The following is a 57,671-nucleotide window of genomic DNA, read 5'->3' as shown; positions in this document are numbered from 1 at the left end:
CGAAGGGAGTTCGGTGCGATCGGAATCCCCGGCGGACAGAGTCAGCACGCTGCCGGTGAAGATGACAGCGCCGACGACGACGACAGCGGTGGCCGCCAGCGCCGCGAGGCCTCCGGCCGGAACCGCCGATGCTGCTCCGTGCGCGGCGGCAGGAGTGCCGGCGCCGAACGATGCCCCTCCGTCCGTCCCGAACGCCCCGGCTGACCCGACCGACGAGGCCGCCCCCATGACGTGGGCCTCTGCCGTCCCATCGCCTGTGTAGATCGCCGCCGCCGCGCCGCCGAGCAGTGCCGCGGGCAGGATCGAACGCAGCCGCTGCGACACGGTGTCGATCTCCGCAGCGACGATCCGGCATCCGCCGCACGTGTTCATGTGCTCGCTGAAGCGGTCCGCATCGCCAGCACCCATCGAGCGCTCTCGCCTGGCCACCACGCGCTCGCAGAACCACCGGCACTCCTCCGACCGGGAGGGGTCGTGGATGTGCGCCTCCAGCCAGGCTCGACGGAAGCTGTCGCGTGCCCGTGCGGCCAGGGCGGAGACCGCGTTCGAGGTCATTCCCATCAGGGGCGCGAGTTCTCTCGGCTTCATCCCCTCGACCTCGAGGTACCAGAGCAGGGTCCGGTGCCTCGCCGACAGCGTGCCGAACACCGCGGCGATGCTGGACCGCTCGGCGATGCGCTCGAAGGCGTCGCCGTCCTCCGCTGACAGGTCGCGCTCTGGCACCAGGTCGATCGAGAGCGCTGTCCCGTTCCGAGCCCAGCGGGCGGCGGTGTTGCGCAACGTGGCGAGAAGATAGGGCCGGAAGGCGTCGCTCGGTCCACCGCCCGCCTTCGTCACCCGGAGGATCGACGCGAAGGCCTCGCTCACGAGATCGTCGGGATCCGACGACGGCGAGATCGCCCTGGCCGCACGCCGAGCCGATTCGACGTGCCTGCGCCAGAGAAGCGCGAAGTCACCGATGTCCCCGCCGCGCACGGCCTCGATGATCTGAGCATCGGATGGTTCACCCGAGATGTCGTCTTCACCATCGATGTGCGTGCCGAAATTCATGCTGCTCCGGATGCTGTCAGGACCGGCGTCTCACGGGGAGCGCCGGAGACGAATGAGGGACGAGGCAGTGGGGATGCCTCGTCCCTCGGACCCTCGTAGGGGTCGATTCCGCGGGGAGAGGGTTCGGCCGGGGAGCGGTCGATCTCTGCTGTGCGGGCGTCGGCCGGGAACCCGACGCGCGGCCGATGGCCATACCTACAAGACCGATATGACCGGAAAACATGACGGGGCCCACCGGAGTTCTTCGACGAAAGGCACATCAGTCGACGCTCCCCGCCGGGCCCACGGGTGCGAGCGACAGAAAGCGCATCCTGTTCTCGCCGTAGAAGCAGGTCTGCACCATGAACTCGCCCGTCATGCCGACGAGCGCCTCGACGTTCGACCACTTCGGAGTGTGCCTCTCCTCGACGACCTCGTAGACGACGTCAGAGCCCTCGACCATGACGCGCTGACCGAGATCCCACCCGAGAATCACGTCGCCTCCGCAGTTGTTGTGGGCGGCGAAGAGCGGAAGCACGTCGTCTATCCGATAGCTGACCATCTCGGTGAACGTGCCGTCGCAGTGGTCGAGTTCGACCATCCCGCCCTCACCCCCGAGCCGGATCGTCGGCAGCTCGTCGGGGGCGAAGATCTGATGGAACTGCTTCAGCACCGAGACCTTGACGTCACCGGTCACCTTGTCCACGAGATCGGGGGCGAACACGGATGCCGAGAGGAAAGACATCCCGAGTCCGACGAGCACGATGCTCGCGAACAACAGACCGAATCGTCGCCGCGGCCGTCGACTCGGAACAGCCCCACCGGAATCTCCTCGGTTCGAGTCGGTGCGGTCCACTGTCATGTCGACTGTCATGAGTCGGATTCAGCGGCACGATGCGTGGCTCGTCGGCCGCTGCGGTTCTTGCGCCCGCGCCGGGGCATGACGACGATGAAAGTGAGCACCGGGACCCCGACGACGAGCAGTGCCCACCACGGGAATCCCGCCGGGTCGGTCGTGTCCGCGATCGTGGTGACGGAGGATTCCTCGGTCGGAGCGTCGATGCGCTCGGCGCGCACCAGAAGACGGTGGGTGTTGACGCCCGTGGGCGTGCAGGTGACGAGCGTCAGGTAGTCCTTGCCGGCGACCTGGCGCAGATCCTCCGCATCGTTCGGAAGGACGGTCTTCGTCTGGTCGACCTCGTAGTAGAGGTCTCGGCCCAGGGTGCTGACGACGATGATGTCGCCCTCGACGAGTTCGTCGATGTCGTCGAAGAGGGTTGCCTGCACGAAGCCGTTGTGCCCGGTGAGCACCGAGTGGGTGCCCGAGCCGCCCACGGGGAGGGACGATCCGTAAAGGTGCCCGATCCCGCGCGACAGTGTCTCTTCGTCGGTGCCATGGAAGATCGGCAGGTCGACGTGGATGCTCGGAATGCGGATCCGTGCCATCGTGTCTGTTCCGTCGGCGCTCAGGGTGTCGAAGTATGCCGACGCGCCCTCCCCGATCGCCGTCTGCTGACCGTCCGCGCCGAGTGCATAGGGGTCACGCAGCGGTCCGGTCGGCAGGTTCTCGTTGTACTCGTCGGCCGCGGCGAGCATCTCGTCGACGGCCGCATCGGGAATCTGCTCGACGGACTGCACGTAGCCGTCGACATCGGTGTCATGACTCCACGCGGAGAACCACGAGGCTGCGGTCGGATAGACGAGCACCACGATGCCGATGGTCGCGATGAGCATGACGATCGACTGACTCCATCCCCACCGCGTCCTGTGCGCGGTGGCACGCGTGGAGGGTCGCGCCGGAGAATCCGGTGTGGACGCGTCGATGAGGGTCATGCTGCGCTCTCTGATCGGAGAAGGGGAAGAAGGTGAAGACGAGTGGGCCGTGCGGGGGAAGGAATGTCTTCACCTCCCCCGCACGGCCGGTCTTTCGGGTTACGCCTGTGCTGCGGCCTTGCGGCGGCTGCGGATGGCGAGGAGGACCGCTCCACCGAGCAGCATGACGCCACCGGCGAGGAACAGGGTCGTGCCGGTGCCACCGGTCAGCGGCAGGGTGAAGCCGGCGTTCGAGGGAACGTTGACGACCTCGAGGTCGACGCCCACGGCCGTGGTGGCTGCGGTGACGGTGAACTCGATCGGAGCCGCGAGCAGCTCGAATCCGTCGGGTGCGACGATCTCGGCGAGCCAGTACGACTGGTAGCCGTCTTCGCCCACTGCCACCGTGGCGTTGTCCGCCCAGTCGGAGTAGCGCAGACCCGAGATGGTCACGGTGCCGTCAGCGGCGACCGCGAACTCCGTCGAGCCGGCGAGGGCGATGGCGTTGGTGCCGTCGATCGCGTCCTGCTCGGTCGGGTACACCGAGAACACGGCGCCGGTGAGCGGTGCGCCGGCCTTGTCCGTCTTCTCAACCGTGATGTCGCCCCACTTGGTGATGACCTCAGGGGTGACCGTGGGTCCGCCGGGCTCACCGGGCAGAACCGTGTACGAACCGGCGTTCGGGTAGAGCACTGCCGTGTTGGCGATCTCGCCGACCGTGTTGACCTCGGTCGTGACGACGACCTGCACCTGCGTCGCGGGGTGAGCTGCGAGCACTGCGAGGCCCGACGCGGTGAACTCGACCGTGACCGCGTTGGTCGCGGCGTCGTGCACGATCGTGTAGTCGCCCGCGGCGAGCGGGGTTCCGTCGACGAGCGAGACGGCGGCGCTGACGTAGTCGAGCTTGTCGTCGAGCGTGTCGACGATCTTGTAGCCGTCGATGACGGCGACATTGGGGATGTCACCCGTGATGGTGAAGTCGATCTCGTCGCCGAGCTTGACGTCTTCCGAGTCCTCGGCGGTCTTGGTCGCCTCGGTCAGGGCGTTCTTCGGGTAGACGTGCACGTCGTACAGCCAGCTGCTGTCATCGGCCGGATCGGTCAACGGCACGGTCACGAGGAACGGCGCCACACCGGTCGAGCCCGCCAGCGGCGCGGTCTCCACCACGAAGTACAGACCCAGGTCGAGGTTCGCCAGAGCGATCTCGCCGTTCGCGTCGGTCAGCGTCTGACCGCCGACCGCGCTGGCCGTGTAGCCGGCAGCGGTGATGTCGGCGACACTGTCGGGGTCGAGGTCGGCGAGATCGTTCGCGTCGATCCAGCCCTGGTTGCTCGTCAGATCGATCGTGTCGACCTTGTAGACCGTGAAGCCCACGCCGGGCAGCGGTGCCAGTGCGACGTTCTGCTCGGTGCCGTCGTTCGGCAGGCCGGTCGGCGTCTCAGGCGCCTCGAACTTGTGGATCGTCAGCGAACCGACAGCATCCGGGTCGACGAGGTTCGGTGTCGCAGCGCTTGCGGGTGCTGCGAGGGTCAGCGCGGCGACGCCTGCGACGAGCAGACCTGCCGCGACGCGGGATCCGCGTCCGTTGTTGGGAGTGTTCACTGTGTCTCTCTCTCGGTGGCCAGGTCGCCCTGGTGGTGTACAGATGGTGGTCGGTGAGAAGTGCAGATCAGATCTGCGGGTCATCGGCGTCGGCACGTGCACTACGTCTGCGGACCCAGAGGGCCAGCGCGCCCGCGCCGAACACGGTCAGGGAACCGGCGAGGATGTAGGGCAGCGCGCCCGTCCCCCCGGTGGTCGGAAGGCTCATCGCCGGAACATCGCGCACCGTGATGATCTGGCCTGTGGCGGTCACCGCCGCGTCGCCGCCTGCCGTGATGCTCACGGTGCGGTCGGGGTTGATGGTGAACTTCACCGGCGCTGCGAGCAGGCTGAATCCGTCTGGTGCCGTCAGCTCGCTCAGCCAGTAGGTGCCGGCGGGGATGCTGTCGATCTGGAACAGTCCCGTCTCGATGCCGTTGATCGTGAACGGCAGCGCGGTGCCCGGCTCGCCGTTCGCGTCGGCGAGCACGGCGAACGAGGAGCCGTCCATGCGCACCCACGTGTTCGCGGATGCCTCGCCGACCTTCTCGATCTGCAACGGGATGCGGAACGGCTCGATCGGCGTCTCGGTGCTGTCGTTGTTCGAGCGCACCGGGCCGCCCTTGGGGTCGGTTCCCGTGGAGTGGGCCGTGTTGATGACCTTCTTCGCGTCGACATCGGCCTGTCCGATGACGTACGGCGCATTCGCGATGCAGTGCGAGACCTGAGTGGGCGCGATGGTCGTGGGCGTGCACGTCACGGTGATGTTGCGCTGCGTCAGCCGGTCGTCGACCACCGTGATGTTCGCGACCGTGACGTTGCCGGTGTTGGTGACGTCGAACGCGTACATGATGTGATCGCCGAGCCCGGTCACGCCGTCCTGGTCGACGTCGACGACCGAGGCCGTCTTGTCGAGCACGATCTCGGGCGTCCATGTGGCCGGGATGATCTCGTCGTCCGTGTCGGTCACGGTGGGGCCGACGGCCGGAGTTCCGGTGGCGCGTGCGACGTTCGTCAGCGGTGCGTTGTCGATGTCGCCCTGCTGCACCACGTAGGTGGCCGTGCAGGTCATCTTGGCGCCGCTGGCGAGCGTGGAGCCCTGCGGCGGAACGCAGGTCAGGGCGCTCATGTCACCGACACCGGAGAACGCGTCCTCGGTGATGCGCACATTCGTCAGGTTGGTGTTGAGCGTCGTGTTGGTCGGTGCCTTGGGAGTCGTGTTGGTCGCCACGAAGGAGTAGGTGATGACGTCGCCGACCTTGGTGTACACCTTGTCGGGGTCGGTGTCGCTGGTCACGGCGACCCCGTTCACGGCGGTGATGCTCTTGACGATGTCGATCGACGGCTGGATGACCTCGAGCGAGGCGTCGGCCGGCGGGTTCAGGTTCGTCGTGATGTTGGCCGGGCCGTTGATGTAGGTGCCGTTGACCGTCGAGGTGACGTCGACCGTGATCGTGCACGAGGCCTGGCCCAAGGCGAGGTCGCCGCCGGTGACCGACACCGAGGTTCCGCCTGCGGGTGCCGTGACCGCATAGGCCGCACCGGCGCGCTGGACGCAGGTTCCGCCGACGTTCGGCGCCGCCGCGATCTTGAGGTTCGCCGGCAGCGCGTCGGTGATGAACCAGTCGTTCTTGGCCATGAGGTCGCTCGTGTTCGTGACCGTGAGCGTCATCTTCGAGGTCGAGCCGTTCGTGATCACCGTCGGGCTGAACGCCTTGTCGAGCTGAGGAGTCACATCGACGATCTGCGGCAGGTCGAACGCGACGTCGTTGCCCGAACCCGTGGCGGTCGCGTTGAACAGCGTCAGGCCGAGGTTCGCCGTGGTTCCGACGGGCACCTGATAGGCAGCAGACTGCAGCTTCGCGGTCTGCGTGCCCCAGAAGGTGTTGTTCGTGCAGGGGTTCAGACCCGTGCTGAGCACGATCGGGTTGCCGTTGACGATCAGGCTGAACGTCTCCTTGGGCTGGTTCGCACCACCGGCGGCGGGGCAGTTGACCGCGGCGAAGTACGCCGACACGGCGTAGTAGTGTCCGGCGACCGCGGGGATCGTATTGACCGTGCGGAACTGCGTGCCGGCGGCGATGACGCCGTTCGTCGCGTTGGTGTACGAGGTGAGCACCTGGTTCGTCGCGGCCTGAGCCGCCGTCTGCCCTTGCGCTGTGCCGAGTGCCGCCGCCATCTGCTGAAGCGTGGGCCAGGTCGTGGTCGGGTTGTTGAGGCAGCCGAGATCGGTGACGGGCGCCGTCGGGGTCACGCTGCTCATGACCCATCCGTTGCACTGGTTGCCGGCGGGCGTGTACTGAGTCGAGGCGGTGTACGTCGAGTTGGCCGCGGCCGCGCCACCCGTGTAGTTCAGGATGCTGATCGGCAGGAGCGACGCGTTCTGGTTCGAGAAGTTCTCGGTGTACACGGGCGTGCCCGGCTGCGGGGTGCCAGGAGTGCCAGCCACCGTCGCCGCGGCCGTGATGCCGCTGTTGGGGGCGAGAGTCGCGCCGGCGACGAGCACGCCGGCGATGGCGAGCACGCCGAGCAGCCGCGTCATCGCCCGTCGGCGAGGCGCGACTCCGGAGCGTGATGACCGCTCCGTCGTGCGGTGGTGCGAGCGAATGCTCATGAATGTCCCAATCCCGGCGCGCCGATCCCGTCCGCCACGTACGGCGAGCAGGAGAGGCGCATGCCTTGTCCCCGAAAAGTCGTGTGTGTCCCCAGTGCGAACAGGAAGCAGAAGCTGCCTGTCACATACCCAGACCTGGATGCGGAGTTTTTATGACGGGCGCGAGAAAAAACTTTTCGAGGGTCTCCGCGGGCCTGCCCTAAGCTCGCAGCATGTTCAGCGCCGAGACCCTTGCGACCTTCGTCGTGGCCGCGTTCGTGATGGTCGTGATCCCTGGGCCGACGGTGCTCTTCACGATCGGCAGAGCGATGGCCCTGGGGCGGCTCGGCGGATTTCTCAGCATCCTGGGCACGGCGCTCGGGTCGATCGTGCTGGTCGTCGGCGTCGCGCTGGGGGTGGGCACGGTGGTGGCGCAGTCGATCGTGCTCTTCACGATCGTGAAGGTGCTCGGCGCCGGCTACCTGGTGTTCCTCGGCATCCAGGCGATCAGGCATCGCAAGGACTCCGCGGCCACGATGACCGGGCCGGTGGCGAGGCGATCAGGCGTGCGGCTGCTCGTCGAGGGTTTCGTCGTCGGCGTCACCAACCCCAAGTCGATCGCCTTCTTCCTGGCGATCCTCCCGCAGTTCGTCGACCTGCACGCGGGGTCGGTGCCGATGCAGCTGTTCGTGCTCGGCGCGATCGTCGTCGCGATCGGTGTCGCCTGCGATGCGATCTGGGTGCTGCTCGCCAGCGGCGCCCGTGAGTGGTTCGGTCGATCTCCTCGCCGCATCGAGGCCATGGGCGCCACCGGAGGTGGGCTCATGATCGGCCTCGGCGCGTTCCTGCTGCTGTGGAGCGAGAAGCCCGCTAACGGCTGAGGCGCAGCGTCACATCCGTGCGAAGCGCGCGCGGACCATCGAGAAGATGCCGTAGATCGCGAGTCCGACCCCGACGAGCCAGAGGATCGCGCGGCCCTGGGGCAGGTCGATCAGACTCCGCAGGGCTCCATCCAGGCCGGCAGCCTTCTCGGGGTCCTGCGTCCACGCCGCGACGACGAACAGCAATCCGGTCACGGTGATCGCGATGCCCTTGGCGATGTAGCCCGCGATGCCGAGGGCGATGATCCCGGGCCGCGAGGGCCCCTCCGGAACATCCATCGTCTTCTCGAAGCCCCGGGTGAAGCCGATGACGATGAACCCGACACCCACACCCGCCACGGTGAGCCCGATGATGATGAGCAGCACGATCCCTCCGGGAGCACCGAGGATCACCGCGCTGAGGGCGCGCAGCGTCGTCTCGGACTCGACATGCCCTCCGAAGGCGAAGATCAGCGCAAGGCCGGCGATCACGAGGTACGCGCCCGCGATGCCGATGAGCTTGATCCTCATCCCCCATTTGCGGGGCTCCTTGCCGCGGGCGAGGAGCCCGCTGGCGATCTGCCACACGGCAAGGGCGACCAGCGCCACCGCGACCAGCCCGAGAACCAGCCCGCCGACGGGGGTCGAGCGGATCTGCTCCATCGCTCCGTCCTGGTCGGCGTCGCCGCCGCCGCCTGTGGCGATGGAGACGGCGATCGCCCCGATGATGATGTGCACGAGACCGACCACGACGAAACCTGCCCGCGCCACCCGTCGGAAGGCATCGGATCGCTGCGCGGTGCGCGCGGCACCCTTCGCTGAGGTCATCCGAGCAGGATATCCCCCGCCACGAAGAACGCCGGAGGGGTTGCGCGGAGCGCGCTCGACACTCGTCAGCCGGTGCGCTCCACGGGCTGGCGCAGGATCGTCCGGAGCTTCGACGGATCGACGCGCCTGACATCGCTGAGGTAGACCTCGTGGTGCAGCCCCGTCATGGCCAGACCGTTCTCGGGGATGAACCGGTGGTGCAGCTCGTCGAGCACCGGGGCCTCATTGTCGTATGAGCCGACGTGAAGGGTCTGCACGCACAGTCCCTCGTCGAGGGTCTCGAGCCGCACGGACCGCAGCGCGGGAGATGCCTGCTTCTTCTTCGCGAGCTTCTCCTCGACCGTGTCGACCGCGCGATCGAACATCTCGCGGGTGACGTGCTCCGGCACCATGATCATGAGCGTCCATTCCCACGCCGACTTGTCGCGGCGCGATGTGAACGACTCCATGTCGGGTGCGTGCCACTGCCCCTCGAGAGGCATCACGACCGTGTCGATCCCGAGCTGGTCCCTGCTCGCGAACTTGAGAGTGTAGGCGACGGGGAAGAGGGCGGACACCGCATCCTGATACGCCTGGGCACTGTTCGGGTCGCCCGCACCGTCGACCATCAGGTACTGCATCGGGGGCACCTCGAGGATGCGGAACTCACCGCGCTTCGCCCGATAGGCGTCGAGGGTCTTCTTGGGATCGAGCGCCATCGCGGGTCCTCTCACGGCGGCATCGGCATCCGACCGTCGCCACAGTGTCGCACGGGCCGCAGACATCGGGTGGGCGGCGCGACAGTCCGTGCCGCCCACCCGAGTCGCGTCACGCCGGCTCGACCGCCAGCCAGAGCTCGCACGACGCGTGCGAGCCGGTGAACTCGAGGTACCGCACGATCGACGGACCAGGGCGCAGCCGCCAGGGATTCGACGGGAACCACTCGGTCGCCGTGGCCGCCCAGAGGGTCTGCAGGGTCTCAGGGAACGGACCTGACGCGGAGAAGACCGCCCACGCGCCCGCCTCGACCCGGATGGCGTCAAGGTCGTCGGGAACCACGGTGGATGCAGACACGGAGACGCCGTGCAGATAGGTGAGCTCCGTCCCCTCCGGCGCGTCCGGTGCGACATCACCGGTGACGGCGAGGATTCCGCCGGGCTCCGCGTCGCTCATCGCCTTCAGCCTGAGATGCTCTTCGGGCGCGATCGAGGCGATGTGCGCCTGGATGTGCGGATTCGCGCCCTCGTGGATGAGCGGCACTCGCGCGGCGTGGCCGACGAGCACGAGCTCGGGGGTGGTGATGATGGTGACGTCCATCTGGGTGCTCCCTTCGACGCTCAGGCGGAACCGGAGCGTGGGTTGTGTGCGGAGAGGACCCCCGTCGCGGCGCGCGTCGACCGGACTGATCCCGTGCACGGCGCGGAACGCGCGGCCGAACGCCTCGTTCGAGCCGTAGCCGTGTCTCACCGCGACATCGAGCACGTTCGGGGCGCCGGCGGCGAGTTCTGCTCCGGCGAGCGTCATCCGGCGGCGGCGGACGTACTCCGACAGCGGCATCCCGGCCAGAGCCGAGAACATCCGCCGCAGGTGGTACTCCGTCGTCCCGTGGACACGAGCGAACCCGGCGACGTCGATCTCGTCTGCGGCGTCAGCCTCGACGAGATCGACCAGTGCGTTGAGCGTTCCGATCATGAGGTCCTCCTTTCCTCACCATCGTGCGATCCGAGGGTGTGCCGCGACCCGACTTTCCGGGTCGGATCCGATCAGCCGCCTCGCGAGGTCAGCTGCGCTCCCCCGGATCCGCGAGCAGGTCGGCGAGGGCCAGTTCGGCCGCGCCGATCAGCAGCCTGTCGGCGCCGAGAGCGGCAGGACGGATCTCGAGCGTCTCCGCGCTCTCCGGCATCGCCAGCGCTCGCACGTCGTCCGCGATCTGCGTCGCCCTCAGATCGGCGATCGTCGCGAGGAACCCTCCGAGCACGACGAGAGCGGGGTTGAGCACGTTGACGGCGTTGGCCAGCGCCCCCGCGAGCACACGCGCCTGACGCGTGATCTCATCAGCCACCACCGCCGATCCGGATTCCGAGAGCTCGGCGTCGAGCGTCTCGTCATCCGCCGTATCGAGGCCCACCGCGTCGAGCAGCAGACGGCGACTCACCTCGGCCTCGAGCACGCCATCGGCGGTGCGGCGATCCGCGTCTGCAGAGATCCGCGGCCTGTTCTGGCCGAACTCCCCCGCGTATCCGCCCGCGCCGGCGACCGGCTTGCCGTTGACGATCAGGCCGCCGCCGATGCCCGACGCACCTCCGTTCAGGTAGACGACGTCGTCGATGCCGCGGCCGGCGCCGTAGCGGTGCTCGGCGATGGCCCCGAGCGTCGCATCATTGTCGACGAAGGCGGCAGACGACGTGGCCGCGGAGACGAGGTCGGCGAGCGGCACGTCGGTCCAGCCCAGATGCGGCGCGTTGCGCACGACCCCGTCGGAGGCGCGCACGAGACCGGGCACGGCGACGCCGATGGCCGCGATCCGCGTATCGGCGAGCGGCCCCTCGCGCCATGCGGCGATGCGCTCGGCGATCGTCGCCGCGACGACTCCGGGTGTCGGCACCGTCTCGTTCGGCAGGCGTTCGCGCACGAGGATGCTGCGGTCGAGGCCGACCGCAGCGATCTCGATCGCATCGACCTCCGGGTTCACCGCGATGGCGACGATGCGAGCAGAGGCAGTCACGACCGGCGACGGTCGACCCACGCGACCGGCGACGTCCGGGACCCGCTCGTCGACGAGCCCCCGTCTGACGAGCTCTGCGACGAGGTCGGCGATCGTCGAGCGGTTGAGCCCCGTCTGCTCGGTGAGAGCTGCTCTCGACTGGGCGCCGTTCTCGTGCACGAGCCGCAGGATGAGGGAGAGATTGTGGGGGCGGGTGCCCAGCGCGGGGCTCGACTGCGACGGCATCCCTTCACTGTAGGGGGTGGACGCGCCCCCTGTCATGAGATATGTTGTCAAGCACAACTTATTCGATGACCTGCACAGGAGCAGCCATGAGCACCCCCACCCGCGATGACAAGTTCTCCTTCGGCCTGTGGACCGTCGGCTACAACGGCGCAGACCCCTTCGGCGGCCCCACCCGGCCCGCGCTCGACGTGGTGCACGCCGTCGAGAAGCTCGCCGAGCTCGGCGCCTACGGTCTGACCTTCCACGACGACGACCTGTTCGCCTTCGGATCGACCGACGCCGAGCGCCAGACGCAGATCGACCGGCTCAAGGGCGCCCTCGACGACACGGGCCTCGTCGTGCCGATGGTCACCACCAACCTGTTCAGCGCACCCATCTTCAAGGACGGCGGCTTCACGTCGAACGACCGCGATGTGCGCCGGTACGCCCTGCGCAAGGTGTTCCGCCAGCTCGACCTCGGCGCGGAGCTCGGCGCCAAGACGTTCGTCATGTGGGGTGGGCGCGAGGGTGCCGAGTACGACTCCGCGAAGGACATCCGCCAGGCACTCGAGCGCTACCGCGAGGCCGTGAACCTGCTCGGCGACTACGTCACCGACAAGGGCTACGACATCCGGTTCGCGATCGAGCCGAAGCCCAACGAGCCGCGCGGCGACATCCTGCTGCCGACCCTCGGGCACGCGATCGCCTTCATCGATTCGCTCGAGCGCCCCGAGCTCGTCGGCGTGAACCCCGAGGTGGGTCACGAGCAGATGGCCGGGCTCAACTTCACCGCCGGCATCGCGCAGGCGCTCTTCCACGGCAAGCTCTTCCACATCGATCTCAACGGTCAGCGCGGCATCAAGTACGACCAGGACCTCGTCTTCGGTCACGGCGACCTGCACAACGCCTTCTCGCTCGTCGACCTGCTCGAGAACGGCGGCCCCGGCGGAGTGCCCGCCTACGACGGCCCGCGCCACTTCGACTACAAGCCGAGCCGAACCGAAGACGAGAAGGGCGTCTGGGACTCTGCGGCCGCGAACATGCGCACCTACCTGCTCCTGAAGGAGCGCGCTGCGGCGTTCCGCGCCGACCCCGAAGTGCAGGAGGCACTCGCGGCGGCTCGCGTCGACGAGCTCTCGACGCCGACCCTCAACCCCGGAGAGAGCTACGACGACTTCCTCGCCGACCGCTCGGCATACGAGGACTTCGACGCGAACTCCTACTTCGGCGGCAAGGGCTTCGGCTTCGTCCGACTGCAGCAGCTCGCGACCGAGCACCTGCTCGGCGCTCGCTGATCGACATGCCGCTGGTTCTCGGGGTCGACTCGTCGACCCAGTCCTGCAAGGCCGTCGTCGTCGACACGGCGACCGGCGCTGTCGTCCGCGCCGGTCGCGCGACGCACCCTGACGGGACGTCGGTCGACCCCGAGGCCTGGTGGCGTGCCCTGAACGCCGCGATCACGGAGGCCGGCTCTCTCGACGAGATCGAGGCCTGGTCGATCGGCGGGCAGCAGCACGGCCTGGTGGCGCTCGACGAATCCGGCCGTGTCATCCGCGATGCACTGCTGTGGAACGACACGCGCTCCGCAGGGGCGGCGACGGAACTGATCGCCGAGTACGGAGCAACAGAGCTGGCCGCGCGCACCGGGCTCGTTCCCGTGGCCTCGTTCACGATCACGAAGCTGCGCTGGCTGCGCGATCACGAGCCCGAGAACGCGGCACGGGTGGCCGCGGTCGCTCTTCCACACGACTGGCTGACGTGGCGCCTGCGCGGCTTCGGCCCCGAGAACCCGGTGCTCGACGAGCTCGTGACCGATCGGTCGGATGCGTCGGGCACCGGCTACTGGAATCCGTCGACGGGCGAGTACGACCGCGAGCTGCTGGTCGCCGCTCTGGGGCACGATGCGATCCTGCCCCGGGTGCTCGCACACGACGAGTGGACGACGGATGCCGATGGTCGGCGCGTCGGCGCCGGAGCCGGAGACAACGCCGCTGCCGCACTCGGGCTCGGCGCCGTGCCCGGGGATGCGGTCGTGTCGATCGGCACATCCGGCACGGTGTGTGCGATCAGCACCACCCCGCTGAGCGATGCGACCGGAACTGTGGCAGGGTTCGCCGATGCCTCGGGCAACTTCCTTCCTCTCGTCGCCACGCTCAACGCGGCCCGGGTCGTCGACGTGACGGCAGCACTGCTCGGTGTGACGCACGACGAGTTCAGCGATCTCGCTCTGCAGGCCACGCCGGGCGCGGACGGACTCACGCTGCTCCCCTACTTCGAGGGCGAGCGCACACCCAACCTGCCGGATGCCACGGCATCCCTCTCGGGCATGACACTGGCATCCACGACGAGGGAGAACCTGGCCCGCGCTGCGGTCGAGGGGATGCTGCGCGGACTGGGCGCGGGCCTCGACGCGCTGCGCGACCTCGGCATCCCTCTCGAGCGCGCCCTGCTGATCGGCGGCGGCGCGCAGTCGGAGGCCGTGCGCCGCGTGGCGCCGGAGATCCTGGGTCTCCCTGTCGAGGTGCCGGAACCCGGTGAGTACGTGGCGCTCGGCGCTGCGCGCCAGGCTGCTCTGATCGTCGACTGATCCTGCGCATCTGCCCTCGGGAGGACGGCCCCTCGGGAGGAGATCTGCGCCTCGGGAGGAGATCTGCGCTTCGGGAGGAGCCGTGAACGGCATCCGTCCTCCCGAGGCGCAGTCCTCCTCCCGAACCGGTGGCGACTGCGTCGGACGCGTACTGCGAACCACGCGCGAGGCAGCGGATGCCGAAGGCGGATGCCGAATGCGGATGCCGAATGCGGATGCGGTCAGCCGGCGAGCACCCGAGCGTCGCGCTGGGCGATGATGCTCAGCTCGGCAGCGGCGAAGGCGTGCTGCTGCGTCATCGCATGCTCGGTGCGGTCGAGGCAGTCGCGGATCAGCCGGCCGAAGAACGGGAACCCCGTCCTGCCCGTCGCGTCGAACCGGAACTGCCCGTCCTGATTGACGAGCAGCACCTGACCGCCGCCGTTGTCGGTCGTGATGTCGGTGTACTTGCGCAGCTCGATGTACCCGTCGGTGCCGAGCAGCACGGTGCGCCCATCGCCGAAGACGTCCAGTCCTGCCGGGGTGAACCAGTCCACGCGCACATAGCCGGTCGTGCCGTTGTCGAGCACCACGTGTGCATCGCCGAAGTCCTGCAGCCCCGGGGTCTCGCGATGCGCGTAGTTGGCGACCGTCGAGCTGACCACCTCTCCGTCCGTCGCACCGGTGTAGTAGAGCATCTGCTCGAAGTTGTGGCTGCCGATGTCGCAGATGATCCCGCCGTACTGCTCGGGGTCGTAGAACCAGTCGGGGCGCCCGGTGCCGATGCGATGAGGGCCGAACGACGCGACCTGGAGCACGGTTCCGATCGCTCCCTGATCGATCAGCTGGCCGGCGAGGATCGCCGCCTCGGAGTGCACCCGCTCGCCGTAGTAGACGGCGAACTTCTGCCCGGTGCGCTCGACGGCCTCGCGGGCCGCGGCGAGGTCGTCCATCGTCGTGATCGCGGGCTTGTCGGCGAAGAAGTCCTTGCCGGCGTCGAGGACGCGGACACCGAGCCGAGCCCGCTGATTGGCGATCGACGCGCTCGCGACGAGTCGCACGTGCGGGTCGTCGAGCACCTCCTGCTCGCTGGCGGCCGCCCGCGCCTGCGGGAACCGCTCGACGAAGTCGGCGAGCTTCGCGGGGTCGGCGTCGTAGACGAGCGACAGCGTGGCACCAGCCTCGAGAAGCTGCTCAACCATGCCGAAGATGTGGCCGTGGTCGAGCCCCACGGCGGCGAACACGAACTCACCGGGGCCGACGACCGGCTCCGGCAGCGGATCGAAGGTGTAGGTGCGGGTCATCGCAGGGTCTCCTCATCGTTCACGCCACCATCGTTCACGCTATAGGTGCGCAGGCGTCCGCACATGCCGAATGCGCGCTCTCCCACCGAGGGTGCGGCCCGGTGCACGCGGGCGTCGGCCAGATGCGCCACAGAGCCCGCTGCCACCGCCTCGGCGAGCGCGAGCGAGTGCTCGGCCTGAGCCAGTGGGCCCTCTCGCACCAGGTCGGGCCATGTCCGGGCACGGTCGAGCACGAGCGCCGCAGCAGCATCGTGGAAGGCGGTGAGAGCGGTGCGGTCGCCGGCGGCGACGGCGTCCCGCAGCGTCTCGAACCCCGTCACCGCGAGGTCGCGTCGTCGTCCGGCTCGTACTGCGCGTTCGCCGTCGTCGTCCCCGAGCGACACCGCTGCGGCATACGCGTCGGGGTCGCCGACGACGTCGGACGGAAACGTCAGCACGGCATCGCCCGCCTCGGGCAGCCCGGCATTGCTCATGAGCACGACCACGCGCAGGTCTCCGCGGTTCACGGCGCGGTGGATCGTGCCGGGGGTGAACCACACGACCGACCCGGCAGTCAGGGTCGTCTCACGGACTCCGTCGGCGTCGATCGTCTGCAGCGCGCCCTCACCCGAGATCACGACATAGGCCTCGGTCGAGACGAGGTGCATGTGGGGGCTCCCTCCGCAGATGCCGTCGGGCGCGGCATCGGCATACACGTCGAGATGCGACAGCGAGGTGCCACCCGGGAACGAGGATGCGGTCACGATGCCGCCTCCACCAGCGACGAGGTCTTCTCGAAGAAGTGCGGAGCGTGCGCGACCAGCTGCCCGGCTCGGTAGTAGGGGTCGGACGCGGCGATCGGCAGCGACACGAACTGGCGTTCGAACCCCGCCTTGTAGATGGCGGTGACCACCTCGACCGCATTGCGGCCGTCCTGACCCCCGGCGATCGGCGGCCGGCTGTCGCGGATCGCGGCGATCAGATCGCCGATCTGACCCTCGTGGCCGAGATGCGCGAGCGGTGTGCGGCCCGCGACGAGAGCCTCGATGCGCGCCACGGCGTCGGGAGCTCCGCCCTCTTCGGGGAATCCGTCGCGCCGGGACTGCTCTGCGACGACGGAGAACGGCTGCGACACCCGCGCATCCGCACCCTGGATCACGATCGCCTGCTCCTCGCCGTGGTGCACCACCGAGCTGGTCAGCTGGGCGAGGCCGCGGTCGTACCGGAAGATCGCGACCGAGAGATCCTCGACCTCGGCGTTGTCGTGCTGCGCGTTGGCGAGCATGGCGGTGATCTCGGTCGGAGTCCCCAGCAGCCACAGCAGCAGGTCGATGTGGTGGATGGCGTGGTTCAGCGTGCATCCGCCACCCTCTTTCTCCCACGTACCGCGCCACGAGAGGTCGTAGTAGGGCAGCCCTCGCCACCACGCCGAGTCGACGCGCACGTGCGAGATCGAGCCGAGCAGACCGGAGTCGACGACGTCTTTAAACGCCGCGAGGTCGTCGCGGAATCGGTTCTGCGCGACGACAGACAGCACTCTGCCCGAGCGCTCCTGTGCCGCGAGCATCGCATCGCACTCTTCGAGCGAGGGCGCCATCGGCTTCTCGACGAGCACGTGGATCCCCGCGTCGAGGGCGGCGATCGCCAGCGACGCGTGCGTCGACGGCGGAGTCGCGATGCTCACGATGTCGAGGCCCGCGTGGGCGATCATCTCGAGCGGATCGTCGAACGTCGCCGCATCCGCGAGTCCGAAGGCCCCGGCCTTCTGCGCCGCCCTGCCCGGGATCACGTCGGCGAGCGCGACCACCTCGCACTCGTCGCGGAACGCGAGGTATCCGCTGATGTGCGCGTCGGCGATCCCGCCGGTGCCGATGATGCCGATCCTGAGCATTCGCTGCCTCCTCGATGAGGTGTTACTACGTATTACTAAGACGTAGTAGATACTATCGAGAGGCACACCCGTCACGTCAAGCCCGGAAAGGACGGATGCCGTGGACAAGAGGCCGACGAGCCATGACGTCGCACACCTCGCCGGGGTGTCGCAGTCGACCGTGTCCTTCGTCTTCACCGGGCGCGCCGGAATCTCGGAGGCCACCCGAGACCGGGTGCTGCGAGCAGCATCCGAGCTGAACTACCGGCCGAACCTCGCGGCCCGCTCCATGCGCACGCACCGCACCGGGCGACTCGCGGTCGTCGTGCCGATCGCCACCATGAACCCGCTCACCCTGCTGTCGGGTGCGATCTCCGCCGCCCGCGAGGAGGGCTACGTCGTCGAGGTCGTGAGCCTGCCCGAGGACCCGACGGCCCGCGACGAGCGCCTCTCCGAGCTCGTCGACTCCGGTCAGTACGAGGGGGTGCTCGCGTTCACCCCGCTCCCCTTCACTGACACGAGCGGGGGCGGCGGGCCCGTCGTGCTGTCGGTGGGCGAGTTCGACGACGCCATGCACATGACCGGCGAGTTCACCGATTCCCGTCCGATCGCCGAGATGATCGAGCGACTCGCCGCGCAGGGCCACAGGAGATTCGTGCACCTGGCCGGCCCCGACGACTTCCCGTCGGCGCGAGCCCGCCGCGCCGCCTATCTCGACACGATCGCCCGACTCGGACTCGAGTCACTGGGGGTGTTCGGCGACGAGTGGAGCGGCAGCGCCGGTGAGGCCGCCGTCGACGCGCTGCCGGCGAATGCACCGCCTCTGGCCGTGATCGCGGCGAACGACGTCATCGCGACGGGCGCGATCCGCGCGGCGACCAGGCGCGGATGGACGCTGCCCGACGACGTCGCCGTCACCGGGTGGGACGACCACCCCCAGAGCGCGTTCCTCGTGCCCTCGCTGACGAGCGTCTCGCAGGACCGCGAGAGACTGGGGGCCCACTCGATGCATCGCCTCATCGCCGCCGTGCGCGGTGGAGAGCCGCCGACGAAACCCGACGGTCTGCTCACCGTGATCTGGCGCGAGTCGACCGAATCCCCCCGCTGACCGCCGTGAACCGGAGACGCACATGAAGATCCTGATCCCGAACACCATCGCGCTGCCGCTGACAGCAGACGTCGAGACCGTCGTCTACGACATCGACGCGGACGTCCCCGTTGAGCACCGCGACGCCGAGGTGCTGGTGGTCTGGCACAACTCCTCGTCGTGGCTGCAGCACGCAGCTCGCGTGCTCCCCCGGCTGCAGCTCGTGCAGGCTCTGGCCTCGGGAGCCGACGCGGTGCTGAACGCCGGGTTCGCGGCGGACGTGCGCATCTGCTCGGGTCGCTCGCTGCACGACGGTCCGGTCGCCGAGCACGCCCTGGCGCTGATCCTGAGCGCGGTGCGCCGACTCGACCGCCTGCGCGACGCCCAGCGCGAGCACCGCTGGGACGACGAGTTCATCGACGAGCAGAGTGCTGTCGAGACCCGGGCGCTGCACACGCTCTCCGGTGCTCGGGTGACCATCTGGGGCTTCGGATCGATCGCTTCGACGCTCGCTCCGTCGCTCACCGCACTCGGGGCCGAGGTGCAGGGCATCGCCCGCACCGCCGGCGAGCGGTCGGGCTTCGACGTGCACGCGGATGCCGATGCGACCGATGTGCTGGCAGACACCGACGTACTGGTGTCGATCCTGCCCGCCACCGACGAGACCGCCGATCTGTTCGACGCCGAGGTGTTCGCCGCACTCAAGCCCGGTGCCGTGTTCGTGAACGTGGGTCGGGGTGCCACCGTCGACGAGGGCGCCTTGATCGCGGCACTCGAGTCAGGGCAGCTGCGCGCCGCAGCGATCGACGTCGCGAAGTCGGAGCCGCTCCCGGCATCCGATCCGCTCTGGGACGCGCCGAACCTGCTCATCACACCGCACATCGCCGGCAACCGGCCGGTGGGTGCCGCCCGGCTCGTCGACGACAACGTCACCCGCCTGCTCGCCGGCGACGGTCTCGTGAACCAGGTGCGGCCATAGGGTCTGGACACCTCGCCGGGAGCGGCGCACGCTGAACCCATGACCGCCTTTCAGACAGCACACGCGTTCAGCGGATTCAGCGTGGACGACATCGATGCCGCCCGCTCCTTCTACGGCGACACCCTCGGCATGGACGTCACCACCAACGCCATGGGGTTCCTCGACATCAGCCTGCCCGAGGGTGGGTCGATCCTCGTCTACGCCAAACCGAACCACGAGCCCGCGAGCTTCACGATCCTCAACTTCCCGGTGGATGACGTCGAGGCCGCCGTCGACGAGCTCAACGGCCGCGGGGTCGTGACGAAGATCTACGACGACTCGGAGTTCGACACCGACGACAAGGGCATACTTCGGGGCGGCCCGGACCGCGGACCCGACATCGCCTGGTTCAAGGACCCCGCAGGCAACGTGCTCGCCGTGCTCGCCGCCGGCTGATCCTGCGTCAGCCGAGCAGGCCGTCGAACAGGGCGTTCACGGCAGGGTCGACCCGCTGCAGGTCGGGGTGCGCGTCGTGCCAGTCGATGATCTCTCGCGCCGCCGTGTGCAGAGGAATTACGGGGGTGAAGTCGGGCACGACGCGGCGGATCTTCGTGTTGTCGAAGACGACCGAGTGCGCCATGTCGCCCGAGAGCTGACCGGCGCGATCCGGTGCGGCATCCTCGATCGCCGCGCTTGTGGCATAGCGGATCTTCGGCTCGGCCCCGGCCGCGCGTCCGAGGATCGAGTAGATCTCGTTCCATGTGTAGACGAAGTCGCTGGTGATCTGGAAAGTGTCGCCGTAGGCGAGCGGGTTGCCGAGCAGCCCGGCGAATCCGACGGCGAAGTCGCTCGAGTGGGTGAGGGTCCACAGCGACGTGCCATCGCCGTGCACGATGATCTCCTCGCCACGGCGGATGCGATCGATCGCCGTCCATCCGCCGAACGCCGGGATCGTCCACTTGTCGTAGGTGTGCGAGGGACGCAGCACCGTGACCGGGAAGCCGCGGTCGCGATAGGCGGCGGTGAGCAGGTCTTCACACGCGATCTTGTCTCGCGAGTACTGCCAGTACGGGTTGCGCAGCGGCGTCGACTCGGTGATCGGCAGGCGGGCGACGGGCTTCTGATAGGCGGATGCCGAGCTGATGAAGACGTACTGCCCCGTGCGACCCTCGAAGCGGTCGATGTCACGCTGCACCTGGTCAGGCGTGAACGCGATCATGTCGGCGACGACGTCGAACTCGCGCCCGGCGAGCGCGGCGTCGACCGCGGCGGCATCCGTGATGTCGGCCGTCAGCACCTCGACGCCCTCCGCGGGCTCCCGGCGCGACTGCCCGCGATTCAGCAGCGTCACCTCCATGCCTCGGGATGCGGCGAGCGCGCTCGCCGCCGAGGAGATGATTCCGGTTCCACCGATGAACAACACCTTCGTCGCAGCCATGCATCGACTCTATCGACGGGTCAGGCAGGGGGCTCCGAACCGCTGAGGTCATGCTCCCTTGATCTCCGCAACGAGCCGCGGATCAGACGAGGTGCTCGAAGAGGGCGCGAACGGCTGTCTCGACGGCATCCGGGTCGCCCGCGCGCATCGCGTGCGCGGCGGCTTCGGCCGCGACGGATCGCGCCTGAGCCACACCGTAACCGCGGGTGATCCCGGAGAACTGCAGGGCGCACTGGGCCAGGATCGTTGCCTCGACGAGATGGATCGCCTGGCGAGGATGCTCGATGAGGTCGGTCACGGCAGTGAGGAACCCGATGACTGCCGCGTGGCGGCTGGTGTCCCCGACGGCGCCGCCGATCTCTTCGGCGTGGAGCGCGAGTTCTGAGCGCACGCCCTCGGCGGTGGTCGGCAGTGCCTTCTTGAGCGCTGTGCCGGCGAGCACCCCGGCATAGCTGAGGGCGGCGCAGGAATCGGACGCGGAGAAATCGGCGACCTTGGTGTAGCGGGCGGGAGTGACCTCGACCAATCCGATGTCGCGGAGCCGGATGATCGCTTCGCGGATCGGGTTCAGCGACATGTGCAGCTCCTGAGCGAAGCGTGCGGTGTCGAGCCGGTCACCGGACACGTACTCGCCCCGGAGAATCGCCGCGAGGATGTGCTGGAAAGCGAGTTCGGGCAGCGGAACGGGGCTGCGATGACTCCACTGGTGCGTCCGTAGCTCGACGTGGGCGATGGTCATCTGAGGCTCCTCGGGATCCGTTGCGGACGCCCCCGTTCGCAGGGGCGTCCACTAACCAGACCCGCTGGCGCACGGAATATTACGCGACGGCGTCAGAAAGGTCCGAGAAGCCCCGCCTGACAGCGCGTGCGGGGCAGCACGCCACCACGGAATCCCGATCGCTGCACTGTTCAGACCACGCTGGTGCCGGGTTCCGCGGCGAACTCCTCGAGAGCGGCGATGACGTCATCCGACAGCTCGACCTGGCTCGCAGCCACCGCGTCGTCGATCTGGCCGGTGCGCGAGGCTCCGATGATCGCGGTCGTCACCACGGGGTCGCGCAGCACCCACGCGACGGCGAGCTGCGGGATCGACAGACCCGCCTCCTTCGCGACGCGGTCGATGCCGCGGATGCGCTCGAGGTAGCTGTCGGTGAGGGCCGATCCGTTGAGGAAGTGACTGTTCGCCGCGCGCGAGTCGGCGGGGACGTCGCCGTCGATGTACTTGCCGGTGAGCAGACCCTGAGCGAGCGGCGAGAAGACCGCGCTGCCGACCTTCAGCCCACGCAACGCCGGGAACAGCTCGGCCTCGGGAGTGCGGTCGAACAGCGAGTACCGGGGCTGGTGCAGCAGCAGCTTCACTCCCTGGTCCGCCAGCAGCTCATAGGCCTGCCGAGCGAGATCCGCCGGGTAGTTCGAGATGCCGACGTAGAGCGCCTTCCCGCTGCGCACGATGTCGACGAGCGCCGTCACCGTCTCCTCGAGCGGCGTCTCGGAGTCGGGGCGGTGCGAGTAGAACACGTCGACATAGTCGGTGTTTATGCGCCGCAGGCTCTGCTCGAGGGAGCGCGTGAGGTATTTGCGCGAGCCGCCGTCGCCGAACGGGCCCGGCCACATGTCGTACCCCGCCTTGGTCGTGACGAACAGCTCGTCGCGATAGCGGGCCAGGCCGCTGTCGAGCACGGCGCCGAACGTCGACTCGGCCGATCCGTAGGGCGGACCGTAGTTGTTGGCGAGGTCGATGTGCACGACCCCGCGGTCGAAGGCGTGCAGGACGATCTCGCGCTGGCTGTCGAACGAGCGATCGCGTCCGAAGTTCTGCCAGAGGCCCAGCGACACCTTGGGCAGCTGGATGCCGCTCGCGCCCGCGCGCTGGAACGGCACGTCGGTGTAGCGGGTGGACGCGGCCTCGTAGGCGTGCGTCAGGCGGGGGTCATCAGCGGCGATGGGCATGGACGATGCTCCTCTGCAGGCGGGGGAAGTTCTCCAGGATAGCGTTTTCTGGCGGCCGACCGAGGGCATGGATCGCGGTCGCCAGCGCCATCCGGGATGCCTCCGTGGGACTCGGCTGATCGGTCCGCCTTCCCGATCGACCGACCGCTGTCAAGCACCCCCGCGAAGTCGACGGGCGGGGTAGCGTGGCGCAGAGACGGCGATCGCCGCATCCACCCCCGCTCCTCGCGGGAGACGAGAAGAGGTCCATGATGGGCAGGACCCCACCGTCGAAGCGCTCGGGCACGTCGAACTCCATCGTCGTGACCGGCGCACGTGTGCACAACCTTCGCGATGTCGACGTCGCGATCCCTCGTGACGCCCTCGTCGCCTTCACGGGCGTCTCGGGCTCGGGCAAGAGCTCGCTGGCATTCGGCACGCTGTACGCCGAAGCCCAGCGTCGGTACTTCGAATCGGTGGCGCCCTATGCGCGGCGCCTGATGAGCCAGGTCGACATCCCCGATGTCGATGCCATCGAGGGGCTGCCCCCTGCCGTCGCCCTCCCCCAGCAGCGCACCGCCGGCAGCGCCCGATCGACCGTCGGCAGCGCCACGTCCATCGGCAACGTCGTGCGCATGCTGTACTCGCGCGTCGGGACCTACCCGCCTGGCGCCGACCCGCTGTTCGCCGAGGACTTCTCCGCGAACACCGTGCAGGGCGCCTGCCCGCGGTGCCACGGAATCGGGCAGGTGTATGACGTGCCCCTGCACCTCATGGTGCCCGACGAGTCGCTGACGATCCGCGACCGTGCTCTCGATGCCTGGCCCCGGGCGTGGCACGGCAAGCAGCTCATCGACAGCCTGATCTCCCTCGGCTACGACATCGACATCCCGTGGCGCGATCTGCCGGAGGAACAGCGTGAGTGGGTGCTGTACACCGAGGAGTCCCCGCAGGTGCCGGTGTTCACCGACCGCGGCCCGGCGCAGGTGCGCAAGGCCGTCGCCGCCGGCATCGAGCCGTCGTACATGAGCACGTTCGTCGGGGTGAAGCAGTACGTGCTCAACACCTTCGCCCACTCGAAGAGCGCGAAGATGCGCGAGAAGGCGGCGGGCTTCATGGTCAGCGTCCGCTGTCCGATGTGCGAGGGACGCCGGCTGAAGCCCGAGGCGCTCGCCGTGACGTTCGCCGGTCTCGACATCACACAGATGGCCGCGCTGCCGCTGGCCGACCTCTCGGCTCTCCTCGAGACGGCCCTCAACCCGTCCGACGGCGGTTCGGCCGCCGAATCCGACAGCGAAGCGCTCGCGCCCGAGAAGCAGCTCGCCGCGCAGCGTCTGGTCGACGAGCTGCGCGACAGGGTCTCTCCGATCATCGAGCTCGGTCTGGGATACCTCTCGCTGGATCGGTCGACTCCCACCCTCTCGTCTGGGGAGCTGCAGCGCATGCGCCTCGCGACCCAGGTGCTCTCGCAGCTGTTCGGGGTCATGTTCGTGCTCGACGAGCCGTCTGCCGGGCTGCATCCCGCCGACGGCGAAGCGCTCGTGCGCATCCTCCGCTCGCTCAGGGACTCGGGCAACACGGTCTTCTTCGTCGAGCACTCCCTCGATGTGATCCGGCATGCGGACTGGATCGTCGACATCGGCCCCGGCGCGGGAGCCACGGGAGGCGAGATCGTTTACTCGGGTCCGATCGACGGGCTCCGCGAGGCCGAGCATTCCCAGACTCGGCGCTACCTGTTCGCCGATGCCTCGGGCGCCGAACAGCAGACGCCGAAGGCGGGCCCTCGCGAGCCCGACGGCGAACTCGTGCTCACCGATGTCTCACGGAACAACCTCCGCAGCGTCTCGGTGTCGATCCCCCTGGGCTGTCTCACCGCCGTCACCGGCGTCTCCGGATCGGGCAAGACGTCTCTCGTCACCCAGGCCCTGCCCGATCTGCTGCAGAAGAGCCTCTCCAGCGAGGTGGACGGCTCGACGATCGACACGTCGAGAGACGAGCAGAGCGTCGCGACAGCTGATCCGCTGTTCTCCTCGCCGACGGCGGAGACGGCGGGGCGCGCGTCCGGTCCCGCCGGCCGCGTGCGCCGGGTCGTGCAGGTCAGCCAGAAGCCGATCGGCCGCACGTCACGATCGAACGTGGCGACGTACACGGGGCTCTTCGACCGCGTCCGGGCTCTGTTCGCCGCGACTCCGGAAGCACGCCGACGGCGGTACGCCGCGAGCCGGTTCTCGTTCAATCTGCCGAGCGGACGATGCCCCACCTGCAAGGGCGAGGGAACGGTGGAGGTGGAGCTGCTCTTCCTCCCCACCGTCCATGCTCCCTGCAGCACGTGCGGCGGCACCCGCTACAACCCGGACACCCTCGAGATCGAACTCCACGGGCACACCATCGCCGACGTGCTCGCCCTGAGCGTGAACGACGCGCGTGTTCTCTTCGCCGACGATGCCGACGTCGCTCGACACCTCGACGCGCTTCTCGACGTGGGGCTGGGGTATCTGCCGCTGGGTCAGTCGGCGACCGAACTCTCCGGCGGCGAGGCGCAGCGAGTGAAGCTGGCGTCCGAGCTGCGGCGCGCCCAGCACGGCGACACCCTCTACCTGCTCGACGAGCCCACCTCGGGACTGCATCCGTCGGACACCGATCGGCTGCTCGTGCACCTTCAGCATCTGGTGGACGCCGGCAACACGGTCGTCATGGTCGAGCACGACATGCGCGTGGTCGCGCAGGCCGACTGGGTGATCGACATGGGCCCCGGCGCAGGAGACCTCGGGGGCACGGTCGTGGCGCAGGGGACCCCGGGCTCGATCGCCTCGGCGAGCGGGAGCACGACGGCGTCGTACCTTGCGGCCGCCCTCGCAGCACGGTGATTCCGGACCACGTGCCTGAAACAGAAAATCCCCGCGTGAGCGGGGATTTCTACTGCGGAGACGAGGGGATTTGAACCCCTGGTCCCCGTGAGGGGACTCCACCTTAGCAGGGTGGTGCACTCGGCCGGACTATGCGACGTCTCCAGGCATCCGCTCCGTGAAGATCGGATGCACCTTGCAAGCATAACGGGTTCCTGTGGCAGTCACGAATCGCCGTACCGATCGTTGAGCGAGGCCCGCGAAGCGGCCCGAGACGAAACGTGGCAGGTTCCGCCGAAGGGGTCGCGACGTTTCGTCTCAGTCGACTGCGTCGTCTTCGCTCAACGACCGGGGTCGCGTCAGGCTGCGCCGGAGCTCGACTCCCGCACCACGAGTTCGGGCTGGAACCGCACGCGGCGGTCGTGCTCGACCCCGTCGAGCTCTTTCAACAGCAGGTCGACCCCGGTCCAGCCGAGCAGCCTGGCCGGCTGGCGCACCGAGCTCAGTGGCACGACGGTGGCGGAGGCGAAGTCGATGTCGTCATATCCGACCATCGCGATGTCATGGGGCACGCGGATGCCGGAGCCGAAGCTGAACGCCTGCAGCAGCCCGACGGCGAGTAGGTCGTTCGCGGCGAAGACGGCATCCGGACGCGACTCTGCCGGACGCGCCGCGATCGCTTCGCCCGCCGCCCGCCCCTGGAGAACGGAGAGAGCGGACTGCTTGACGATCTCGAGCGTCACATCGGGGTGGGCCGCGACCGCCGCCTGCACTCCGCGAAGACGATCGGCGACCTGCTGCACCGATTGCGGCCCGCCGACGAAGGCCAGACGACGACGCCCGGATGCGAGCAGGTGCTGGGCCGCGAGACGGCCGCCCTCGACGTCGTCGACGGAGACCGACGGAAGAAGCCCCTCCTCCACCTCACGGTCGACGAGGATCACCGGCATCCCCCCGGCGGCGAAACGATGCACGGCCGAGAGATCCTCGGAGGCAGGGGTCAGCAGCACGCCGTTGACCCGCTGTTCCTGGAAGAGCTCGAGATGCGCCAGCTGGCGCTCGTCTCGTTCATCGCTGTTGCCGAGCAGCACGGTCATTCCGGCATCCGCTGCTCTGTCTTCCGCTCCCCTGACCACCTCGGCGAAGAACGGGTTGCCGATATCGGGCACCACGAGGCCGATGCTGCGGCTGCGACCGGCGCGCAACTGCCTGGCAGCGTCGTTGCGCACGAAGCCGAGCTCCTGGATCGCCCGCTGCACGCGTTCGACCGTCTTGGCTGACACGCGCTCCGGCTGATTGAGGACATTCGAGACGGTGCCGACCGAGACGCCGGCCGCAGCCGCGACGTCCTTCACCCCTACCGCCATCGCATGCCTCCGTCTGTTCGCGCGTGCGCCAACGACTACCTTCTCATTCCGTGCGGTGCACTCCGCGCCTGCGACGCGCGGGCACGGCGACGACGGCGAGCGCCGCACAGCCGATCCCGGCGATGAACAGCGGCGCGAGCGCCCAGGTCACGACGCCGGTGAAGACCGCGGCGGCCGCGATGTAGGCGGCGCCTGCGGCATCCGCTCGGATGGCTGCCGTCATCTCCCTTACCGCTGCGCGCCACCCCTGCTGAGGAGACCAGGCACCCGCGGCCATCAGGATCGCGACGGCGAGAACGAGAAGCCCGGCCCAGCCGACGACCGCGATGACCTCGCCCCCGGGCAAGGCACCAGACCCGGCCAGCACGACGTCGAGCGTGAGCACTCCCGCGATCAGCGCCGCCGCAACACCGACCACGAGCGAGGGCAGGATGCCGGCACGCACGTCATCCCAGAAGAGACCTGCCCGCGAGTCCTCCGCGGCGACGAAGCGACGCAGATGACGGATGCCGGCGGCGAGCGCGATCGGCAGGGTGACGACGCCGAGGGCCACGACGGTCATCATCAGACCGATCGTGAGCACCTCGCCGAACAGACCGAACTTGGCGGTCGCCCCCGGGTTGACGCCCGGTTCGATGCCGGCGACCGTCGGGCCGGCGCCCGAGCGCGCCTCGCGCTTCGCCGCCCGGTGCTCCCGGCGGTCTCCGCTGATGACCGACATGGCTATCCCTTCAGACCCTGCGTCGCCACACCGTCGACGAGGAAGCGCTGGAACACCACAAAGAAGAGCAGCACCGGCAACAGCGCCACGAACGAGGCCGTGACCGTGGCCCCGTAGTCCGACGTCGACGACTGGTCGTTGTACAGACGCAGCGCGATGGGCAGCGGATAGTTCTCGGGGCTCGTCAGGTAGAGCAGCGGCCCGAGGAAGTCGTTCCACGCCCAGATGAACGAGAAGATCGCGCAGGTGATCAGGGCGGGCTTGATCAGCGGCAGGATGATCGCCCAGAAGATCCGGAAGTGACCGGCGCCGTCGATGCGTGCCGCTTCGTCCATGTCGCGCGGCATCTGGCGGATGAACTGCACGAGCAGGAAGACGAAGAACGCCTCGGTGGCCAGGAACTTCGGCAGGATCAGCGGGATGAAGGTGTCGACCCATCCGAGCTGATTGAAGATGATGTACTGCGGGATGATCACGACGTGGAACGGCAGCAGCAGCGTGCCGATCATCGCGGCGAACAGCACCCCGAGACCCTTGAACTGCACCCGGGCGAACGCGTAGGCGGCGAGAGCCGACGAGAGCACGGTGCCGACCACGGCGGATGCCGCGAGGATCAGCGAGTTCAGGAAGAAGCGCCACATCGGCACTCCGGCGATGCCCTCCATGACCTTGCCGTAGTTCTCGATCGTCGGCGCCTGCGGGAACAGACCGGGGTTCTGACCGAACTCGGAGTTCGGCTTGAACGTCGACAGGAACAGCCAGAGCAGCGGGTAGAGCACGACCGCGGTCAGCACGAGAAGGCCGACGAACCAGATGACGGTCTGCCAGGTCTTGCGCTTCACGCGCCGGCGAGGCGAGGGGGCGGATGCCGTGACGACGGCTTCTGTGATGCTCATTTGTCGTCTCCCGAGTAGTGCACCCACGACCGCTGGGTGCGGAACAGGATGAAGGCGATGATCGCGACGACGATCAGCAGGACCCACGCGATCGCTGCCGCGTAGCCCATCTGTCCGTCGGAGAATCCTCGCTTGTACAGGTACACGGTGATGAAGTTCGTCATGCCGGCGGGTCCGCCGGTGCCGTTGGAGATGATGTACGCCGAGGCGAACACCTGGAAGGCGCCGATCAGACCCAACAGCAGGTTGAAGAACATCACCGGTGAGAGCATCGGGATGGTGACGGCACGGAAGCGGCGGTAGGCGTTGGCCCCGTCCATCTCGGCCGCCTCGTACAGCTCCTTCGGAATCTGCTTGAGACCGGCGAGGAAGATCACCATCGTGGCCCCGAACTGCCACACGGCGAGCAGGATCATCATCGGGAGCACGAGGCTCGGGTTTCCGATCCACCCACCGAGGTCGACGCCGAAGACCTGCAGACCGCTGTCGACCGGACCGTCGGACGAGAACATCGCGCGCCACACGATCGCGACCGACACGGAACCGCCGATGAGCGACGGAGCGTAGAAGGCCGAGCGGAAGAAGCCGGCGCCCTTGTCGCGATAGTTCAGGAGCATCGCGACGCCGAGCGCCGCGGCGAGGGTGATCGGGGTGCCGATGAACACGTAGACCAGGGTGATCTGCGCCGACTGGATGAAGTTCGGGTCGCTCGTGAAGAGACGGATGTAGTTGTCCAGCCCGATCCACTTGGGCGGCTGGAAGATGTTGTACTTCGTGAAGGAGAGGTACAGAGAGTAGATCATCGGCACGGCGGTCAGGCCGAAGAAGCCGATGAGCCAGGGGGTGAGGAACGCATACCCCGTCGCGGTCTCGCGGCGCAGACGTGCGCGCTGACCCGGTCGTGCCAGTTCCTTCTCGGGGCGTCGGCCGCTGCGCAGCGTTCGTCCTCGTCCGGACTTCTCGTCCGTGACGATCGTCCTCGTCGCCGTCGTGCTCATGACAGCTCCTTCCGAAGTGTGCGGGGTGCGGTGGGCCGGGTGGAGATCACCCGGCCCACCGACGGAATCACTGGTTGAGGTCGACGTCCATCTCGGAGAAGAACTGCGTCACGGCCTCGTCGACCGTCGTCGTGCCGAAGTTGAGCTCGGTGCCCAGCACGCGGAACTTCTCCTCGAGGGTGCCGTAGCCGACGATCGGCACGGGCGGGGCGTCGCCGAGGCGGTCGGCGATCGACTCCTCGTAGTCCTTGACGATCTGGCTCATCGGGTCGAGCTCAGCTGCCTCGAGAGCGGTCTCGGAGGCGGGGAGACCACGGTTGGTTCCGAAGATCTCGCCGGACTCAGGCGAGTTGACCAGGAAGTTGACGAGCGTCGCCGCCGCCTCCGGGTGCTCGGTCTTGGCCGAGATCGTGTGCAGCATCGACGGCTTCAGGTAGAGGTCCTTCTCGCCCTCCTTCGTCACGGGCGGGGCGACGAGGCCCAGCTCGGTGTAGCTCTCGCCGAGGTTGGCGAGGTAGCCCGCACCGAAGTTGTCCCACGTCATCTCGCTGGCGTTCTTCGCCGCGTCGAATGCCGTGAGCGGGTTGAGCTCCTCGACGACCTGCTGCGGCACCACGACGCCGTCGCGGATGTCATCGCCGGACTCCCAGAACTCCTTGAGGCGGTCCTCGTCGAAGCCGGGGGTGCCGTCTTCGTCGAACAGGTTCTTGCCCTCGCTGCGCAGCTGCAGCTCGAAGTTCTGGATGCGGCCGGTCCAGTCGGACCCGCCCCAGAACTCGCCTGCGCCCGCCTCGGTGACCTCATCCATCCAGTCGTCGTAGTCCTCCCAGTCGCCTCCGGCGAACTCCTCGACACCCGCGGTCTCGAGCAGCGTCGGGTTCGTGAAGACACCCCATGCGTTGGTCGAGGTGGCGATGCCGTAGGTCGTGTCGTCGACCACGCCGATGCTGAGGATGTTCTCGGGCAGCGGGTCGGTCTCGATGACGGATCCGAGGTAGGGCTCGAGGTCGAGCAGCAGTCCGTTCTCGGAGTACTGACGAAGGTAGGAGTAGTCGAACTGCATGACGTCGGGGAGACCGCCACCGGCCGCCTCGGTCTGACGCTTCTCCCAGAACTCCGGGAATCCGAGGAAGGTCGCGTTGACCGTGATGTTCGGGTACTCCTCGTTGAACGCCTCGATCGCCTGGTTGTAGAGGTCGGCGCGGACGTCGTTGCCCCAGAACGCGAGGTCGAGGGTGACCTTCTCGTCGGGGTCGTAGGTGGGCTCGCCCTCAGGGCTGCCGCCGCCGGCGCAGCCGGCGAGTACCAGCGCTGCGCTGGTGGCGACGGCCGCTGCGGCCGCCAGACGCTTCTTGCTGAACATCGTTGTCCTCTCTGGTGAACGTCCTCGTTCGGCAATGCCGCGGAACGCCTGTGTCCATGTGGTGCGGGGAGCGATCTCCATAGTGCGGGGAAAACGCTTACCTGCACGCTAATCCAGATTGAAACGTTTCGCAACCGGCAATTCGCGACGACGATTACATCGATTACCGCGGGATCTTCCAGTCTTTCACGACGAGGTTCCCGGCCTCGACCTCGAGACCCAACCGATATACCGCCGCGCGCCTCCGCTCACCCGTCGCGGCGTGCACCGGTGCTGCCTCCGCGGTGGCGAAGAAGTAGAACCAGAGGTCGTCTCCGCGGTGCACCTGAGCGCCGTGATTGCCGTGCCCTCCCCCGGGAGCATGGGCGAGGATGACGGCATCCTCACCACCCTGACGGGCCCACCGGATGCCGTCTTCGGAGCGGTACACGCCCATCCCGCGCCATTCGTCGACGATCATCCACCAGAATCCGCCGAGGTCGAAGACCGTCGGCCCCTCATGGGGACGTCCGCCGATCGCGACGCCGTCGAGACGCCAGTCGTCGAGGTCGACGGATGACGCGACCATCGTGACCGAGTCCGCCGCCTCGTCCTTGTACCAGAGGCGCCACCGTCCGTCGGGGGTGCGCGCGACCGCTGCGTCGATGACCCGATCGCTGCTCAACGCGAGCGGACCGCGTCGTTCCCAACGACGGAGGTCATCTGAGAGGTACTCGACGATCGAGCGCGCGAAACCGGGCCAGCGATCGGGGATGCCGTCGATCTCCGTGAGGTACATGCGCCAGCGCTCACCGTCCCAGACGACCTCGGGCGCCCAGTGGGTGCGGTCGACCTCGCGGGGCGGTGGCCCGGGCACCAGACCGAGGCCGGATGCCGCCGGCTCCAGAGTGCCGTCGTAGCGCCAGTCCACTCCGTCTTCCGAGGTCGCGACGCCGATGCGGCTTCCGTGGATCCAGGAGACCCCCGGCCCGGCGTCCTCGAGGCTCGCCCGGCGCTGTGTATAGAACATCCACCACAGCCCGTCCGCGTCGATCACGACTCTCGGGTCGGTGACGCCGTCGTAGACGGGGTCGCGATAGAGCTCTCTCATCGGCGCAGATCGGTGACCGGGCTCGCGAAACCGGCGCGGTGGGTGGGGTGTGCGGCCAGGATCTCGGGGGTGATCACGGCGCCGTCAGCCGCGGCCGAAGCGTAGATCCCCGCCACGATCTCGAGCGAACGAGCAGGCGCGTCCGCGGTCGCCGGCAGCGGCCCGCCGTCGAGCAGAGCGTCGAAGACGTCACGCAGCAGCGGCTCGTGATCGCTGCGCTCCTCGGCATCCGGGAATCCCCACCCCTCGGCCTCGGATTCGAAGCCCGGCGCCGCGGTGATCCGCCAGTTCTCGTGGCCGTGCCCGTAGACGTGATCGACCGTGATCGTGGCCTTCTGCGTGTCGATGCGGATCGAGCTCGCCTCTCGGGGCGACACCGCACTGGTGATCAGCTGAGCGACCACGCCCCGGTCGAACACGATCGTCGCGGTCGAGACGTCCTCGGTCTCGGTCTCGCGGTCGAGGCGCCAGAGCCTGCCCTGCACCGACGACCAGTCGCCCAGCAGGTGCGCGAGCAGGTCGATCTGATGGATGCCGTGACCGAGCGTCGTGCCACCGCCCTCGGTCGCCCATTTGCCGCGCCACGGCACCGCGAAGTAGTCGGCGTCGCGGAACCAGAGCGTCTGACACACGGCGACCAGGGGGCGTCCGAGCGCGCCGCTCTGCAGCAACGAGCGCACGTGTGCGGCGGCCGTTCCGGTGCGCTGCTGGAAGACGACCGCAAGCTGTCTGCCGGCGGCATCGGCGGCGGCCCGCATGTCGTCGAGCTCATCGAGCGACGGCGCCGGCGGCTTCTCGACGACCACATGCGCACCCGATGCGAACGCGGCGAGCGACTGCTCGCGGTGCGGAGCCGGCGGCGTGCAGATGAGCACGACGTCGGGCTGCTCGGCGGCGAGCATCTCGTCGAGGTCGCCGTAGGCGGCAGCGATGCCGTATCTGCCGGCGAACTCCTGGGCCTTCTCGAGGCTGAGATCGGCGACGGCGACGAGCTCTGCGCGCGGGTACGCGGCGACGGCGCGGGCGTGCGAGTTGGCCACGGCTCCGGTGCCCACCAGGGCAGCGCGAAGTCTCTTGTCTGACGTCATGGGTCCTCCTCAGGACGGAGAGTCGGGGTCATCTCATGCCGTTCTGCACCAGGTGCAACCGAGCGTATCGCCCGTCTGCGGCGAGCAGCTCGTCGTGCGAACCCTGCTCGACGATGCGTCCGCGTTCGAGCACGACGATGCGGTCGGCCTGGCGGATCGTCGACAGGCGGTGCGCGACCACGAGCGTCGTGCGACCGCGCATGAGCCTTTCGAGCGCCTCCTTGACGAGCCCTTCGGACTCGGGGTCGAGGGCGCTCGTCGCCTCGTCGAGCAGCAGGATCCGCGGGTCGCGCACGAGGGCGCGGGCGATCGCCAGCCGCTGCCGCTGACCACCCGAGAGGCGCGCGCCTCGCTCGCCGACGACGGTGTGCCACCCCTGCGGCTGCTCGTTCACGAACTCCCACGCGTTTGCGTCTCGCAGAGCCCGTTCCACCCGATCCGGCGTGACATCCGGCATGCCGTAGGCGATGTTGTCGAAGACCGAGCCCTCGAACAGCACCGACTCCTGAGGGACGACCGAGATCGATCGGCGCACTGTCCGCAGGTCGAGCTCCTGCATGTCCTGACCGTCGAGCCTGATGCGACCGCTCGTGGGTCGGACGAACCCGAGCACGAGGTTGAGGAGCGTCGACTTCCCCGATCCCGACGACCCGACGAACGCGACCGTCTCGCCGGGAGCGATGCGCAGATCGATCTCGAACAGGGCGTCATCGTCGGCATCCGCATACCGGTGGCTCGCCGCATCCAGCACGATCTCGCCCGCCACCGTCGAGACCATGCGCTTGCCGGAGTTCTGCTCGACGTCGGGCTCCTGAAGCACCTCGGCGATCGAGCGCACCGACTCGAGGCCGCGGGCTCCGACCGGAATGAGCATCAGCAGCTGGGTGAGCCCGCCGGTCAACAGGGTGAAGTAGCTCGAGAGCATCACGACCTCGCCGGGCGTGATCGGCAGGAAACCGGTGAGCGCGCACACGGCCGCGAGCATGAGGCAGGCGACGCCGAGCAGCTGCATCGCCACCCACGAGATCGACGCCACCCTGCCGTTCAGCAGGTCGAGGTCGAGGCCCGCCTTGCGGACTCCGTCTGCACCGCCCGCGACACGGCTGATCGCCGTCTCCTCGAGTCCGTGAGCGCGGGTCACCGGGATCAGCGACGCCATCTCGCCGACCCGGGCAGACAGCGCCTCGATCTCGCGGCGGAAGACCTCGTTGCGACTCTGCGAGCGATTGCGCATGCCATAGCGGATGCCGATGGCGATCGGCACGGCGAGGGCATAGACGGGAAGGAACTGCGGCACCGTGATCGCCGTCATCCCGAGTGCACCGAGCATCACCATGGTCGATGACAGCAGCGGATGCGTGACCTGCTGCAGCATCAGCTCGACGTTCTCGACGTCGCGCACGACCTTCGTCTGCACGATCGACGAGCTCATCCGCGTGTGATATCCGATCGAGAGACTCTGCAGTCGGGCGGTGAGGGCGTTGCGCAGGTCGGCGCCGAGGTCTCGCACCACGGTCATGAAGTTGCGCGTGTAGATGATGTGGTTGGGGTAGTTCTGCAGCAGGAGCACCGCGGCGAGCGCGAACCACCACAGCACCTCGGTCACCTCGCCGTCGCTCGCCACCACGTCGATGATCGCCGCGGTGATCACCGGCAGGAACCAGAGCGGAATCTCCTTGATCGCGAACGCGGTGATCGCGAAGGTCAGCCGCCAGGGCCGGCGGGCGATGAGGCGCAGCACAGAGCGAGTCGGATGATTCCCATCGATGAGCGCGGTCGGATGGGAAAGCGCTTTCTGTGCCATGGTCCTATCGTAGAGTCACCGCACCTCTCACGGAAGCGCGACCCCCGAATCGGCAGGAGCACACATGACCTTCGACGCAGCATTCGACTGGGCGCGCCGTCACGTGCAGGCGGAACACCTGCCGACAGCGGTGCTCGGCATGGCGACCGCCGACGGGATCGTCGACCTCGAGGGATTCGGGGCAGCGACCGATGCCGTGTACCCGCTGTTCTCGATCACCAAGGTGCTCACCGGCATCACCGCGACGAGAGCCATCGAGCGCGGTCTGCTCACACCGAACACTCCCCTCACTGATGCGCTGCCCGATTTCGGATCGTCCCGCGATGACATCGTGCGACTCCGGCACCTCGCATCGCACACCTCCGGGATCTCCGAGCCCGCCCTCGACACGGCTCTGCCGCTGCGCCAGGAGCTGCTCACGAGAGGGCGGGACTTCGCTGCGGGAACGGCCTCGCGCTACTCGACGATCGCCTTCGAGGGCATCGCCGCGCTGATCGAACACGCGACCGACACGACGTGGGATGCCGGGACCCTCGAGTGGGCCCACCGCATCGGCGCGATCGGACTGACCCTCGACACCGCGCAGTCGGTCGGCGTCCCTGATGCCGCGGCGGGCGGGCTCGACCTCGACCGGTTCCACGCGACGCGTGCGCCCGGTGCGGGGATGCTGGGTCGCGCAGAGGACCTGCTCCATCTCGGCGCCGAGCTGCTGCGCATCGGCCGCGGCGAGCGCGACGGCATCCTGTCTCCCGCCGGCCTGGCGATGATGCTGCGCCCGCTGACCGGCGACATCCCCCGCCTCGACCCCTACCCCGACGGGCGCGGGCAGGACTGGGGGTTCGCGTTCAACCTGCGCTCGCGGGCGCCCGGGCTCGTCGACCGCGACGTCTACGGCCACGGCGGCTGGGCCGGCACCGAGTTCTGGGTGCACCCCGGCGCAGGGATCTGCTGGGTGCTGCTCACGAACGCGGCGGTGCGCCCCGGCGTCGACGCCGACGAGCTCGACAACGCGATCGTCGCGGCCCTGTAGCCGCCGACCTTCACTTGACACGGCCATCGGCTCTGTCTAGTGTTGAGACATTGAATGAAACGATTCAAAACCTCGATGAAGAGAGACCACCCATGACCCGCGTCGCGTTCCAGTTGCAGGTGCGTCCTGAACTGCTCGACGAATACCTCGCCCGTCACTCCCCCGTCTGGCCCGAGATGCTGGCCGAGATCGCGGCCGCAGGCCGACGCAACTACTCGCTGTTCCTGGCGGAGGGCGGCACGCTCGTCGGCTACTACGAGACCGACGACGATGCCGCAGCGCAGGCCTACCTCGCCGCATCCTCCGTCGCCGCGCGCTGGGAGGCCGAGATGGGGCGCTTCTTCGTCGATCTCGAGGGCCGCCCCGACCAGGCAGCCACCGCGCTCACCGAGGTGTTCCACCTCGAAGACCAGCTCGCCCACGCCGGCGGCTCCCCCGAACCCGACACCGACAACGACAACCGCAACGACACCGAAGGCAGCGCCTCATGAGCATCCTCTCGTCCGACAACCTCGCCGCTCTCGAGCAGCAGGGCATCGAACTCCCCAGCTGGGCGTTCGGCAACTCCGGCACCCGGTTCAAGGTGTTCGGCACGCCCGGCACGCCGCGCGACCCGTGGGAGAAGATCGCGGATGCCGCGCAGGTCAACAAGTACACCGCGCTCGCCCCCTCGGTGGCTCTGCACATCCCGTGGGACCTCGTCGACTCGTTCTCCGACCTCCGCAAGCACGCCGAAGACCTCGGCGTCACCCTCGGCACGGTCAACTCGAACACATTCCAGGACGACGACTACAAGTTCGGAGCCCTGACCCATGAGGACCCGACGATCCGTCAGAAGGCGATCGACCACCACCTCGCCTGCATCGATGTGATGGATGCCACGGGCAGCCGCGACCTGAAGATCTGGCTCGCCGAGGGCTCGAACTACCCGGGCCAGGCCGACCTGCGCGGCCGTCAGGACCGCCTGCAGGAGTCGCTCCAGCAGATCTACGCGCGCCTCGGCGACGACCAGCGCCTCGTGCTCGAGTACAAGTTCTTCGAGCCGGCTTTCTACCACACCGATGTTCCCGACTGGGGCACGTCGTACGCCCAGGTCTCGTCGCTCGGCGACAAGGCCATGGTGTGCCTCGACACCGGCCACCACGCCCCCGGCACGAACATCGAGTTCATCGTCATGCAGCTGCTGCGCCTGGGCAAGCTCGGCTCGTTCGACTTCAACTCGCGCTTCTACGCCGACGACGACCTCATCGTGGGCGCGGCCGACCCGTTCCAGCTGTTCCGCATCCTGTTCGAGGTCGTCCGCGGCGGCGGCCTGAACAACCCCGACGTGGCGTTCATGCTCGACCAGTGCCACAACGTCGAAGACAAGATCCCCGGTCAGATCCGCTCGGTGCTCAACGTGCAGGAGATGACGGCCCGCGCGCTGATCGTCGACCGCGATGCGCTGACCGCCGCGCAGAAGTCGGGCGACGTGCTGGCCGCCAACGCCGTGTTCATGGACGCGTTCTACACCGATGTGCGCCCGGCCCTGGCCGAGTGGCGCGAGTCGCGCGGACTCGCCGCCGACCCGATGAAGGCCTACGCCGAGTCGGGCTACCAGCAGAAGATCGCTGCCGACCGCGTCGGCGGCGTGCAGGCCGGCTGGGGCGCCTGAGCGCGCATCCTGACTCGTCGGGGTGCGGGAGCCGATCCCCGCGCCCCGACGTCCCATCGACAGAACGGATGACGCTGTGAGAGACCAGGTGCTCGACGGTCCGCATGGACCGTTGCGCGTGCGCGTGTACGAGCCGGAGAACCCCGCGGGGCCCGGGCTGGTCTGGGTGCACGGCGGCGGATTCGCCGCGGGCGAGATCGACATGCCCGAAGCCGACTGGGTCGCGCGGAGCTTCGCCGATCGCGGCATCGTCGTGGTCTCGGTGGACTACGCCCTCGCTCCGTTCCCTCGTGTCTGGGCCGCTGCGGCGGACGCACCCGAACGCGAGGGCGTGCACTACCCCGTCGCCTCCGACGAAGTGGAGCACGCGTTCCGATGGGCAGTCGCCTCCGATCTCGCGGAAGGCCCGTGGTCGATCGGCGGTGCGAGTGCCGGCGGCAACCTCGCGACCGGTGCGGCACTCCGTCTCAGCCATGGCGCAGGCCCTTTCGCGGCACTCGCAGTGCTCGCCTACCCGACGCTGCATGCCGTGCAGGGCACACCGGATGCTGCACTTCGCGCCGCACTCGATGCCGACCCCGAGGCCGACACCTTCGGCCCCGAAGCCGTGCGTGGAATGTATGAGAACTATCTCGGAGGCCCGGTCTCGGCTGCCGAGGTCTACGCCGTTCCGGGCACGGCATCCCCCGCTCAGCTCTCGCACTTCCCCGCCACGATCATGATCAACGGCGAGGTCGACGAGCTCCGCGTCTCGGGCGAGGCGTTCGGCGCCTTGCTGCGCGACGCCGGCATCGCCCTCGACATCTCCACCGAGCCGAACACCCGCCACGGCCACCTCAACCAGCCAGAACTCGCGGCGGCGACCGCATCGATCGATCGCTTCGCCGCCCGCATCCTCGCCACGTCCTCCGAGCACAAGGAACAGTCATGACCAACCCCACCGCCGCCGCCCTCATCGAGCGGTCGAACCGCCTGGGCGCCGATCCCAAGAACACCAACTACGCGGGCGGCAACACGTCGGCCAAGGGCACCGAGACCGACCCGGTCACCGGTCAGCCTGTCGAGCTGATGTGGGTCAAGGGATCGGGCGGAGACCTGGGGACCCTCACGGAGCAGGGCCTGGCTGTGCTGCGCCTCGACCGCATGCGCGCGCTCGTCGACGTGTATCCCGGCCTCGACCGAGAAGACGAGATGGTCGCCGCGTTCGACTACTGCCTGCACGGCAAGGGCGGCGCCGCCCCGTCGATCGACACCGCGATGCACGGCCTCGTCGATGCCGCACACGTCGACCACCTGCACCCCGACTCGGGCATCGCGATCGCCACCGCCGCCGACGGCGAAGAGCTGACCGCGAAGATCTTCGGCGACAAGGTCGTGTGGGTGCCGTGGCGTCGCCCGGGCTTCCAGCTCGGACTCGACATCGCCGCGATCAAGGAGAAGAACCCGCAGGCGATCGGCACGATCCTCGGTGGACACGGCATCACGGCCTGGGGTGACACGTCGGAGGAGGCCGAGGCCAACTCGCTGTGGATCATCGACACCGCCGCCGCCTACATCGAGGCCAACGGCAAGGCCGACCCGTTCGGCGGTGTCCGTGCCGGCTTCGAGGCCCTCCCCGAAGCCGAGCGTCGTGAGCGCGCCGCCGCCCTCGCCGGCACCGTCCGCGGCATCGCGTCGACCGACAAGCCGATGGTCGGCCACTTCGCCGACTCCGACGTCGTGCTCGACTTCCTCGCCTCCGACCGGGCCCCCGAGCTCGCCGCTCTCGGCACCAGCTGCCCCGACCACTTCCTGCGCACCAAGGTCAAGCCGCTGATCCTCGACCTGCCCGTCACGGCATCCCTCGACGAGCAGATCGCCCGCCTGCACGAGCTGCACGCCGAGTACCGCGCCGACTACCAGGCCTACTACGACGCGCACGCGACGGCCGAGTCTCCGGCGATCCGCGGCGCCGACCCGCTCATCGTGCTCGTTCCCGGCATCGGCATGTTCTCGTACGGGGCGAACAAGCAGACCGCCCGCGTCGCCGGCGAGTTCTACGTCAACGCGATCAACGTCATGCGCGGGGCCGAGGCGCTGTCGACCTACTCCCCCATCTCCGACGCCGAGAAGTTCGACATCGAGTACTGGGCGCTCGAAGAGGCGAAGCTCCAGCGCATGCCGAAGCCGAAGTCGCACCAGGGCCGCATCGCGTTCGTCACCGGGGCTGCCAGCGGCATCGGCAAGGCCATCGCCACCCGCCTCGCGGCCGAGGGCGCCTGCGTCGTCATCGCCGACCTCGACCTCGAGAAGGCCCAGGCCGCCGCGGCCGAGCTCGGCAACACCGACGTCGCTATCGGCGTCGCGGCGAACGTCGCCGACGCCGATGCGATCCAGGCCGCGCTGAACGACGCCGTGCTCGCGTTCGGCGGCGTCGACCTCGTCGTCAACAACGCCGGACTCTCGCTCTCGAAGCCGCTGCTCGAGACCACCGAGAAGGATTGGGATCTGCAGCACGATGTCATGGCCAAGGGCTCGTTCCTCGTGTCGAAGGCGGCAGCCCGCGTGCTGATCGACCAGAAGCTCGGCGGAGACATCATCTACATCTCGTCGAAGAACTCCGTCTTCGCCGGCCCGAACAACATCGCGTACTCGGCGACCAAGGCCGACCAGGCCCACCAGGTGCGACTGCTGGCCGTCGAGCTCGGCGAGTTCGGCATCCGCGTCAACGGCATCAACCCCGACGGCGTCGTGCGCGGCTCTGGCATCTTCGCCTCGGGCTGGGGCGCGAACCGCGCCGCGACCTACGGCGTCGCCGAGGAGGACCTCGGTCAGTTCTACGCCAACCGCACGATCCTCAAGCGCGAGGTCGTTCCCGAGAACGTCGCGGATGCCGTCTATGTGCTGACGGGCCCCGAGCTCAGCCGCACGACCGGTCTGCACATCCCGGTCGACTCCGGCGTCGCCGCGGCGTTCCTGCGATGACTGTCCGCGCCGTCGCCGCCGTCGACCTCGGGGCGACCAGCGGTCGCGTCATGATCGGGCGGATCGGCGACGGCCGGCTCGACCTCGAGCTCGTCTCACGGTTCCCGAACGGGCCCGTCGAGCGCGAAGACGGACTGCACTGGGACTTCGGCGCTCTCTACGAGCATGTCGTCGCAGGCCTCGCCGAGGCCGTTCGTCGCGAGCCGGGCATCGAGAGCATCGGCATCGATTCGTGGGCCGTCGACTACGGCCTCGTGAAGGACGGCGGGCTTCTCGCTGAGCCGTTCCACTATCGCGACGACCGCACCGTGCGCGGCGTCGCGGAGGTGCACGCCGAGGCGCCTTTCGCCGAGCTGTATCAGCGCAACGGGCTGCAGTTCCTGCCGTTCAACACGCTCTATCAGTACGGGGTCGACGCGCGTCTCGCCGACGCCGACACGGCGCTGCTGATCCCCGACCTCATCGCCTTCCTGCTCACCGGAACGTCCGTCGCCGAACGCACGAATGCCTCGACCACCGGACTGCTCGGCGTCGAATCGGGCGAGTGGGACAGCGAGCTGGCCGAGCGCCTCGGCATCCCGTCGGGCATCCTGCCGACGCTCGTCGATCCGGGCGAGACGATCGGCACCCTGCGACCCGAGCTCGCTGAACGCGTCGGCAAGGAGCTGCCCGTGATCGCGGTCGGCTCGCACGACACGGCATCCGCCGTCGTCGCCGCTCCGCTGTCGACCCCGCACTCCGCGTACATCTCGTGCGGCACCTGGGGCTTGGTCGGCGTCGAGCTGACCGAACCGGTGCTGACCGATGCTGCGCGCGGGGCCAACTTCACGCACGAGCTCGGCGTCGACGGCCGCTACCGGTTCCTGCACAACGTCACCGGCCTCTGGCTGCTCAGCGAGACCGTGCGCGCGTGGGAGACGGAAGACGGAACGTCGATCGACCTGTCCGAGCTGCTGACTGCGGCATCCGCGGTCACGGGCGACGTGCCGATCTTCGACGCCGACGACTCCTCGCTCAGCGCACCGGGAGACATGCCCGCGCGCATCACGGCGCTGCTCGGGTCAGAAGCGCCGTCATCGAGGCCCGCGTTCGCACGGTCGATCGTCGAGTCGATCGCCACGGCATTCGCGGGTGCCGTGCAGACGGCATCCGATCTGTCAGGGCGCGAGCTCGACAGCATCCACCTGGTCGGAGGCGGCTCGCTGAACCGCCTGCTGTGCCAGGCGACGGCCGATCGCACCGGTCTTCCCGTGCTCGCGGGCCCCGTCGAGGCGACCGCTCTCGGCAACGTGCTCGTGCAGGCGCGCGCTCTGGGCGCCGCTCCCGACTCCCTCGAGGAGCTGCGAGCACTCGTCGCCGCGACCCACGAGCCCGAGCGCTTCGACCCGCGCTGACCCGCTCGCACCGCTCGGGCGGCTGACGCCACTGTGCGCAGTCGGCTGCCCGGATCACGGATGGATGCCGAGAACACCCTTTCTCGGCATCCATCCGTGCTTCGGCATGCACGTGTGTCGCGCGGGACACTCGCAGGACGGGCGGAGCGCTGCGCCCTGCCCCCGGCACACGAAAGGGGCGCCGGGCCGAAGCCCGACGCCCCCGACGAACCCGACTCAGAAGTCGAACTCGCCGATGTTCTCTGCGTTGAACTCGAACGGGTCGCCGAGCAGCACGACGCCGTCAGCGCCGACCGTGTACTCGCCGAGCTCGCCGGCTTCGAAGGTGTCGCCCTCTTCGCCGGTGATCTCGCCCTCGATCAGCGCCTTGGACGCGAAGGCCGCCAGGTAGCCGAGGTCGGCCGGGTTCCACAGCGCGAACGCGGTGACGGTGCCGTCTTCGACGTACTCGCGCATCTGGTTCGGGGTGCCGAGACCGGTGATCGCGACCTTGCCCTTGTAGTCCGAGGTCGAGACGTAGCGCGCGGCAGCCGCGATGCCGACCGTGGTGGGCGAGATGATGCCCTTCAGGTTCGGGTGGCTCTGCAGCAGGGCCGCAGTCTTGTCGAACGACGTCTGGTCGTCGTCGTCGCCGTAGACGGTCTCGACGATGGTGATGTCGGGGTACTCGCTGGCGACGTACTCCTCCATGAGTTCGATCCACGCGTTCTGGTTGGTCGCGTTGGCGGATGCCGACAGGATCGCGACCTCGCCCGCTCCACCGATCTGGTCGGCGATCAGGTCGACCTGCACCTTGGCGATGCCCTCGGAGTCGGCCTGGTTGATGAACAGGTCACGGCACTCGGGGTTCGTGTCGGAGTCGAAGGTGACGACCTTGACGCCGGCGTCGCGAGCCTCGTTCAGCGCATCGCAGATCGCCTTGGGGTCGTTGGCCGAGACGACCAGCGCACCGACGGCCTGCTGCGTCGCGGTGTTGATGTAGCTGACCTGCGCGTCGGGCGTGGCCTCGGCCGGGCCGACCTCGGCGAACGTGCCGCCGAACTCGTCGACGGCCGTCTTGCCGCCCTCGCTCGAGGTGTCGAAGTAGGGGTTTCCGAGGTTCTTGGGCAGGAACGTGATCGACAGGTTGTCGGACCCGCCGCCTTCGCCCTCGCCCGAACCCGAGCCGCCGGTGCCGCCGCTGGTGTCGGCGCAGCCGCTCAGCACGAGCGCTGCGGCCACGGCGACCGCCGCGAACCCCGCGATCTTCTTGCGTGCAAACGTCATTGTTCTTCCTTTCGTGATGATCACCGCTGGCGGGTGCCGACGATGAGAGGCTGCCTCATGGTGCGGGAGAGGCCGCTACGCGGAGGGGCGGGCCGGCCTTCGACCTGACGCGCTGCGCCCAGGCGAGGACGCTGGCTGCGACGACCGAGAAGATCAGCAGACCGCCGGTGATGATGTTGATGACGTCGGAGGTGACGCCGGCGAGGCGCAGGCTGCTGCCGAGCACCCCGATCAGGAGCACCGCGGCGACGACGCCGTGCAGGTGACCCCGTCCGCCGAAGACCGAGACTCCGCCGAGCACGACGGCCGCGATCACCTGCAGTTCGAGGCCGGTGGCGTTGTCTCCGCGGGCGCTGCCGAACCGCAGCGTGTAGAAGATGCCGGCGAACGCGGCGACGACACCCGAGAGCACGAACAGGATGAACTTCGTGCGTTCGACATCGACGCCCGAGAAGCGCGCTGCGTCCTTCGAGAGTCCGATCGCGAAGATGCCCCGACCGAAGGGGGTGAAGTGCAGCAGCACGGCGAACAGCACCAGCAGGATCAGGAACGGGATCACGATGTACGGGATCGTCGTGCCGGCGATCTTCGCCTTCGCCAGCGCCGTCCACGTCTCCGGGAAGTCGGTGACCGCGGTGGTGCCGAGCAGGCCGACCGCGAGGCCGCGGAAGAGCGCGAGTGTGCCGATCGTGACGGCGAGCGAGGGCAGGCCGACGACCGTGACGAGGAAGCCGTTGAAGGCCCCTCCCACGACTCCGACCAGCAGCGCCGCCAGGGCTGCGACCTCGAACGGCGCACCCGACTCGGTGAGCACACCGGTCACGACGCTGGCGAGTCCGACCATGGAGCCGACCGACAGGTCGATCTCGCCGGTGATCATCACGAGCGTCATCGGCAGCGCGATCAGCAGAATGGGCGCGACATCGAGCAGGAGGTAGTTCGCCGTGATCGGCTGCGCGAAGCCGCGGATCGTGACGGCCGCGACGATCGCCACCAGCACGAGCAGCGCGATGATCGCGAACTCGCGGTTGACGAAGATGCGACGCCACAGGGGCCGGTCGTAGTCGCGGATGACGCGCGTCGACGTGGTCGTCGTTGCCGTGGTCATGATTCGTCCCTCGCTTCGATGAGCTGGCGTCTCTGTCTGACCGCGAGCACCCGGTCGAGCACGATGGCCCCGATGATGAGCACGCCGACCACGGCGCGCTGCCAGAAGTCGGGGATGCCGAGAATCGGCAGTGCGCGGTTGATGGTCATCAGGAGCATGGCGCCGATGGCCGCACCCCAGACCGTGCCGACACCGCCGGTGATCGCGATGCCGCCGATCACGGCCGCGCCGACCGCATCCAACTCCCAGCCGCTGCCGGCCTGTGAGCTGATCGATCCGTAGCGCGCGGCGTAGAAGACGCCGGCCAGCCCGGCGAGCGCGCCGGAGAGCACGAACGCGGAGAGCACCCGGCGGGTGACCTTGAGGCCGTAGAGCTCGGCGGCCGAGGGGTCGGATCCGATCGCGTAGTACTCGCGGCCGCCCCTGGTGTTGCGCAGATACCAGGCGGCCAGTGCGAGCACGATCACCGCGACGATCGACAGCACCGGGATGAAGAGGATCTGCTGGGTGCCGAGCGCGAGGAAGTCCTTCGGCATGTCGGAGGCGTTGATGCGATCGCTGCCGGTCCACAGCACGTTGATGCCGCGGTAGGCATAGAGCGTGCCGAGTGTGATCACCATCGCCGGCACCTTGGCGAATGCGACCAGGGCGCCGTTCACGAGACCGAGGAAGGCTCCGAGCAGCACGGCTGCGATCACGACGACGACGATCGGGATGCCGGGCACGTCGACGAAGAGGCGTCCGGTGAGATATGCCGTCAGGCCCATGACCGAGCCGACCGAGAGGTCGACGTTGCGGGTGATGATCACGATGGCCTGGCCGACCGCGACGAGCATGAGGATCGACGGCGTCAGCAGCAGGTCGCGCCAGCCGTCGGCGCTGAACAGGAAGTTGGGGTTCTTCACCGTGGCGGCGATCACGACGAGCACGAGGGCGGCGAGGATGCCGAACTCCCGTGCACGGCCGATGCCGCCCGGCTTCTTGGCGATCGCCGGAGCGGCGGCCGCCGGCGCGGTGGTGAGGCTCATGACTGCAGCTCCGATGAGTGGGTGGCGGCGAACATGACGTTCTCGCTGGTGGCGTCGTCGCGGGAGATCTCGGCGGTGATGCGCCCTTCGCGCATCACGAGCACGCGGTCTGCCATGCCGAGGACTTCGGGGAGCTCCGACGAGATCATCAGGATCCCGAGGCCCTCGCCCGCGAGCTGCGAGAGCAGGCGGTGCACCTCGGACTTCGTGCCGACATCGATGCCTCGTGTCGGCTCGTCGATGATCAGCACCCGCGGGTCGGTTGCCAGCCACTTGGCCAGCACGACCTTCTGCTGGTTTCCGCCCGAGAGGGTGGCGGCGACGGTGTCGAGCGCGTGCGTCTTGACCTCGAGGCGCGATGCCCACTCCTTCGCCGCACGGTTCTCGATGCCGCTGGTGATCAGACCCCACTTCGACAGGCGCCGACGGATCGCGAGAGTGATGTTGCCGCCGACACCCGCATCGATGACGAGCCCCTGCTTGCGGCGGTCCTCGGGGACGAGCGCGAGGCCGCTGCGCATCGCCGCGGTGGGGTTGCGGCGTGCGACGCCTGCGCCGAGCATCCGCACCTCTCCGTCGCTGTACGGATCGACGCCGAAGACGGCACGGGCGACTTCGGAGCGCCCTGCCCCGACGAGGCCGGCCAGGGCGACGATCTCGCCCGCGCGAACGGTGAAGGAGATGTCGTGGAAGACACCGGGGCGGGTGAGGCCGGTGACCTCGAGCAGCGGTTCGCCGATCGCGGCCTCCTGCTTGGGGAAGAGCTCGGTGACGTCGCGACCGACCATCTGCCTGACCAGGTCGTCGACCGTGGTCTCGGCGATCGGGGTCGTGTCGATGTAGGCGCCGTCGCGCATCACGGTCACCGTGTCGCACAGGTCGAACACCTCGTCGAAGCGATGCGAGATGAAGAGGATCGCGCGGCCCTCGTCGCGGAGACTCCGCGCGACGGCGAACAGACGGTCGACCTCGACGCCGCTGAGCGCCGCGGTCGGCTCGTCCATGATCAGCACGCTCGCGTCGAGCGAGATGGCCTTGGCGATCTCGATGATCTGCTGGTCGGCGATCGAGAGACCCTCGGTGATGCGGTCGGGGTCGAGCGTCACTCCCAGGCGACGGAAGATCTGGTCGACCTCGGTGCGCATGGCTTTGCGGTCGATGCGTCCGAGGAGTCCGGTGGGCTGACGCCCCATGAAGATGTTCTCGGTCACCGAGAGATCGGGGAACAGCGTCGGCTCCTGGTAGATGACCGCGATGCCTGCGGCCTTCGACTGGGCCGTGCTGGTGAAGTCGACGTCTTCGCCGTGCAGGCGGAAGTCCCCCGAGTCACGACGGTAGAGACCGGCCATGATCTTCACGAGCGTGGACTTGCCCGCTCCGTTCTCGCCGATGAGGGCGTGGATGGAACCGGGGCGGAGCGTCAGGCTGCCGGAGCGGAGCGCGACGACGGGGCCGAAGGACTTCACGACCCGATGCAGCTCGAGCGCGGTGGGGGGAGCGCTGCGGGCGGAGGCTGCGTCTACCACTGGCTTTCCTCTCCGTTGAGGGGGATGATGATCGGAATGAACTTTACCTGAATCGATTCAAGCTCGTTTCAGGCTAGTGTATGTGATGCCGGTCTCAGGTCAACCCCCGATGCCGAAGCGTGATCCGCCCGACGACGAGAGGACAGCCGAATGCCGATCAGCATCCGCGATGTCGCCGTCCGTGCGGGCGTCTCCGTCGGCACGGTCTCGAACGTGTTGAATCGGCCGGACGAGGTCTCCAGCGACTCGGTCGAACGTGTCACGCAGGCGATCGAAGAACTCGGCTATGTGCGCAATGACGCGGCACGCAAGCTGCGAGCCGGTGTCAGCACGACCGTGGGATTCGTGGTGCTCGACGGCCAGAACCCCTTCTACAACGACGTCGTGCGCGGGGCGGAGGACGAGGCATCGAGCCACGGCATCGCGATCCTCTACGGCAACACCGACGACGACCCCTCGCGGGAGAAGGTCTACCTCGATCTGTTCCGCGAGCAGCAGGTGCGCGGTCTGCTCATCGCCCCCTACGGCGACGTCATGACGCAGCTGCGCAGGTTCCGCGCGAGCGGCATCGCGACGGTGCTCGTCGACCGGTTCAGCGCCGACAGCGGGTTCTCGTCGGTCTCGGTCGACAGCGTCGCGGGCGGGCGGCTCGCGGTCGAGCATCTGATCGAGGGAGGTCGGCGGCGCATCGCCTTCGTCGGCGGCCCCTTCGACATGCGCCAGGTCACCGACCGTCTCGCCGGCGCTCGTGCCGCGGCCGAGAACGCGGCCGTGCACGTCGAGCTCGAGGTCGTTCCGACTGCGGCGATGACCGTCGAGGAGGGCGTCGCCGCGGGCGCGCGCCTGCTCACCCGCCCGCGCCGCGAGTGGCCGGATGCTCTCTTCGCCGCGAACGACCTGCTCGCCCTCGGCCTGCTGCAGTCGCTCGTGGCCGGTGGACGCCTGCTCGTGCCGCAGGAGATCGCTCTGATCGGCTTCGACGACAACCCGTTCGCCGCGGCCGCCGCAGTCCCGCTGTCATCGATCCGCCAGCCCAGCCGCATGATCGGGCGCACCGCGCTGCGGATCGTGCTCGAAGAGGCGGCCGACCCTGAGAGCATCCCCCGGCAGACCGTGTTCCCGCCCGAGCTGATCGTGCGCAGCTCGACGAGCGGCTGACCGGTCCGTCCGCGGCGCAGCGTTGCGGGACGGATGGCTGACCGATTCCCGGTTGGCTGCCGCCTGACACGCGGATGATCAGCAGCCGTCCGTCCCGCAGGAGCCGCCCTCAGCGAGCCCAGTACGCCCTCGCGACCGGACGCCGCAGTCCCTCATATTCGACGGACGGCCAGCGGTCGTCGACCGTCAGCACGTCCCAGCCCTCCGCCGTGCGCAGCATGGTGTCCTCGACCTTGAGCCCCGGTGCGGTCGGATTCCACGCGAACGCCTGATTCTCGACGAGACGATCGACCGTGGACGCCGCAGCGCGGGGGTCGCGTCCGGCATAGCCGCTCGGCCCACCCTGGTGGTGCCGCTGCCACTCGTCGGCGTCGAAGCCGAAGCGGGCGTACGCCGCCGTGCCCGCGGCGAACGCCTCGTCAAGGCGAGCGCCCGGCACCGATGCGTCGAGGAAAGCACGCTCCACGCCGAGCAGCGGTTCCTCGTCGACAGGTGCTCCGATCCAGCGGGTGGCGTTGGCGATCAGCCCGTCACGGCGACCGCACACCACGACCATGGCCCGATCTCCGAGCACGCCCGCGGTCGGAAGCGGATGCCGGAACGCACCGCGATCAGCGCCGGCGACGAGCACGACGAGCGGATCGATCCCCCGGGCGATGAACTCCGCGGCGACCACCGCCGCGACCGCGCGCTCGGTCTGATCCGATCCGACCCGGCTCAGCACATCGGTCAAGGTCTCGGCCGTCTCGCGCCCGAGGATTCGGTACCTCGCGGTCTCGGCGGGCAGCATCCGCGCTCGCGCTGCGCGGAGCTCTGCCGCCACCTGCGACTCCGGAACGCCCGACCGCTCGGCCGCCGCGATCGACGGCGGGATCCACCACGGCACCCGCACCACGCGCTCGGCATCCTCCGGCAGCAGCTCTTCGGCGATCAGTCGATCCGCCTCGTTCGCGGCGACGAACAGCACATCTCCGTGCGTCTCCGCGCGCACCGCGAGCACCGGCGGACCCGCGAGCGACACATGCGTGCGCGCGCCCTCGAGGTACCACGACACCGCCTCGTGCGAGGTGAGCACGAGCGTCGCACCATCGACGTCGCGCCGCACTCGCGCGAGACGATCCTGCTTCTCGATGCGGTCTTCGGATGCTCCGGCCACGCGATCCTCCTCGTAGAACGTTTTCTCGTAGTATGACGACAGCCGTGACCGATCGCGGAATGGAGGGATGCTGATGGCACGCGAATCCTCTCGCCCCGGCATCACCGACGTCGCGAAGCTCGCCGGCGTCTCGCTGTCGACCGTGTCACGGGCGATGAACGGAAACCCCACGGTCGACCACGCTCTCGCGGAGCGCGTGCGGGCCGCCGCCGCCGAACTCGGCTACACCGCGAACCCGGTGGCTCGGAGTCTGGTGCTCGGCCGCACCCAGACGGTCGCGGTCGTCATCCCGGATCTCGAGAACCCGACCTTCCAGGCGGTCCTCCGCGGGCTCAGCCGTGCAGCGACTGCCGATGGTTACCACGTGCTCGTCGCCGATTCCCGCGAAGATCTCGACGAGGAGCACGCGCTCGCCAGGGCGACACGACTGCGCACCGACGGCGTGATCCTGTGCGCTCCTCGAATGCCCGAAGAGGAGCTCGCGACGCTGCTGCCCGCGCTCTCCCCCGCCGTCGTGATCAACCGCGGGCCGCAGATCAGCGCTCCCGTCGTCGGCGCCGACTACGGCTTGGGCATGCGCGAGATCGTCGACCATCTGACGTCTCTCGGCCACCGCCGGCTGGTCTATCTCGCCGGAGCGACGCGCAGCGTGACGCACAAGGCGCGACAGGAGGCGATCGCCGCAGCGGTCTCCCGGCTCGACCGGCTCGAGGTCGAGGAGATCACCGCGGGGGTCGACTTCGACAGCGGCACGGCCGTCGCCGATCAGGTGCTCGCGAGCGGTGCGACCGCCGTGATCGCCTACAACGACCTCGTCGCGATGGGCCTCCTCTCGGCGCTGACCGTGCGCCGCGTCGAGGTACCGGGCCAGCTGTCGATCACCGGCTTCGACGACATCCCGTTCGCCGCCTACACGTCGCCGCCGCTCACGACCGCGGCGGTTCCGGCTGTCGATCTCGGCGCAGCAGCCTGGGCCGCCATGCACGCCCAACTCACCGGCGGCGAACCCACCCCGGCGCTCACGCTGACGCCGACCCTGGTCGTGCGCGGAAGCACCTCCGCCCCGCGCGAGGACTGAGCCGCCTCCGCCCGAGTGCTCGGCTTCCGCCCTGTGCTATCGTCGAGAAAACGTTTCCTGAGTTCGAGATCACAGAAGGATCACGATGACGAAGACCCGTTATGCCCTGGCCGGTGCCGGAGTCCGCGCGCAGATGTATGTCGATGCGATCACCGGAGCGCACCGGGACCGCGCCGAACTGGTTGCGATCGTCGAGCCCAACCCCGTGCGCGCCGCCTTCCATTCCGGACGCGCGGTCGACGCAGGCGCCTCCGCTCCCCGCCTCGCGACCCCCGACGAGCTCGAACAGGTGATCCGCGACGAACGCGTCGACCGGGTCATCATCTGCTCGCGCGACGATCTGCATGCCGAGCTGATCGTCCGCTCGCTCGAGGCCGGTGCCGATGTCGTGGTCGAGAAGCCGCTGACGATCGACGCGGCGAGCGCGGCCCGCATCGAAGAGGTCGTCGAACGCACCGGCCGACAGGTGGTGCTGACGTTCAACTACCGGTACTCCCCCCGCAACAGCGCGCTGCGCCGGATCATCCAGGACGGCACGATCGGGCAGGTCACCTCCGTCGACTTCCAGTGGATGCTCGACACCAACCACGGCGCCGACTACTTCCGCCGCTGGCACCGGGACAAGAAGAACTCGGGCGGTCTTCTCGTGCACAAGTCGAGCCATCACTTCGACCTCGTCAACTGGTGGATCCGCTCGCAGCCGACCCGCGTCTACGCGTCGGGCGGTCTGCGCTTCTACGGCGCCGAGAATGCGGCCGGCCGCGGCCTCGGCGAGCGTCCGGCGCGAGGAACCCACGACGGGGGCGACCTCTTCGAACTCGACCTCCGCACCGACGAACGCCTGACCGCGCTCTACCTCGACGCCGAGCAGCACGACGGCTACGTGCGCGACCTCGACGTGTTCAGCGAGGGCATCACGATCGAGGACAACCTCGCGCTCGTCGTCGACTACGTCTCGGGCGCGACCATGTCGTACTCGCTGAACGCGCACTCGCCGTGGGAGGGCTATCGCGTCGCCGTCAACGGCACGCTCGGCCGCGTCGAGCTCGAGGTCGTCGAACGCGGAGCCGTGCTGGCCGGTGAGGGCCTGCATCCCCACATCGACCCGAGCCTCTCGGGCGGCGACGGCACCACCGCACTGCGCCCTGAAGGCGAGCGCATACTCGTGCAGCGGCACTGGGAAGCGGCCTACGAGGTGCCCATCGACGGCGGCGACGGCGGACACGGCGGCGGCGACGCCCTGCTCCTGTCCGATGTCTTCGAAGGTCCGGGCGATGACCCGCTCGCGCGGCCGGCGGACTGGACAGACGGCATCCGCTCCATCGCGGTCGGCATCGCGGGCAACCGCTCCCTCGAGACCGGACTCCCCGTGAGGGTCGACGAGCTCGGGATCGCCCTGCTCGCACGCCGATGAGGATCGTCGTCACCGGCGGGTCCGGGCGACTCGGGCGCACGCTCGTGACAGGACTCGCGGATGCCGGACACGAGCTCATCTCCGTCGACAGAGAGCCGATCGCACACCTCGACCGCGCCGGGATCACTCAGTTCTCCCTCGATCTGACCGATGCGGATGCCACGGCGTCGGCGCTCGCGGGCACACGAGCTGACGCGGTGATCCACCTCGCGGCGATCGCGGTGCCCTTCAGCGCACCCGAAGACGTGATCCTGCGCACGAACGCCGCCCTCGCGCAGTCGGTGCTCGGCGGAGCCGTGCGTGCAGGCATCCGCCGCGTGGTGGCAGCGTCGAGCCCGACGGTGATCGGCTACGGCGCACCCCGCGGCTGGACTCCCGAGCGCCTCCCCCTCGACGAGACATCGCCCACCGAACCGTGGAACGCCTACGCCCTGTCGAAGCTGCTGATCGAGCAGACGATCGACATGCTGCGGCGCCAGGCGGGCGACGACGTGCGGTTCGCATCCTTCCGCCCCTGCTACGTGATCGCCCCCGAGGAATGGGCCGGCGCTCCGACCCAGCAGGGGCACACCGTGCTCGAACGCCTCGATGACCCCGCCCTGTCGGCACCGGCGCTCTTCAACTACATCGATGCCCGCGACGTCGCAGTCTTCGCCGACGCCCTGCTCGACGCCCTCGACGACATCCCGAACGGCGAGCGGTTCTTCGTCGGCGCCGACGACGCGCTCGCCCGCCGCCCGCTGAGCGAGCTGCTGCCGCAGTTCCACCCCGGCACCGCGCGGGCGGCGGCCGAGCTCACCGGCACTGCGCCCGCGTTCTCCTCCGCCAAAGCCGCTCGCCTGCTCGGCTGGCGCGCCGCGCGAACCTGGCGCACGGAGCTCGCCGCAGGACGCGCACTGCGGTGACCACCATCCGGAGTCTGACGTCGCGTCTCCAGCGGGTGCCGCTGACGCGTCCGTGGGCTGCCGACGTTACGTCGGTCGGTATCATCGCGACCCACGTCGTGCGCTCAGACGGCGGCGAAGGATGGGGTTTCTCGTGGAGCCCGCAGATCGGCGCACCCGCAGTGCAGTCGCTGCTGCAGCACGACATCGCTCCCGCTTCCGTGGGCCGATCCGCTGTTCCCGGCGAGGCCTGGCAGAGCCTGTGGGAGCACCTGCACGAAGCGGGCGGCGGTGGCATCACGACGATCGCGCTGGCAGGGCTCGACCTCGCGCTGTGGGATGCCGAGGCACGCGCTGCCGACACCTCGGTGTCGCGCCTGATCGGCCGCCGCCGTGAGCGCGTGCGCGCCTACGGATCGGGCGTGAACCTGCACTACCCGCTCGACGAGCTGCTCGCCCAGGTGCAGCGCTGGATCGATGCGGGGTTCGATGCCGTGAAGATCAAGGTCGGAAAGCCCGATCTCTCGGAGGACATCGAGCGCGTCGCCGCCGTGCGCGCGCTGCTCGGACCCGATCGCGCGCTGATGATCGACGCGAACCAGCGCTGGGATCTCGACCGCGCGACGACGTCGATCGACGCACTGTCGCGCTTCGATCTCGCCTGGATCGAGGAGCCGCTGCGGGCCGACGACCTCATCGGCCACACCGAGCTCGCCCGTCGCATCGACGTGCCCATAGCGGTCGGCGAGAACCTGCACACGGTGCACCGCTTCGCAGACTTCCTCCGGGCAGGCGCCGCGCAGATCGTGCAGCCCAATATCGTGCGTGTCGGCGGAATCACCCCGTTGCTCCGCATCGCCGGGCTCGCCGCCTCGCATGGCGTCGCCCTGCATCCTCACCTGCTGCCAGAGCTCTCGGGCCAGCTCGCCCTGACGCTGCCCGACACCGCATCCGAACCGCTGGTCGAGGATGTGGAGGATGCCGGATTCGGTGCGCTCGGCGCTCTGGCCGACCCCTCGCCCGTGACCGTCGCCGACGGTTTCCTCACGGAGAACGAGCATCACGGCCTCGGCATCCGCTTCTCCCCCGTTCTCGGAGACGAGGCTGGACGCGACCTGACGATCTGACGACCTGACGCACGGCCCGCGCACGACAGCACCCTCCCCGTCGCAGAACGGAGAGGGCGCTTCGTCGTTCGGACGGTCTGAGATCAGGCCGGCGTCAGCACTCCCGCGTTCGCGCCCTCGAGCAGCTGCTCGACCTGCTCGTGCGTGACGTCGACACCGGGGAATCCGATCAGTCGGCCGATCGGGAACGATGCCATCATCTTCTGCATCGCCTCGTCGTTCGGCATCATCGAGGCGGCCGGCGAGTCCGCACCGGTCAGCTCTCCCAGGAATCCGCCGAGGGCGCCCATGACGATCGGGCCAGCTACGGGGTGCGCGAGGACATCGCCGATCGACGAGTTCATCGTGAGGGGAAGCGAGACGGCATCGCCCTCGACCTGCACGGTCGCGGAAGAACGGATGTCGCGGCTCGACGCGGCGACCTCGACCGTGTACTCGCCGCTCTCGACGACCCAGCGGTCGACGCGCACGTCCCAATAGGCGAGGTCCTCTCGGCGCACGATGAGCTCGACGGTACGGGTCTCACCTTCAGCGAGCGCCACCGATGCGAAGGCCTTGAGCTCGCGGGGCGCGCGCTGCACGACGGAGGTGACCGGGGCCGCATACACCTGCACGATCTCGCGGCCGTCGCGGGCTCCGGTGTTGGTCACATCGACCCGCACGACGATGTCGCCGCTCTCGCTCGCCGCGACCGACGCCTCGCCATACGAGAACGTCGTGTACGAGAGGCCGTACCCGAAGGGGAAGGTGACGTCGAGGCCCTTCGCGTCGTACCAGCGGTAGCCGACCAGCACGCCCTCGCCGTAGCGGACGTGACCGAACTCACCGGGGAAGCTGCCGAACGAGGGGTTGTCCTCCAGCCGCACCGGAACGGTCTCGGTGAGCTTTCCCGACGGGTTCACCGCACCGTAGAGCACGTCGGCGACCGCGCCGCCGCCGGCCTGGCCGAGCAGCCACGTCTCGACGATCGCCGGCACCCGCGCGGCGAAGGGCAGCGCGACGACGCCGCCGTTAGAGAGCACGACCACCGTGGTGGGATTCGCCGCGATCACGGCGTCGAGCACCTCCAGCTGCGCAGCGGGCAGATCGATGTGCTCGCGGTCGAAACCCTCGGATTCCTCGGCAGCCGGGAGGCCGAGGAACACGACGGCGACATCGGCTGCGGACGCGACGGCGACGGCCTCGGCGCGCAGGTCGTCGGCCGAACGGCCGGATGCCGCGATGGCGCCACCTTCGACCGCGAAGCCGGCAGCGTACGTGACGTTCTCTCCACCCACGGCACGGAGCTCGTCCCACGCGGTGTCGACGCGGGTGGGGTTGATGAGCGAGGATCCGGCTCCCTGGAAGCGCGGCTCGGTCGCGAAGGCTCCGATGACGGCGATCCTCTGCTCGACGGCGAGCGGCAGCACGTCGCCGTCGTTCTTCAACAGCACGATCGAGCGTCCGGCCGCTTCCCTCGCGAGCGCATGGTGCGCGTCGACGTCGAGAGGACCTGCGACGGCCGGGCGCCGCTGCGCCTTGCCCACGAGATCGATCGCACGGTCGGCTGCGGTGTCGAGCACGCTCTCGTCGAGCTCGCCGGCGCGCACCGCGGCCACGAGCTGAGCATCCGTCCGCCCGCCCGACGACGGCATCTCGAGGTCGAGACCGGCGGCGACGCCGGCCACGCGGTCGTTCACAGCACCCCAGTCCGAGACGACCACGCCGTCGAAGCCCCAGTCATCGCGCAGCACCTGTGTGAGCAGCCACGGGTCCTCCGAGGCGTAGACCCCGTTGATGCGGTTGTACGAGCACATGACGGTCCACGGCTCGGCATCCTTGACCACGCGCTCGAAGCCGCGCAGGTAGATCTCGTGCAACGGACGCGGGTCCACGTCGGAGCTCGCGCGCATGCGATCGAACTCCTGATTGTTGGCCGCGAAGTGCTTGAGCGAGGTGCCGACGCCCTGCGACTGCACTCCACGCACCGAGGCCGCACCGAGGATCCCCGAGACGATCGGGTCTTCCGAGAAGTACTCGAAGTTGCGACCGCACAGGGGCGACCGCTTGATGTTGATGCCGGGACCGAGCACGATGGCGACGTCTTCGATGGCCGCCTCGACGCCGATGGCCGCGCCGACGCGCTCGACGATCTCGGGATCGAACGACGAGCCGATGCCGACAGCGGGAGGGAAGCAGGTCGCCGGCACACTGCTCGAGAGACCGAGGTGATCGGTGCCGCCTGCTTGCTTGCGCAGGCCGTGCGGGCCGTCGGTCATCATGATCGACGGCAGACCGACGCGCTCGATGGCCTTCGTCGTCCAGAAGTCCGCACCGCTGGTGAGCGATGCCTTCTCCTCGAGGGTGAGATCGGATGCCGATGTATCGGTCATGATGTTCCTTTCGCGGCGACGGCGGTGTCCTGCGAAAACTATATGCCAGTAAGTATTGGATCTCAAACGTTGTTCAGGATTACTCTCGAGGGATGGCACGACGAGGTTCATACGCGAAGGGCGTCGCCAGACGCGAGGAGATCCTCGAGAGCGCTCTCGATGTGATCGGCCGCAAGGGCTACCAGAACGCCTCGCTCAAGCAGATCGCCGAGCTGGTCGGCGTCACCCCCGCCGCGCTCCTGCACTACTTCGGCAGCAAGGAGGAGCTCTTCACCGAGGTGCTGCGCAAGCGCGACGAGCACGACGGCATGATGCCGCAGACGCTGAATCCGGTCGACGGCAAGTCCGCGTTCATCGATGTGATCCGCCACAACACCGAGGTCCCCGGAGTCGTCGAACTGTTCTCACGCCTCTCGGTCGACGCCGTCGACCCCGCGCATCCGGCCCATCAGTACTTCCTCGAGCGCAGCGAGAAGCTCCGCGAGAGCATCACCGACAGCTTCGTCCACGACGCCGCCCACCGGGCGACGCTCGACCCGGACACCATGGCACGGGTGATCCAGGCGGTCGCCGACGGGCTGCAGCTGCAGTGGATGATCGACCGCTCCGTCGACATGCCGGGCATCATCGGAGCCCTCATGGACGTGCTCTACCCGCCGACCGATCAGCCGGAGACGCCTACGCGCTGAACGCGGAGAACCGCCCACACCCTGACAGGCAGGAGGGGCGGTTCTTCGGGATGGTCCGTGCGGTCGGCGTGGACGTCAGCGGACGTTTCCGTTCGAGCAGGTCTGCTGCGCGGCCGAGTTGCCCTTGATCGTGTCAGGCAGCGCCACGACGTTCTCAGGTGTCGCCGCAGGGTCAGGCGTCGCCGCCTCGGCACCCGCGTCGGCGGGCGTCTGCGTGGCCGGATCCGTCACGACGACTCCGTCGTTCTCGGTGTTCTGATGCGTGACCTGCAGCTGGGCGTTCTCGTTGATCGCGTTCCACATGGCCTCGGCGGACTCCTTGTCCGGCACGACGCGGTTGGGGTCGGCCGGGTCCGCGAACGTCGGGTACTGCAGGAAGACGATGTCCTCGAACGGCACGGACTTCACCGCGAGCGCGATCTGCACGATCTTCATCGGGTCGGCGAGCGAGGTGCTCGCCTCGACGTTGTCGAGACCGGTGGTCGCGAGCTTCAACATCATGGGGACGTTGCCGAGCGTCTCGCCGCTGATCAGCGTGCGCGCCAGGCTCGACATGTACTGCTGCTGGTTGCCGATGCGTCCGAGGTCGCTGCCGTCTCCGACGCCGTGGCGGGTGCGGAGGAACTGCAGAGCGGTGATGCCCTCGATCACGTGGTTTCCGGCTGCCAGATCGAGGCCCGTGTAGCGGTCCTTGATCGGAGAGGCGAGGCACACCTCGACGCCGCCGATCGCATTCGTGATCTCGATCACACCGCCGAACGTGACCGATGCCGCGAACTGGATCTCCTGACCGGTGAGGTCGGAGACGGTCTTCGCGACGCAGTTGAGTCCGCCGTCGGTGTAGGCGGTGTTGATCTGCTGCTTGCTCATCGCGGAGTGCACGTCGCCCTCGGCGTCTTCGCACTCGG

Annotated in this window: 49 protein-coding genes and 1 tRNA gene (2 of these 50 cut by a window edge); 19 read left to right on the top strand and 31 right to left on the bottom strand. The window is 68.6% G+C overall.

The annotated features are described in order from the left end of the window. From RU09_RS02460 to RU09_RS02440, 5 genes are all read right to left on the bottom strand, one after another. A protein-coding gene (locus RU09_RS02460) for a sigma-70 family RNA polymerase sigma factor (RefSeq protein ID WP_042537099.1) crosses the window boundary here: on the bottom strand, positions 1-1,050 show its 5' portion. It extends 849 nt beyond the left edge of the window; only the first 1,050 of its 1,899 coding nucleotides appear in the window; the start codon lies at positions 1,048-1,050; its stop codon lies off the left edge, out of view. 259 nt (positions 1,051-1,309) lie between these two features. Continuing rightward, positions 1,310-1,807, bottom strand: coding sequence for a hypothetical protein (locus RU09_RS02455; protein ID WP_042537097.1), 498 nt, complete (start codon positions 1,805-1,807; stop codon positions 1,310-1,312). Positions 1,808-1,899: 92 nt separating this feature from the next. Then, positions 1,900-2,862, bottom strand: a complete 963-nt coding sequence (locus RU09_RS02450) for a class C sortase (RefSeq protein ID WP_082041005.1) — start codon at positions 2,860-2,862, stop codon at positions 1,900-1,902. Positions 2,863-2,961: 99 nt separating this feature from the next. Next, positions 2,962-4,443: a SpaH/EbpB family LPXTG-anchored major pilin gene (locus RU09_RS02445; RefSeq protein ID WP_042537095.1), complete on the bottom strand. Its 1,482-nt coding sequence runs from the start codon at positions 4,441-4,443 to the stop codon at positions 2,962-2,964. Positions 4,444-4,510: 67 nt separating this feature from the next. Then, the gene (locus RU09_RS02440; protein WP_156145858.1) at positions 4,511-7,036 is read right to left on the bottom strand and encodes a prealbumin-like fold domain-containing protein; all 2,526 of its coding nucleotides are present in this window, start codon (positions 7,034-7,036) and stop codon (positions 4,511-4,513) included. A gap of 212 nt (positions 7,037-7,248) precedes the next feature. On the opposite strand from RU09_RS02440, the gene RU09_RS02435 reads away from it, so the two are divergent. Further along, positions 7,249-7,896 (top strand): LysE family translocator, encoded by a 648-nt coding sequence (locus RU09_RS02435; protein WP_042537092.1) that lies wholly within the window; start codon positions 7,249-7,251, stop codon positions 7,894-7,896. Positions 7,897-7,905: 9 nt separating this feature from the next. Here the strand turns inward: RU09_RS02435 and RU09_RS02430 are convergent, their stop codons facing one another. From RU09_RS02430 to RU09_RS02415, 4 genes are all read right to left on the bottom strand, one after another. Beyond that, positions 7,906-8,703 (bottom strand): DUF1206 domain-containing protein, encoded by a 798-nt coding sequence (locus RU09_RS02430; protein ID WP_042537090.1) that lies wholly within the window; start codon positions 8,701-8,703, stop codon positions 7,906-7,908. A 65-nt stretch (positions 8,704-8,768) separates the two neighbouring features. Then, complete coding sequence (locus RU09_RS02425; protein ID WP_042537087.1) at positions 8,769-9,401, bottom strand: GyrI-like domain-containing protein; 633 nt, start codon at positions 9,399-9,401, stop codon at positions 8,769-8,771. 109 nt (positions 9,402-9,510) lie between these two features. Continuing rightward, positions 9,511-10,374 carry an AraC family transcriptional regulator gene (locus RU09_RS02420; protein ID WP_042537084.1) on the bottom strand — a complete coding sequence of 288 codons (864 nt, stop codon included), beginning with the start codon at positions 10,372-10,374 and terminating at the stop codon, positions 9,511-9,513. A gap of 88 nt (positions 10,375-10,462) precedes the next feature. Beyond that, complete coding sequence (locus RU09_RS02415; protein ID WP_042537082.1) at positions 10,463-11,632, bottom strand: ROK family transcriptional regulator; 1,170 nt, start codon at positions 11,630-11,632, stop codon at positions 10,463-10,465. Between the two features lie 86 nt (positions 11,633-11,718). On the opposite strand from RU09_RS02415, the gene xylA reads away from it, so the two are divergent. Together xylA and xylB are read left to right on the top strand one after the other, a co-directional pair. Further along, positions 11,719-12,906 carry a xylose isomerase gene (xylA, locus tag RU09_RS02410; protein ID WP_042537080.1) on the top strand — a complete coding sequence of 396 codons (1,188 nt, stop codon included), beginning with the start codon at positions 11,719-11,721 and terminating at the stop codon, positions 12,904-12,906. Positions 12,907-12,911: 5 nt separating this feature from the next. After that, on the top strand, positions 12,912-14,198 hold the full coding sequence (gene xylB, locus RU09_RS02405) for a xylulokinase (RefSeq protein WP_042537078.1): 1,287 nt from the start codon (positions 12,912-12,914) through the stop codon (positions 14,196-14,198). A gap of 221 nt (positions 14,199-14,419) precedes the next feature. Here the strand turns inward: xylB and RU09_RS02400 are convergent, their stop codons facing one another. Genes RU09_RS02400 through RU09_RS02390 form a run of 3 tightly spaced genes read right to left on the bottom strand, consistent with a single transcriptional unit; the run spans position 14,420 to position 17,351 of the window. After that, positions 14,420-15,481 (bottom strand): Gfo/Idh/MocA family protein, encoded by a 1,062-nt coding sequence (locus RU09_RS02400; protein ID WP_042537075.1) that lies wholly within the window; start codon positions 15,479-15,481, stop codon positions 14,420-14,422. Beyond that, a complete protein-coding gene (locus tag RU09_RS02395) occupies positions 15,478-16,224 on the bottom strand; it encodes a cupin domain-containing protein (protein WP_042537072.1) in 747 nt (248 codons plus the stop codon). Before RU09_RS02395 ends, RU09_RS02400 begins: the two co-directional genes overlap by 4 nt. After that, complete coding sequence (locus RU09_RS02390) at positions 16,221-17,351, bottom strand: Gfo/Idh/MocA family protein (RefSeq protein ID WP_042537070.1); 1,131 nt, start codon at positions 17,349-17,351, stop codon at positions 16,221-16,223. The genes RU09_RS02395 and RU09_RS02390 overlap by 4 nt, the downstream gene beginning before the upstream one ends. Positions 17,352-17,451: 100 nt before the next feature. Between RU09_RS02390 and RU09_RS02385 the strand changes: the two genes are divergently transcribed. Genes RU09_RS02385 through RU09_RS02375 form a run of 3 tightly spaced genes read left to right on the top strand, consistent with a single transcriptional unit; the run spans position 17,452 to position 19,831 of the window. Next, entirely contained in the window at positions 17,452-18,438 is a 987-nt protein-coding gene (locus tag RU09_RS02385) for a LacI family DNA-binding transcriptional regulator (protein WP_042537068.1), read from the top strand. A gap of 22 nt (positions 18,439-18,460) precedes the next feature. Next, positions 18,461-19,396 (top strand): NAD(P)-dependent oxidoreductase, encoded by a 936-nt coding sequence (locus RU09_RS02380; protein ID WP_042537066.1) that lies wholly within the window; start codon positions 18,461-18,463, stop codon positions 19,394-19,396. Between the two features lie 39 nt (positions 19,397-19,435). After that, entirely contained in the window at positions 19,436-19,831 is a 396-nt protein-coding gene (locus RU09_RS02375; RefSeq protein ID WP_042537065.1) for a VOC family protein, read from the top strand. A 7-nt stretch (positions 19,832-19,838) separates the two neighbouring features. Here the strand turns inward: RU09_RS02375 and RU09_RS02370 are convergent, their stop codons facing one another. The 3 genes from RU09_RS02370 to RU09_RS02360 all read right to left on the bottom strand — a co-directional run bounded on the left by RU09_RS02370 (position 19,839) and on the right by RU09_RS02360 (position 22,763). Continuing rightward, positions 19,839-20,813 (bottom strand): NAD-dependent epimerase/dehydratase family protein, encoded by a 975-nt coding sequence (locus RU09_RS02370; protein WP_042537063.1) that lies wholly within the window; start codon positions 20,811-20,813, stop codon positions 19,839-19,841. A gap of 82 nt (positions 20,814-20,895) precedes the next feature. Continuing rightward, entirely contained in the window at positions 20,896-21,552 is a 657-nt protein-coding gene (locus tag RU09_RS17995) for a GntR family transcriptional regulator (RefSeq protein WP_052492827.1), read from the bottom strand. Positions 21,553-21,722: 170 nt separating this feature from the next. Further along, positions 21,723-22,763, bottom strand: coding sequence for an aldo/keto reductase (locus tag RU09_RS02360; RefSeq protein ID WP_042537061.1), 1,041 nt, complete (start codon positions 22,761-22,763; stop codon positions 21,723-21,725). 248 nt (positions 22,764-23,011) lie between these two features. On the opposite strand from RU09_RS02360, the gene RU09_RS02355 reads away from it, so the two are divergent. Beyond that, positions 23,012-25,609 carry an excinuclease ABC subunit UvrA gene (locus RU09_RS02355; protein WP_231567450.1) on the top strand — a complete coding sequence of 866 codons (2,598 nt, stop codon included), beginning with the start codon at positions 23,012-23,014 and terminating at the stop codon, positions 25,607-25,609. Positions 25,610-25,664: 55 nt separating this feature from the next. Here the strand turns inward: RU09_RS02355 and RU09_RS02350 are convergent. From RU09_RS02350 to RU09_RS02310, 9 genes are all read right to left on the bottom strand, one after another. Beyond that, positions 25,665-25,753 (bottom strand) — tRNA-Ser (locus RU09_RS02350). A gap of 194 nt (positions 25,754-25,947) precedes the next feature. After that, positions 25,948-26,955 (bottom strand): LacI family DNA-binding transcriptional regulator, encoded by a 1,008-nt coding sequence (locus RU09_RS02345; RefSeq protein ID WP_042537059.1) that lies wholly within the window; start codon positions 26,953-26,955, stop codon positions 25,948-25,950. Positions 26,956-26,998: 43 nt separating this feature from the next. Beyond that, positions 26,999-27,676, bottom strand: coding sequence for a hypothetical protein (locus RU09_RS02340; protein WP_042537057.1), 678 nt, complete (start codon positions 27,674-27,676; stop codon positions 26,999-27,001). Between the two features lie 2 nt (positions 27,677-27,678). After that, entirely contained in the window at positions 27,679-28,572 is an 894-nt protein-coding gene (locus RU09_RS02335) for a carbohydrate ABC transporter permease (protein WP_042537055.1), read from the bottom strand. Further along, the gene (locus RU09_RS02330; protein WP_042537052.1) at positions 28,569-29,570 is read right to left on the bottom strand and encodes a carbohydrate ABC transporter permease; all 1,002 of its coding nucleotides are present in this window, start codon (positions 29,568-29,570) and stop codon (positions 28,569-28,571) included. The genes RU09_RS02335 and RU09_RS02330 overlap by 4 nt, the downstream gene beginning before the upstream one ends. Positions 29,571-29,637: 67 nt before the next feature. After that, entirely contained in the window at positions 29,638-30,933 is a 1,296-nt protein-coding gene (locus RU09_RS02325) for an ABC transporter substrate-binding protein (RefSeq protein ID WP_042537050.1), read from the bottom strand. A 163-nt stretch (positions 30,934-31,096) separates the two neighbouring features. Next, on the bottom strand, positions 31,097-32,023 hold the full coding sequence (locus tag RU09_RS02320) for a hypothetical protein (RefSeq protein ID WP_042537048.1): 927 nt from the start codon (positions 32,021-32,023) through the stop codon (positions 31,097-31,099). Next, positions 32,020-33,111, bottom strand: a complete 1,092-nt coding sequence (locus RU09_RS02315) for a Gfo/Idh/MocA family protein (protein WP_042537046.1) — start codon at positions 33,109-33,111, stop codon at positions 32,020-32,022. Before RU09_RS02315 ends, RU09_RS02320 begins: the two co-directional genes overlap by 4 nt. 28 nt (positions 33,112-33,139) lie before the next feature. Next, positions 33,140-34,915 (bottom strand): ABC transporter ATP-binding protein, encoded by a 1,776-nt coding sequence (locus tag RU09_RS02310; protein WP_042537044.1) that lies wholly within the window; start codon positions 34,913-34,915, stop codon positions 33,140-33,142. Positions 34,916-34,979: 64 nt separating this feature from the next. On the opposite strand from RU09_RS02310, the gene RU09_RS02305 reads away from it, so the two are divergent. The 6 genes from RU09_RS02305 (at position 34,980) to RU09_RS02280 (ending at position 41,957) form a co-directional block, all read left to right on the top strand. Continuing rightward, positions 34,980-35,945, top strand: coding sequence for a serine hydrolase domain-containing protein (locus RU09_RS02305; protein ID WP_042537042.1), 966 nt, complete (start codon positions 34,980-34,982; stop codon positions 35,943-35,945). Positions 35,946-36,037: 92 nt separating this feature from the next. Continuing rightward, positions 36,038-36,436: an L-rhamnose mutarotase gene (locus tag RU09_RS02300; protein WP_042537040.1), complete on the top strand. Its 399-nt coding sequence runs from the start codon at positions 36,038-36,040 to the stop codon at positions 36,434-36,436. Continuing rightward, positions 36,433-37,599 (top strand): L-rhamnose isomerase, encoded by a 1,167-nt coding sequence (gene rhaI, locus RU09_RS02295; protein WP_042537037.1) that lies wholly within the window; start codon positions 36,433-36,435, stop codon positions 37,597-37,599. Before RU09_RS02300 ends, rhaI begins: the two co-directional genes overlap by 4 nt. A gap of 76 nt (positions 37,600-37,675) precedes the next feature. Continuing rightward, complete coding sequence (locus RU09_RS02290) at positions 37,676-38,530, top strand: alpha/beta hydrolase (protein ID WP_042537035.1); 855 nt, start codon at positions 37,676-37,678, stop codon at positions 38,528-38,530. Further along, positions 38,527-40,563 (top strand): bifunctional rhamnulose-1-phosphate aldolase/short-chain dehydrogenase, encoded by a 2,037-nt coding sequence (locus RU09_RS02285; RefSeq protein ID WP_042537032.1) that lies wholly within the window; start codon positions 38,527-38,529, stop codon positions 40,561-40,563. Before RU09_RS02290 ends, RU09_RS02285 begins: the two co-directional genes overlap by 4 nt. Then, the gene (locus RU09_RS02280) at positions 40,560-41,957 is read left to right on the top strand and encodes a rhamnulokinase (RefSeq protein ID WP_042537030.1); all 1,398 of its coding nucleotides are present in this window, start codon (positions 40,560-40,562) and stop codon (positions 41,955-41,957) included. The genes RU09_RS02285 and RU09_RS02280 overlap by 4 nt, the downstream gene beginning before the upstream one ends. A 216-nt stretch (positions 41,958-42,173) precedes the next feature. On the opposite strand, the gene rhaS is transcribed toward RU09_RS02280, so the two are convergent. From rhaS to RU09_RS02260, 4 genes are read right to left on the bottom strand one after another with little or no spacing between them, the layout of a single operon-like run. Beyond that, the gene (gene rhaS, locus RU09_RS02275; RefSeq protein WP_042537028.1) at positions 42,174-43,223 is read right to left on the bottom strand and encodes a rhamnose ABC transporter substrate-binding protein; all 1,050 of its coding nucleotides are present in this window, start codon (positions 43,221-43,223) and stop codon (positions 42,174-42,176) included. Positions 43,224-43,278: 55 nt separating this feature from the next. Further along, positions 43,279-44,331, bottom strand: a complete 1,053-nt coding sequence (locus tag RU09_RS02270; protein ID WP_042537026.1) for an ABC transporter permease — start codon at positions 44,329-44,331, stop codon at positions 43,279-43,281. After that, complete coding sequence (locus RU09_RS02265; RefSeq protein WP_042537024.1) at positions 44,328-45,359, bottom strand: ABC transporter permease; 1,032 nt, start codon at positions 45,357-45,359, stop codon at positions 44,328-44,330. The genes RU09_RS02270 and RU09_RS02265 overlap by 4 nt, the downstream gene beginning before the upstream one ends. Further along, positions 45,356-46,885, bottom strand: coding sequence for a sugar ABC transporter ATP-binding protein (locus RU09_RS02260; protein ID WP_042537021.1), 1,530 nt, complete (start codon positions 46,883-46,885; stop codon positions 45,356-45,358). The genes RU09_RS02265 and RU09_RS02260 overlap by 4 nt, the downstream gene beginning before the upstream one ends. 150 nt (positions 46,886-47,035) lie before the next feature. Between RU09_RS02260 and RU09_RS02255 the strand changes: the two genes are divergently transcribed. Continuing rightward, complete coding sequence (locus RU09_RS02255; RefSeq protein ID WP_042537018.1) at positions 47,036-48,043, top strand: LacI family DNA-binding transcriptional regulator; 1,008 nt, start codon at positions 47,036-47,038, stop codon at positions 48,041-48,043. Between the two features lie 109 nt (positions 48,044-48,152). On the opposite strand, the gene RU09_RS02250 is transcribed toward RU09_RS02255, so the two are convergent. Then, on the bottom strand, positions 48,153-49,199 hold the full coding sequence (locus tag RU09_RS02250; RefSeq protein WP_231567449.1) for a M24 family metallopeptidase: 1,047 nt from the start codon (positions 49,197-49,199) through the stop codon (positions 48,153-48,155). A gap of 73 nt (positions 49,200-49,272) precedes the next feature. Between RU09_RS02250 and RU09_RS02245 the strand changes: the two genes are divergently transcribed. The 4 genes from RU09_RS02245 to RU09_RS02230 all read left to right on the top strand — a co-directional run bounded on the left by RU09_RS02245 (position 49,273) and on the right by RU09_RS02230 (position 53,702). Next, the gene (locus tag RU09_RS02245) at positions 49,273-50,277 is read left to right on the top strand and encodes a LacI family DNA-binding transcriptional regulator (protein ID WP_042537017.1); all 1,005 of its coding nucleotides are present in this window, start codon (positions 49,273-49,275) and stop codon (positions 50,275-50,277) included. Between the two features lie 85 nt (positions 50,278-50,362). Beyond that, positions 50,363-51,691 (top strand): Gfo/Idh/MocA family protein, encoded by a 1,329-nt coding sequence (locus RU09_RS02240; RefSeq protein WP_042537014.1) that lies wholly within the window; start codon positions 50,363-50,365, stop codon positions 51,689-51,691. Further along, positions 51,688-52,596, top strand: coding sequence for an NAD-dependent epimerase/dehydratase family protein (locus RU09_RS02235; RefSeq protein ID WP_042537012.1), 909 nt, complete (start codon positions 51,688-51,690; stop codon positions 52,594-52,596). Before RU09_RS02240 ends, RU09_RS02235 begins: the two co-directional genes overlap by 4 nt. Then, the gene (locus RU09_RS02230; RefSeq protein WP_042537010.1) at positions 52,593-53,702 is read left to right on the top strand and encodes a mandelate racemase/muconate lactonizing enzyme family protein; all 1,110 of its coding nucleotides are present in this window, start codon (positions 52,593-52,595) and stop codon (positions 53,700-53,702) included. The genes RU09_RS02235 and RU09_RS02230 overlap by 4 nt, the downstream gene beginning before the upstream one ends. Positions 53,703-53,785: 83 nt before the next feature. Here the strand turns inward: RU09_RS02230 and RU09_RS02225 are convergent, their stop codons facing one another. Next, positions 53,786-56,074, bottom strand: coding sequence for a glycoside hydrolase family 3 C-terminal domain-containing protein (locus tag RU09_RS02225; RefSeq protein ID WP_042537008.1), 2,289 nt, complete (start codon positions 56,072-56,074; stop codon positions 53,786-53,788). A 92-nt stretch (positions 56,075-56,166) separates the two neighbouring features. On the opposite strand from RU09_RS02225, the gene RU09_RS02220 reads away from it, so the two are divergent. Next, a complete protein-coding gene (locus tag RU09_RS02220) occupies positions 56,167-56,763 on the top strand; it encodes a TetR/AcrR family transcriptional regulator (RefSeq protein WP_042537007.1) in 597 nt (198 codons plus the stop codon). A 75-nt stretch (positions 56,764-56,838) separates the two neighbouring features. On the opposite strand, the gene RU09_RS02215 is transcribed toward RU09_RS02220, so the two are convergent. Further along, positions 56,839-57,671, bottom strand: the 3' portion of a protein-coding gene (locus RU09_RS02215; protein WP_052492826.1) for an LCP family protein. Its footprint extends 421 nt past the window's final position; the window shows 833 of its 1,254 coding nt (coding positions 422-1,254); its start codon lies beyond the right edge, outside the window; its stop codon occupies positions 56,839-56,841.

The organism is Microbacterium sp. MEJ108Y (assembly GCF_000834175.1).
Lineage (GTDB): Bacteria > Actinomycetota > Actinomycetes > Actinomycetales > Microbacteriaceae > Microbacterium > Microbacterium forte.
Note: the sequence above shows the minus strand (reverse complement) of the source record. Positions and strands in the feature narration are given on the sequence as shown.

Coding starts and splice junctions, on each gene's coding strand:
- xylA (WP_042537080.1), top strand. CDS start 11,719: ATGAGCACCCCCACCCGCGATGACAAGTTCTCCTTCGGCCTGTGGACC.
- RU09_RS02435 (WP_042537092.1), top strand. CDS start 7,249: ATGTTCAGCGCCGAGACCCTTGCGACCTTCGTCGTGGCCGCGTTCGTG.
- RU09_RS02450 (WP_082041005.1), bottom strand. CDS start 2,862: ATGACCCTCATCGACGCGTCCACACCGGATTCTCCGGCGCGACCCTCC.
- RU09_RS02235 (WP_042537012.1), top strand. CDS start 51,688: ATGAGGATCGTCGTCACCGGCGGGTCCGGGCGACTCGGGCGCACGCTC.
- RU09_RS02245 (WP_042537017.1), top strand. CDS start 49,273: ATGGCACGCGAATCCTCTCGCCCCGGCATCACCGACGTCGCGAAGCTC.
- RU09_RS02300 (WP_042537040.1), top strand. CDS start 36,038: ATGACCCGCGTCGCGTTCCAGTTGCAGGTGCGTCCTGAACTGCTCGAC.
- rhaI (WP_042537037.1), top strand. CDS start 36,433: ATGAGCATCCTCTCGTCCGACAACCTCGCCGCTCTCGAGCAGCAGGGC.
- RU09_RS02240 (WP_042537014.1), top strand. CDS start 50,363: ATGACGAAGACCCGTTATGCCCTGGCCGGTGCCGGAGTCCGCGCGCAG.
- RU09_RS02420 (WP_042537084.1), bottom strand. CDS start 10,374: ATGATCGGAACGCTCAACGCACTGGTCGATCTCGTCGAGGCTGACGCC.
- RU09_RS02255 (WP_042537018.1), top strand. CDS start 47,036: ATGCCGATCAGCATCCGCGATGTCGCCGTCCGTGCGGGCGTCTCCGTC.
- RU09_RS02225 (WP_042537008.1), bottom strand. CDS start 56,074: ATGACCGATACATCGGCATCCGATCTCACCCTCGAGGAGAAGGCATCG.
- RU09_RS02345 (WP_042537059.1), bottom strand. CDS start 26,955: ATGGCGGTAGGGGTGAAGGACGTCGCGGCTGCGGCCGGCGTCTCGGTC.
- RU09_RS02270 (WP_042537026.1), bottom strand. CDS start 44,331: ATGACCACGGCAACGACGACCACGTCGACGCGCGTCATCCGCGACTAC.
- RU09_RS02335 (WP_042537055.1), bottom strand. CDS start 28,572: ATGAGCATCACAGAAGCCGTCGTCACGGCATCCGCCCCCTCGCCTCGC.
- RU09_RS02370 (WP_042537063.1), bottom strand. CDS start 20,813: ATGGCTGCGACGAAGGTGTTGTTCATCGGTGGAACCGGAATCATCTCC.
- rhaS (WP_042537028.1), bottom strand. CDS start 43,223: ATGACGTTTGCACGCAAGAAGATCGCGGGGTTCGCGGCGGTCGCCGTG.
- RU09_RS02340 (WP_042537057.1), bottom strand. CDS start 27,676: ATGTCGGTCATCAGCGGAGACCGCCGGGAGCACCGGGCGGCGAAGCGC.
- RU09_RS02315 (WP_042537046.1), bottom strand. CDS start 33,111: ATGACGTCAGACAAGAGACTTCGCGCTGCCCTGGTGGGCACCGGAGCC.
- RU09_RS02220 (WP_042537007.1), top strand. CDS start 56,167: ATGGCACGACGAGGTTCATACGCGAAGGGCGTCGCCAGACGCGAGGAG.
- RU09_RS02325 (WP_042537050.1), bottom strand. CDS start 30,933: ATGTTCAGCAAGAAGCGTCTGGCGGCCGCAGCGGCCGTCGCCACCAGC.
- xylB (WP_042537078.1), top strand. CDS start 12,912: ATGCCGCTGGTTCTCGGGGTCGACTCGTCGACCCAGTCCTGCAAGGCC.
- RU09_RS02380 (WP_042537066.1), top strand. CDS start 18,461: ATGAAGATCCTGATCCCGAACACCATCGCGCTGCCGCTGACAGCAGAC.
- RU09_RS02440 (WP_156145858.1), bottom strand. CDS start 7,036: ATGAGCATTCGCTCGCACCACCGCACGACGGAGCGGTCATCACGCTCC.
- RU09_RS02360 (WP_042537061.1), bottom strand. CDS start 22,763: ATGCCCATCGCCGCTGATGACCCCCGCCTGACGCACGCCTACGAGGCC.
- RU09_RS02330 (WP_042537052.1), bottom strand. CDS start 29,570: ATGAGCACGACGGCGACGAGGACGATCGTCACGGACGAGAAGTCCGGA.
- RU09_RS02305 (WP_042537042.1), top strand. CDS start 34,980: ATGACCTTCGACGCAGCATTCGACTGGGCGCGCCGTCACGTGCAGGCG.
- RU09_RS17995 (WP_052492827.1), bottom strand. CDS start 21,552: ATGACCATCGCCCACGTCGAGCTACGGACGCACCAGTGGAGTCATCGC.
- RU09_RS02310 (WP_042537044.1), bottom strand. CDS start 34,915: ATGGCACAGAAAGCGCTTTCCCATCCGACCGCGCTCATCGATGGGAAT.
- RU09_RS02425 (WP_042537087.1), bottom strand. CDS start 9,401: ATGGCGCTCGATCCCAAGAAGACCCTCGACGCCTATCGGGCGAAGCGC.
- RU09_RS02430 (WP_042537090.1), bottom strand. CDS start 8,703: ATGACCTCAGCGAAGGGTGCCGCGCGCACCGCGCAGCGATCCGATGCC.
- RU09_RS02265 (WP_042537024.1), bottom strand. CDS start 45,359: ATGAGCCTCACCACCGCGCCGGCGGCCGCCGCTCCGGCGATCGCCAAG.
- RU09_RS02400 (WP_042537075.1), bottom strand. CDS start 15,481: ATGACCCGCACCTACACCTTCGATCCGCTGCCGGAGCCGGTCGTCGGC.
- RU09_RS02375 (WP_042537065.1), top strand. CDS start 19,436: ATGACCGCCTTTCAGACAGCACACGCGTTCAGCGGATTCAGCGTGGAC.
- RU09_RS02320 (WP_042537048.1), bottom strand. CDS start 32,023: ATGAGAGAGCTCTATCGCGACCCCGTCTACGACGGCGTCACCGACCCG.
- RU09_RS02355 (WP_231567450.1), top strand. CDS start 23,012: ATGATGGGCAGGACCCCACCGTCGAAGCGCTCGGGCACGTCGAACTCC.
- RU09_RS02280 (WP_042537030.1), top strand. CDS start 40,560: ATGACTGTCCGCGCCGTCGCCGCCGTCGACCTCGGGGCGACCAGCGGT.
- RU09_RS02415 (WP_042537082.1), bottom strand. CDS start 11,632: ATGCCGTCGCAGTCGAGCCCCGCGCTGGGCACCCGCCCCCACAATCTC.
- RU09_RS02285 (WP_042537032.1), top strand. CDS start 38,527: ATGACCAACCCCACCGCCGCCGCCCTCATCGAGCGGTCGAACCGCCTG.
- RU09_RS02390 (WP_042537070.1), bottom strand. CDS start 17,351: ATGCTCAGGATCGGCATCATCGGCACCGGCGGGATCGCCGACGCGCAC.